Source organism: Amycolatopsis sp. H20-H5, assembly GCF_035828755.1.
GTDB lineage: Bacteria > Actinomycetota > Actinomycetes > Mycobacteriales > Pseudonocardiaceae > Amycolatopsis.
The window spans coordinates 1-47229 of sequence record NZ_JAYMZS010000069.1; the positions used below are offsets into that span (position 1 = coordinate 1).

Here is a 47229-nt window from a genome sequence, read left to right on the forward strand (position 1 = left end):
CTTGAGGAGTACTGGGCCTACCACCTGCTCAAAGAACATTATCGCCGCCACGAAACCCGCTACACCCACCAGCAAAACGACTACATCCTCGCTGGGTGAGCCCCTCCCTCAAAACGAACCACACCCATCCCTAATGGTGATTCCAGGCGCCACGATTAGGAACCGGTTAGTAAAGCGCTGGTCACGAGGCGACTGCACCTTGTTGAGGGTCTGCCACGCAAGGAGCATAGCCATCACGACTGTTTTGCCAGATCCGGTGGCCATTTTGAGGGCCATCCGAGGCAGGTTGCTATTGTGCGCCGCGTTCTGAGGCTCCAAGCGGTTTCGCCAGTCGGCGTACCCGTGACTACGACCTGCCACCTCAGTTAGGAAGATCGCGGTCTCAGCAGCCTCCCGCTGGCAGAAGAGAACACGGTTCTCTCGCTTAGGATCGGCCCAGTGCTGGAGCAGCTTGCGTGTGATCGGGGTGACTCCGGCGTACTCGCCATCCCGACGCCATTTGGCAACATCGCGCCGGATGTCGTTAATGAGGGTGTTGCGCTCACGTCGCTCCCCGGTGGCGTCGAAGTCAAACTCGATCTGCGGAGCATCGTCCTGCCCTGACCTGCGCTTCTTGGTAACTGCGATAGGGATGAAGGATTCGCTCGGTCGGCGACCGACCTGGATTTCTCCCGTTGGCCCCTTTGGGCCAATGGCATAGTGCTGGTCCGGTTGCTCATACGGCGAGTTCAGGATCGGATTATCGATCGGTTTCGTCATGCCAGCGCTGCTCCGTCCCTCTCCATGGAAGCATGGTAGCGGCACTTGCAGATCGACGGTTGCGTAACACGGAGCGTGCCGTCCATAGCCTTGAGACTGCAGGACGATGGCCGCCCAGGCTACGTAGAGTCACGCCGCGAGCTAATCTGGTCGTGGCGATGTCTCGACCTCGATGCGCGTCGAGAGCCGTGAGTGACACTTCGTGCGGGGTCAGTCGATGGCAGGAAGGGCTGAGTCACGCTATCGGTATCCAAGCTCATGGGCATCACCGGCGCCAACCCTGCTCACCTTCGAGCAGGGTTGGCGCCGGTTCGACCAGTGTCGCCGAGGACACGGGCTGCGAACGGTCGTGGTCGCTGAGGTGCCAAACTGGATGGAACGACGATTCAAGGAGTTCGGTGTGGCCACTGACGCCCTCGAAGGACCGATCCCGGCGTTGAGCGGACGGGGCCAGCCGGTCCTCGACCTGCTGGACAGGGCCATCGGCCTGCAGACACCGCTGGTGCGCAAGAACATCGCCCGGGCCCGCCAGCGCAACCCGGAGGCGACACCAGCGGAGGTCGTCCGCACCTTGGAGCGGATGTACGTCAGCGCCCTGGCGAGCACAGGGGCCGCGGTCGGGGCCACAGCGGCCGCGCCGGCTGTCGGTACTGGGATCGCGCTGGCGTTGTCGGCGGGTGAGTTCTTCTCCTCGCTCGAACTGAGCACCCTGTTCGTGCTCTCGCTCGCCGAGGTCCACGGGGTCCAGCTCGACGAGATCGAACGCCGCCGGACGCTCGTCATGGGGATCCTGCTCGGCCAGTCCGGTTCCGAGACCATCATCGGCAAGGTCGCAGAACGCACCGGTCAGCACTGGGGCCGCCAGCTCGTCGGCAAGGTGCCCACGGCGACGCTGCGCCAGATCAACAAAGTCCTGGGTAGAAACTTCATCACCAGATACGGAACTAGGCAGGGGATCATCGTGCTCGGACGGGTGGTCCCGTTCGGCATCGGTGCGGCGATCGGCGGCGGTGCCAACGCTACTGTGGCTGCCCTGGCAGTCCGGGCCGCCCGACGGGCGTTCGGCCCGGCACCGCAGGCGTGGCCCAAGGCATCGCTGGATCCCGTGCTTCCGGCGCTGGATTCTCAGCTCGTTCCTCCTGATCAGTGCTCCTGACCGGCACCCGTAGCTGACCGGCTCCTGAACTGGTAACGCTGTGGGCCTGAGGCCCGACTCAGACTGGCCAACACCGAATCGTCAGACTAGTCCGGGAGAAGCCAGCATGAACGAGGCCGAATCGCTGAACCTGATCAGCCAGGTTCTTCAGAAGTCGTACGCCGGGCACTGGGTCCGGAGTGACCTGGCAGGAGAAACCATCTACTGCGTTCAGCGCGACGGCAAGACGATCACTACCCTCTGGGTCAGCGAGCGCGCCGAACGACTCTTCATCTCAGTTTCATGCGGACTCGCTTACAATATTCCCCACAATATCGACGTCCTTGTCCACCTGAACGAGCAGATTCAGGAGATGTACTTCGGCAAGCTTTACTCGATCGCGGGGCAGGGAAACGCGCACACCGTTGTGACAAGCATGTTGATCCCTGCGGCCCCGTTGTCGTGGGCGAACACGGCCTCCACCGACTATGCCTGGCTGATCATCAATTCGATGATCGCACACGGCGAGAGTTTGGCCCCAGCCCTGGTCGAAAAGTTTGGCGGGCAACACTTCGACTTCTCCGACGTTCATGCACACGTTCTTGTGATGAGTACGTAGGTTTCCCGAGGTGACAGCGAGCAAGCTGCCGTGGCGATCACCGTCCGGCAGCTGGAACGCCTTCAGGCCACGCTCGTCATGTCACGATACTGCTGGCAACGCCGAGTATCGCTTAGTTGCAACGAGTAGGACTTCGATCCTTTCGGGGCGTATCAAGTTTCTTCCGCTGCTGCGCCGGACGGACTCGCCTGTCGACGCGGTACGGCTCGTGGTGGACGGTAGTAGCACGACGGCACTACTACAGGAAACTGGGCATCTTCGCCCAGTCGCTCAGGTCGTTGAGGTAGCAAAAGGTTGATCAAATAATCGACATGGCGCATAATGGTCTCATATGACAAACGAACAACTCTTAGAAGATCTAAAGCAATTCGTCTCAGTGACGGTGTCGCAGGCAACGGCTAATCTTGCCACGAAAGACGAGATCGCAGAACTCGCTACAAAAAAAGAGATGGATAAACGCTTTAATGACATCGACGAGCAGCTGAATGAAGTCCAGAACGCTCTCGGCAGAGAGTTACGAGACCACGAAAAGCGCATGCGCCGTCTTGAAGCGAAAGCTGCGTAGATCCAGCGGATCAACTGATATGACCCAAAATGGCAATACCCGCATCGAATCATCCGATCCAGATCCTGCGCACATGGCGAGATTCTGCGCTGAGATTCTTCCAAGCATACTCGTGGAGGCTTGTCATGTGTCGCCAGCCAAGGCTGAGATCATCGGCCGGGATGTTTTCGCACGCGCCGAAGCCTTCGCCGCGCTGAACGCGGCTGATCAGGAAATCCTGGCGTCGCCCTTTGTCGAAGAAGTGGCCACCTATCATCCCCTTGAGGCATCGGTCAGTTTGAAAGCGTTCGTCAATGTGGTCGTTCGCAACAGCTTGCTGGAAGAAGCGCACGCGGCAGGTCCTGTCAACGACGGTGGACTTGAAGTTGTCACGACCGCCGCGGTAGCACCCCTCTCACACCTGCTGGCAGCGAGGCGTCGGCAACCGCTGTCGCCGCCAGATGACCTGTTCGTCCACCTTCCGGAACGTTATCCCCGAGCGTGGGCTGCGCTCCGGTCGCTGGTCGACGCTCTTGGTTCTGGAGGGCGTCATGACTACCGTTCACCCGACGCGCCGGTGCCGCCGTTGCCTGCTGTGGATCAGGTCGTCGCGAGCCGTCCTTCGCAGGAGTTCGATAACGCGGTGGTCGAGAGTGCCATCGATCCACTGTTCAACCAGCACCTGCTTGACGGGCTAACACTGGTCATTGCTGAAAAAGTGCCGTTCTATCTGCCGTCACTCAGTCGTATTTCCCGCAACGTCGATAAGCTGCTCTACGTAATCGAGCTGCTGCTCGCTCACGATGTCCCCATTCTTACCACTAACTACCTTTTGCGCAGTGATGATGTCTGGGTGCGCAAAGGTGCGCTCGTCCCACCCGATAGCAGGGATCCTCGTCGCGGCCTGACGATCCTCGACGGTCTGAGCGGTGCGCACCGGAAGATGGTACGGGAGGTGGGTATATCGCTGGCCGAGTGATGACAGCGCGACAGTGGGTCGTCGGCTCCGCTTATCGCAGCGGCCTTCCGGTGTCGGCAGTCACGATCGTCTAGCTGACGGCAAAGTTGACGGCAACGCAGCCCAACTTCCATGTCCGCGCACGTGTTTGTACGACGTTGTTTATGGTGGTGAGGCGTTCTTGCAAGGTGGCTTCAGATGGCTTTCAGGGCCGTGTGTCACTGTCTCGGCGCCAACTTTGACATCGCTCGAGGTATTCTTGTCGAACTGGTTCTCCGCCCAGTCGACTGATCGCTAACGCCAGCTGGTCTGTCGTGCCGTCAGGACGGCGTGGGTCCGCTCTATCGCCTTCGCGTCCATGGCCGAGTGCGGCAGGGTTTGAGGTGGCCGACGCCAGGTTGAAGGCTTGGAATCAGAAATCTCTCGTACTCTGGCCTTCATGAGGGCAAGACTCAGGTAAGGTTAAGCTTTGATAAAAATAACTTCCGAACCTCACTCTGATTAGTCGGAATCCCGTCTAGGGGAACCATGGTATGAGATCTGTACGTCTCGCCCTCGTTTCCTGAGACAAAGAACCCGTGGTCAGGAACCCAAGCGCGTTCTTGTCGGCGAAAGCGCACAACGCCAAAACCCATATAGCCTTTTTGGCCAGACTCGACGAGCGTATTGGTGAATATGTAGTAAAATTCGCGAGCGGACTTGTCCATGTAGCTAGCCTCGGTGGTCCAGTGGCAAAATGGGCGACCATCGTTGTGATAGTTTGTCCCATCAAACGTCCACATTTTGCGCCGCCGGTCGTATCTAATCTCACCCATACTGCATCGGCGTTCGCCCGAATCGTCGACAAGCTCACCCCAATTTCCGATCATCTTGATGGGGTCGTACATGCGATCAGTCTTTGACTTTACATACTGATAGATGTAGTTTGCGGCGACGCCAAACGGAATGCCAGCAAGGAGGAGTAAAAGATCTTTCACGCCTGCGGCTCCTCCTCTTGCGGTCCCGGTCAGAAGCAAGCTTCAGGCTCGCTATTCTACTGGCCTGTCAAGTATCTACGCCCGCGAAGTCCGATGTGATAGACGGAGGTCTCCTACTTGACATGCTCAGCCTGTTCCGTAGTCCAGGCTGGGCTCGCGATATACAGGAGTTTCATATTACCGTCGAAGAAATACTTTTCGTTCGGCATTAAGAGTACCTGATCATCTGTGGAGAGATCTTCTTTCGTTTGCGCGGTGGAGATGGTTCCGTTCCCCTTGACAATGTGGACCAGGGAAGTGCAGGCCGTATTCAGTGCCCACCCCTCGTCCGGGTAGCGGCCCGCCAGTTCGATCACCGCAGCATTCACTGAGTCACTCGGCAGTTCGTATTCGTATGCAAGGCATGCGCCTGAGTTCTTGTATTCAATCGCCTCATTTGACCTTCGTACATCCATATGGACTCCTCGCTAATTAGTTATCTTTTAGATAATACTACACTTACTGGCAACGGCGGCGGAAGTATCATTCGCGGCGTGTCGTTTGGCAAAGTGTCGTGATCAGCCGTCGGTTGCGCTGACGACATGCGGGATGCCACTTTGGATTGCAGTGATCCCGTAACGATATGATTCGGGTTCGGTGCAGAAGCCCGGGACTATCGGCCGTCATCCGCCGGCACGATAGCGACGTTGACGGCTGCGCTGACGGCAGCACAGCCGAGAATCCACTGTCTTGAGCGGGTTCGCAAGAGATGGTGTAGCTCTGTTGAGCGGCCAATGATACTGTCGTTTTTCGACATGGTAAGGATGAGGTCCTGGGTTCGAATCCCAGTCGTGGCTCCAGATATGAATGCTCTAAGTCGGTAGATGAAAATGTTGCTCTGACGGCTACTTTGACGGCAACGGCTGCCGTCAGCCACACTCTCAAACCTCCCGTTCCCTTCGGTCTGGGAGGTTTTTGGTTCCATCTGGTTAAGCGCCATCTCCAAGCGATTGACCGCCTCGCGCCGGGAGGCCATGTCGCCATGCTGGTAGATCTGCTGGGTGATGGACACATGGGAGTGCCCGAGGATCAACTGGGCGTCACGGGCTGGGACGTTGAGGTTCTTGAGCATGGTGGCCGCAGTGTGCCGAAGGGCGTGCATCTTGACCGAACGTAGGTGGCCGCGCCTGCAGATCCCGAGGTAGGCTCGTACGAAATTTCCCGGCTCGATCGGTGTGCCGAGGCTTGTGGTGAACACCAGGTCGTGATCAGGCTCGGTTCTGACCAATCGTCGTGCGTATTGCTGCTGGAGCGCGTGACGCGCGAGCTCGACTAGGGGCAGATCTCGGCGACCAGCTCGTGTTTTTACTGGCCCTTGCAGCACTTCAGTGCCGACGCGCAGCAGTTGTTGGCGTACACGCAGTTCATCGCGGGCGAAGTCGACATCCTGCCACCGAAGCCCCAAGACTTCTCCTCGACGGAGACCGTAGACCAGAAGAAGCAGGTACGCCGCGTACCACATGTGTGGCTTCGCGACAGTTAGAAACTGCACCGCTTCGTCTGGAGACCAGGGGATGACCTCGGGCGATTCATGCGGTGGAAGTTGGACGAGCCGTGCCACGTTGCGGGGGACGAGCTCCTCCTGCTCGGCTCTGGTGAGAGCAGAGCTTAGTACCTTTCTCATGATGTACGTCTTCGGAACCGAATGACCTTCGTCGATCTGCCGGTTGAGGTACGTCTGCAGGATGGGGACGGACAACCGCTTGAGCAGTAGTCCTCCGATCCCGGGCTTTAAGTACAACCTGACGACCGTTTCGCACTGCGCGTAGGTGGATGGCCGACGATTTGGTCGGACTACTTCAGTGAGCCAGTAGTCCAAATATTCGCCGATTCGCCAAGACTTTTCAACGGTTGGAATGCCGTGCTGGTCCTGAGCCTTGGCTTCAATCAGCTTGGCGTGTACCTCGGTTCGGGTTTTGCCGTAGACCCGAACCCGCTTACGGGTGTCACTTGTGGTTGTGACATAGAGCGCGGCCTCGTAGCGGCCGTCCTTCCGTTTGTACAGCGTGCCTTCGCCATTGGCCTTGCGACCCGGCATCAGGTACTTGCCTCCACGCGCAACTGTTCGATGAGATCGTTAACTGCATTGACAGGCACCAGGCGCCGTCGTCCGATACGGATGGTCGCGAGCTGGTGGCGTTGGACAAGCTTATTGAGCGACCACCGGCTGATCCGAAGCTGTTGGCGGGCTTCTTCCATAGTCAGCAAGGCGTGGACTTGAATGTTCTCGCTTGATGTTTCTTCTGATGGTTCCGTTCTATTCATGTATGTCCTTCCATTGTATAACGTTAATCGCATTAATCTCATTAATCTGTGTCTGTTGTCCGTTTTCACATTGACGTTTCCTGTGGTCGTGCTGGCTAATTAGTAAGGTCACAGGTAGCGCGGGGAAGGGCGCTACCTGTGACCGTCTTGCCGCTACTCCTTGTCTGGAGTACGGCGACCCCGAGTGGGCTTTGGCGCTTCGGCTTTGGACGATTCGTCCGTCGCCGTCGCCGCAGCCTCAGGAACCTCCGGGCTCGTGTTGCCAAACAGTCCTTCGATCGCTGCCTTGCGGGCAGCGGCCTCCTCCTCGATTTCGGCCAGTGCCTGTGCAGCTCGCTTGGCGAAGTCGGGTTCGGCCTGCTTGTGCGCTACGTACTGCTCGACAGCCCGCAAGATGGCAACCGTCAGGTTGATGCCATCCAGCTGCGCTACCAGCGAGAACTGCGCGTGCAGTCCTGGCGGTAGCTTGATGCCGAGCGTTTTGGTGCCGTTCTTGCTGGGATCAGTCACGACTGATCTCCTCCTCGGTGTGGTGCGGCCGCCCATGTCCGCCGGGCACGGCGAAACGTGGATGAGCGGCCGCAGTCCACCGAGGAGGTGGCCTTGCGGCTCAGCGCAGGAAGACGTGGGTTTTGCCATCCGCGCCGTCGACGATGTCCCACTTCTCGCGGCCGTCGCGAACGACCTTGGCGTAGTCGATGGTCACGAACGGTCTGAGCTGCGGATCAAGCTTGCGGTCGAGCTGGAGTTCCCAGTCGAAGTCTTCGCCGACCGCTCGCGCAGTCCTCGGCGGAGTCGAAGCTGCCTATGTAGCGCTCACCGAAACGATGGAGGGCGTCGTTGTCCTGAACGTCGATCGCTTCGAGGTAGGCGGCGTAGGACGCCCCGTAGTGGTGGATGTTGCGGCCGATCACGGCAACGATGGCGAGTGCTGTCCGCTCCCCGGGTTGGTATCCGTGGAAGCCGCGGTGCTCTCGGATGGCGTAGCTGTATGCCCCGGAAACTGGGGAGGCTGCCAGCATGGCGACCACCTGGGTCTGGATATCGGTCAGGTCGTCGGTGGTGTCGATCCAGCGGCCGTGCAGCTGTCCAGCTTCCTCGGCGGCTTCACACGTCACGTAGATCCGTGGCGCTTGACCGGGCAGCAGCTCATCGCTGCGGGGTCGGTCGTGTGCAGTCTGCTCGAACTCGACGACGGCTTCAGCCTCGTCGGGGCGGATGCCGGCGTCGAGGAGGCGTTCGAGCCGGGCGCGGTTGCGCTCACGCTCCCTCGAAGCGTCGACGCGTGCGTTCTCGATGTGGGCTTGTGTCTCGGGGTCGTCAGTGCCATAGCTGTTGGCACCAGGTTGGTGTTCACCTCCTCGGTCCGGGTTGTGTGGTTGTCTTTCCATAATGAAGTTCTCCTTATTTAGTTGTAGTACTGGACTTCTAGACGCCGAAGACGTGGATGCCGTCGTCTCCGTGCACCACGTAGAAGCCGTTGCTTTCGTCGCTCGCCCAAGCGGTGTAGTCGATCCGGACGTACGCGAGTAGATCATCATCGAGGCGTTCATCGATCTGCTGTTGCCAGCCAAGGTCGGTGATGGCCGCGCGTCCCCACGCTTCGGGACTGGAATACGTCCCGCGGTAGTGATGGCCAAATCGACTGAGCATCTCCTCGTCCGTGCCGATCCAGTCCACGTAGACGGCGAAGGCCTCGCCATAATCGGCGACTCCACGGGCTAACCGTGAGATGAGCGTGGTGTCGGTAAGCGTGGACAGGTTAATCCCCGCGAAGTCTTCTGCGCCGTGGATCGCCCACTGTGCCGCCCCGACGGTTGGTGAGCTGTCGAGCATGGCGGTGATGTCCGCGTCGAGCTCGTCGGTGTCTTGCAACGCGTCGATCCAAAGGCCGTGCCGGATGCCGCGTTCCAGGCTGACCAGATCGGCGACGTAGACGCGCGGGTGGCGCCGGGACGACCGTTCTGGCTGATCAGAGGCGTGCTCGTGGTTCATTTCGACGTGGTGCTCGCCTCCGTTGGGTTGGCGTGGGTGTTGTTCCATGATCAGATTTCTCCTCTACTTGTCTTGGTGTTCTGTTGTTGGACGCGCCAGTCTTTGACCCGCTGCCGGGCAAGCCCGGCATACGCCGGGTTCAACTCGATGCCGATCCAGTCCCGCTCGTGTGCTTCGGCGGCGATGGCCACGGTGCCGGAGCCGATGAACGGATCGAGCACGACGCCGGGTCGCCAGCCTGTGTGACCGCAGGTGGGCTGAAGTGGGCCGGTCGCCAACCGCCGCCCACTCAACATCTGGGGCGCGCGTCGCCATGGTTGTCCACAGGTTGTGCATAGTCGCTGTGGACAGGTTGCCAGTAGGGGGCGGCGCACGAGCTCTACGGGGAACGTGGCGAAGTGCACACTCCGATATCTGGCGGTGGCTGTTCGCCACACGTCGCCAGGGTTCTTGCCGAGCGGGTGACTGCCGCGTCCAGCAGCTTTCATGCTGGTCAGACCATGGTTGAGGTTGATTCTCGGTGACTTACCGCCGCCCTGCGATGGGACGGCGCTACGGGGAAGCGACGGGGCTGGCGGGGATCGACCCAAGGGGGTTGTGACGGCGGAGGACGACGCGGCACGCACGGCATCGAGATCGAAGTAGTACTTCGGCTGCCGTGTGAAGAAGTAGACCAACTCGTGCGTGGTGGTGAACCGGTCGGCCACACTGGACGGCATCGGGTTCTTCTTGCTCCACACCACCTGATTCCGCAGGAGCCACCCAGCTTCGGTGAGTCGCAGTGCCACTCGTTGCGGCCCCAAGAGCAGACTCTTCTTAATTGCACCCTCTTGCAGGTGGCGACTGTAGCCGTCGCCGAGATTGAGCCATAGTGAGCCGACCGGGGTGAGGACTCTGGCCAGGTCCCCACAGACAGCCGCGATGTCAGCAGCCCAGGCGTCGACGTGAGTCTCCGCTCCCATCTGGTCGGCGTGGCCGTAGTCGCGCATGGCGAAGTACGGCGGGCTGGTGATGATGCAATCCACCGACGCGTCTGGAAGGTCCTTGAGACGGGCGCGGACGTCGCCGACGAGAACCTGCCGGAGCGGAAGCTCAGGCAGCCGCTTCATACAGTCATCTCATCGACGGGCGGTCGTAACAGCTGGTCGACGGCGCCAGATTGAAGCGCGACTGAGAACAGCCCCCGGGCTCCTGCTGGTAGCCGCTCGATGGTGCGAGCGATCGCGGCATGCCGTACCTGGTCTGGCACCAGCCACCACACCCGCGGGAAAACACCGTGCCTCTGTTGTTCCTGACCCGCGCGCCAGTAGTCGACGTAGACACCAAGCTTGCGGGCGATGGTCGGCACGCTCTCGGTGCTCATATCCATCTCGACGAAGCTGCTCAGCTCGTACTCGCCGACCGTTACGCGGATAAACCCGTCTGGCTTGAGCGTGCGCTGCTGCCTGTCGTCACCAGTGAACTGGCGCCACGCTCCTGGTTCAGCCCTCAGTTCGTCGATCTGACAGCGGCCGGCGCGCTGGTACTCGTCAAGTGCGACTGCAACGTCCCCGACCGCCAGGATGTGATCCAAGAAGGCGGGTCTGGTCTCGATAACGCGGCGATGTCGTCGCTGCTCGACTTGGTCGGCGTCAAGGACGGCGTGTCCCCAGCCGCCGAGGCCGTAGACGTATCCCTCGGACCCGGCATGGTTGCCTCCGATACGCCGTGCCAAGCGCACGACGACTTCGATCTCCGTGAGCCGTTTCAGTGAGGCGCGCGCTTTACGGGCCTGGGTAGCCACTTGCCCGGAGCCGAAGTGCAGGCGGCGGAGCTGGGCACCGGTCATGAGCCGAAATTCTTGAAGTGATCCAAGGACAGCCAAGTCGCGTGCACTCAGCTGGGCAGCCAGCCGACGAGCGCGCATTTTCTTGCTCATGATGACCTCCAATGAGCAGGAAAATGTCGATGGCGCGCACCTCGCACTCCCACTGGTCGAAGCCATATTTGGTCGAGTTGACCGGCAGTCCGACCGGTAGGCCGCTGGATGTCCCTGATGAGCCGGATCATGAGCGCTTCCTCCGCGTTCCGATCGGCGTCTCGGGCGGGGCGTCTTCGCCGTGCCATCGCTTCAGGACGATGGCATCGAGTTCCTCCGGAGCGATGCCGTAGCGCTCGGCGCTGAGGCGTCTGACAGCATCGCCGTCGCTGATCGGCTTCCTCAGTGGTGGCGTCGCCACATCGAATGCAGCGCTCGGTGCCCCTTCGGTGAGCACTCGAGCGACAGCATGGAATGCCGGAAGGTGCTCCAGGTCGTGTGAGGTGACCGGTTTACCGAGGACACGTGCCAGCGTTGGCGCGTCACCATCCGCAGGGCGAAAGACCACCCGACTCCTGGCGTTGGCGAGCACCGCTGTCCGCAGTTCAGCGTTCAGCTGACCCAAATGCTGGTGCGCGACGGTGAACGAGGTCTTGGCTCCCCGTGCCCGTGCCAAGACGTCGGCGAAGTCCAGGCCAGCGGTGAACTGCTGCCACTCGTCGACGATCACGGTGACTTCGCGTCGTTGATCTGCAGGTTTGGCGGTTTGCCGCTGTATCGCTTCCCATAGTTGTGAGAGCAACACGCTGCCGATGAGTCCGGCCGTTTCCTTGCCGACCATCCCGGCGTTGAGGTTCACCAAGACGATCGGCGGAGTCGAGGTGAACAGCTGGTCCAGCTGAAACCGTGGTGAAGGCTGGCTCAACATGCGGCGGACGCTGGGACGGGAAGTTACCGCTCGAAGCTTGTTCAGTACCGGGGCGACGACGTTGGCGCGTTCGGCTTCGGAGATTGCGTCGAACCAGGCCGCCCATGGGTCCAAGACCAGCGGGTCGCTCACCGAACTCAGAACGCGGCGACGGAACGTCGCGTTAGTCAGGAAGACCGGAACGTCTGGCAGCGTGCCATCGTCGAGTCGGCAGATGGCGATCAGGGCGTGCAGCAGTACGTCAGCCGAGCGAGGACCGATAGCCGTGCCGAACAGGTCGCGAAACAGTTGGAGGAGCGAGTCCGCCCGTCGTTCGGCATCGATCCGGGGGCCGCTGACTGGATTGATGCCGACTACCGGACCCTCTGCGCCGGGGTCGATGACGACGACGTCGTCGCGTCGCCCGGCAGGCAGCCGGGCCAGTACGTCGGCGACAAGATCCCCCTTGGGATCGACAAGCAGAAGGGATCGCCCAGCAGCGACGTCGCGTTCCGCCCAGTTGGCGAGCAGGGTCGACTTGCCGACTCCGGACGGCCCGATCAGATGCGCGTGCCCGGCATAGCTGGACCACGGTAGGTGGACAAGTCGACCTTCGGTTGCCGGGTGCTGGCTGGTGCCAAGCATCCGCTCCGGGGTGGGGTTGGCGACCAGGAGAGACGCCGGGGGTGGTGCAAATGTGCCGGTCGCGCCAGGCGCCGCAACGTCGGCCAATGGCCATCCCAGAAGTGTCGCCAGCTCAGCGGCGTTCACCATTCCTGACCAGCTGCGACGCCGCGCCATGACGCGGATGAGCTGGGTAGCCGTCTGGCCGGACTGCTGGGTTGCACGTATCTGCGTTCGTGGTCCGTTGGCCAACGACAGCACCGTGAGCGCTGATGTGAGAAGTGCAGCGCCGCGTTTTGGATTGGCCGTGACCGCGCCGATTCGGCCGCGCACGCCGAGCAGGAATGCTTCGCTCAACTTCTGCTTCCAGCCTTGCCGGTCGCCGGCATCCGGCCGCTGCGGCGTCGTGATGCCAAGCAGATCGAGCGGGGTCATTGGACTCGGTTGCCGCGTGTACGTGTGGCTGGGACCGACGAGCCACTGCACCACGATTTGCTCTTTTGAGTGAAGTTCATCACTCAGATGGAGCAGTCCGGCCGCCACGCCACCCGCTGTGTCCAGGCGAAGCGGATGACTCACGCTCGAAGGACGGACTTCGCGGGCAGTAACCGGCGTTGGGCGTTCGGGGGAGTCGGCTCTCGTGAGAATCAACCCAGGCAGCTGGGCGAGCAGTTGATCCCGGAGGCTGGTGGCGATGTCTGCCTCGATGCCGATCAGCCAACGCACCTGATCTTTGCCAAGCCACAGCTCGAAGGCCACGACCGGCTGCAGTTGCCGGATGCCACGCCGGGGGCGACCACCGAGCACGCGGACCAGTCCTGTGACCTCGGCCAGCGTCAGATCACGCGGCGGGTAGGCGTTGAACCACTGGATCTCGGTCATGGTCGTGCCTCAAGCTGGACGTGGCGCCGGATCCCTCCAATCGCATCGTGTCGGACCTGCGATGGATGGGCAGAGGTGGTGTACGGCTGCCTCAACCTCGGGCTCGACCAGTGCGGCCAGAATGGCGTTGTAATTTTGACGGAGTGGCCCGAATTGTAGTCGGACATAGGAAAAACCTCCTTTCGATAAACTCGAAACGAGGCGTACATACACACAATAGACACACCGTGGCTTGACAATGCAAGGCAAGAGGAATGTAATGTAGAGCACGCATCCTCGTTTTCGAGGGTGTGGTAAATCGGGCAAAGGCGGCAGCGTCAATGGAACACGGCGCAGGCATCTGTCAAGATATATCCTGCGTGGTATCCGATGCTGCTCGCCTCGACCCACAGTTATTATTTATATATCGCTTGCAAATTAGCAAGCATAAACTACAATTCTACAACTCCGACCGGTAGGTTCCGGTCTCTGTTGCTGCGCGGTTCGATTGCTGATTCACGCCACGTGCGGTCATGCCGAATTTCGACTGTACTACTTCGCGGTTATGTACTGTGAGCCGTCAAGCATGCCTGCAGTTCGATGTGAATGCTGGAATCAATCGCAAGTTTGCTATATAATTTGAGGAGTTAAGCAGGAATCATATTTATGGCAACAAGCAACGATTTGGATCTAATTGCGTACATCAAGAAGACGTGCAAAGAAAATGACGTCCCCGCCAAAGTGACCGACAGGGACGTCATTGCTAAGCTGCAGTCGCTTGTTAGCAGCGAGCGACGAGCTCAACGGAATCTAACTCGAAGCGCCATCCTCGCCAATGCTGGACCGCGCCAGAGCAAGGGTGAATCACCACCTTCTTAACTACGAGCTTAACCACGCTTCGCTGCCAGTCTAGTGAGGCATTTTCCCAGAGCTCTCGAACGGGCTGCCCGGAGGGGAGCAGGGCCGATACTTGCGGGTCGTACAAGGGGCTCAGCTTGTCGTTGAGGTCTTCTATCGCTTGGTCGGCAGATGCCAGCATCGTGGTGTAGTCGGCCTTCTCGTGTTCGCCGAGTCCGTACTCTCGGACGAGATTTTGGCGATGCGCCTGCATGTGCGTCAACTCCTTCAGTAGCTTGTCGATGAGTTCTTGGTTGTCGTTCGAGTCGGCGAGTAAGCGCCCGATCTCTGGTGTATCGAGGCGTTGAAGCACGAACTCGGTCACCAGGGCATCGATGGGGTCAGCTCCTCGGTAGATGTGGCCGCATCCCTTAGGTGTTCCTGCGTTGTACGTTGGGTGGCAGCCGTAGCGCCGCTGAAAGACGCCTGACTTGAGGTATCTGCCACCTCCGCTTGCGCCGACACCACAGACCCCACATTCGATCAGGCCGGTGAGAAGATACCCGCGTCCTAGTGTCTCGTCACGTGCCCATGGCCTAGCGCGCTTCTGGAACTGGGCAACCATCTGGGCGTGGGTTGCGCGGCTGATGATCCCCTTCCACTCGGCGCGAAACTCGACACCGTTGTACTCGCAGATGCCGCGCTTTTCAGGATCTTCGTCGTCAAAGATGACGTAGCGCTTCTTGGTCATGAGCCGTTGGAAGTTGCTTGCCGTCCAGTCTCCTCCGGCTGCGGCGGGGATGCCACGACTGTTGAGATCACGGACAATCCAGGTGGCGCGTTCGCCAGCGACAAGTTTGTCGACGTTGCTCTCGAACACTGCGACCTCGTGGTCCACGAGCGCCGTGTTGAGTGTTGCCTTGTTGAGAAGGTTGCCGTGTTCATCTTTGATCGGCGGCTCGTAGCAGTACGATCGGACCCCGCCATGATGCTTGCCGTTCTTGGCTCGAGCACCTTGCTTGCGCCTCGTTCGTTTGGAAATCTTGGCCGACTCAAGCATGGCGTTGTTGACGGCTGCAATGGCGGCATGAATGCCTTCGGGTGTTGAAAGATCGTACCCAACGCCGTCGGTCGTCCAGATGCCGCGAAGGCGGGTAGTTTCGGCCATCTTGATAAGGCCAAGCAGTTCGTCCAGCCGTCGGTATAGTCGGGTCATTTCCGTGGCGACGATGATCTCGACCTTGCCGCCTTCGATGGCGGCAATCAGCCGGTCGTAGTCGGGCCTGGGCTTCTTGCTGAACTTGCTGATGCTGATGTCGTTGTCTTTAAACCTCAGTGCGACCATGCCGCCGTTTTCCTCGACAAAGTCATCACCTTCGGCGATTTGGATGCCGACGTTCTCGCTCAAACCAGAGCGATCCTTGGATAGCCTTGCATACAGTGCGATGAGAAGTGAGTCTGTAAAAATCATTATTTGCGTTCCCCGTTACAAGATCATTTTATCAAATAACGGGTGTATAAACAATGTGTCGAGGACGCGGGCGAGCTGCAGCCCACGCATCCCCAGTTCGTCCGGCTCGTTTCGCGGCCGCCGAACGTCGAGGGCGCTGGCGGGGTCGGCCTGCCGGAGCTCGTGCGCCAGGCCCTGCGCATGCGCCCGGACAGGCTGATCGTCGGTGAGGTGCGAGGCGGAGAGGTCGGATCGCTGTTGAACGCACTCAACACCGGGCATGAAGGCGGCGCCTGCACGCTGCACGCCAACTCACCGGCCGAGGTCCCGGCCCGGTTGGAGGCGCTGGCGGCGCTGGGCGGGCTCGGCAGGACGGCGCTGCACAGCCAGCTGATGGCCGCCGTGCGAGTGGTCTTGCACATGAGGCGGACAGCCGACGGGGTCCGGCGGCTGGACGAGGTCGGCGTCCTGTCCCGCCTCGACGGTGAGCCGAGGGTCGTGTCGGTCTGGCGTGACGGCCAGTGGACCGAACAAAGGCCGTTCTTCACCGAACTCTTCGACCGCCGGAGGGCAGCGCGGTGCTGACCGTCTCCTGTTCCTTCGCCCTCGGCGGCGCCGCCATGTTGTGCTGGCCGACCCCGGCACGCCGGTTTCCCGGAGCGCTTCGCCGCGCTTCGTGGTCGCCACCGGGCTCGTGGTTCGGCTGGCTCGGCTTTGTGCCGGTGGTCGCCGTCTGGCCCTTGCTGGGTGCCGGAGGGGTGCTCGCCGTCGGCGTGCTCGCGCTGGTGTGCCGCCAGGAGTGGCGGGGCCGGGCGAGGAGCCGCGTTGAACTGGCCGCGTCCGAAGGCGCCGCGTCGGCGTTGCGGGTCATGGTCGCGGAGCTGCGGTCGGGCGCCCATCCGGTCCTCGCGGCGGAAGCCGCGGCCGAGGCGGTGCCGGAGGCGGCCGACCGGCTGCTCGCGCTGGCGGCCGCGGCTCGGCTGGACGGCGATCCACTGGCCGGGGGCGAGAGCTTTCCGGAGCTGGCGAACGCCTGGGCGCTGGCGAGGCGGTTCGGCCTGCCGATGGCCGAGGTGCTCGACGCCACCCGGCGCGACGTCGAGGCCGGGGTGGGATTCGCGCGCAGGTTGAAGGCGAAGATGGCCGGTCCGCGGGCGAGCGCCGCAGTGCTGACGGCCTTGCCACTGGCCTGCGTGCTGCTCGGCGAGGGCATGGGCGCCGCGCCGCTGCACGTCTTCGCGGCGACGGTGCCCGGCCAGTTCCTGCTGGTACTCGGCAGTCTCCTGATCTGGGCGGGCACGGCGTGGTGCCGGGCGCTCACCGGACGGGTGGTCCTCCGATGAGCGCCGTCGCGATCACGCTCATGGCCGCGGCCCTGTTGTCGTGGCCCGCGGGACGACGGCTGGTGCCGATGTCTCCAGCCACCCGTCCGGTGCCGGTCTGGTTGCGGTCCCGTGCCGCGATCCCCGCCTGGGTCGGCCTGCTCACGGGTGCGGGCGTGTTCGCCGGGCTCGGCGGGGGATCGGGTGTGGGTTGGGGCGTCGTCACCGGGCTCGGTGCCGGTTGGGGCGCCCCGCGAACGCTCCGGCGTGCGGCCCGTCGCGCCGGAGCCGTGGACTTCCTGCGCTCGGCGGCCGTGCTCGACCTGTTCGCGGCCTGCCTGCGCGGTGGCTTGCCGGTGCCCGTCGCCCTCGAAGCCGTGGCGCAGGGCGCGCCGCCGGGAACAGCCGCCGCGTTCCGGTCCACTGCCGCGCTGCTCGCACTGGGCGCGGATCCGGCCGAAGCGTGGGCGCCGGTCCGTGAGTGCCCGGGAACGGGCGAACTCGCGGTGGCCGCGGTCCGGACAGCTCGTGCCGGTACCGCGCTCGCCACCTTCTCGGCCGACCTCGCACAGCGCCTTCGCGGCTTGCTGACGGCCGAGGCCGAGGAGCGGGCCGAACGGGCCGCGGTCGTGCTGGCCGCGCCGATCGGGCTCTGCTTCCTGCCCGCTTTCTTCTGCCTCGGCGTGCTGCCGGTCGTCATCGGACTGGCCCAGCGTCTCGGCGAGTTCATTTGACCATCCACAAAGGACAGAAAGGCACCACCATGAAACTCCAGCGACTGCGCACCTCCGACGCCGGGATGAGCACGGCGGAATACGCCATCGGCACCTTGGCCGCCGCCGCGCTCGCGGCCGTCCTCTACACCGTCGTCACCGGGGACTCGGTCCTCGCCGCGCTGACCGCGCTGGTCCAGCGGGCGTTGTCGGTGACGTTCTGATGGCCGTGGTCCTCCGGCGTGACGGCGGGTCCGTGACGGTCGAGGCCGCGATCGGCCTGTCCGCGCTGACGGCCGTGTTCGGTCTCCTGCTGGCCGGCGTTGGCGCGGCAGGTGATCAGGTGCGCTGCACCGACGCCGCCCGCGAGGCGGCCCGGCTGCTGGCGCGGGGTGAGCCCGCCTTGGCGGAGGACGCCGTCCGCCGGATCGCGCCGGCGGGGGCGCGCCTGGAGGTTCATCGCGAGGGCGACGCGTTCACCGCCGAGATCCGTGCCGACCCGGCGGTGGGCCTGTTGCCGGGCCTCCACCTCCAGGCGCGGGCCTACGCCGTTGCCGAGCCGGGAACGGAGGCCGGTCGTGCGGGCTGAGCGGGATCGAGGGGTCGCCACCGTGTGGACGGCGTCGATCATCGCGGCGCTGCTGTGTGTCGTCGGTTTCGTCTACTGGCTCGGCGCGGTGGTCGTCACCCGGCATCGAGCCGAGTCCGCGGCCGACCTGGCGGCGCTCGCCGCGGCCGCGCACGCGGCGGAGGGCCCCGGCAAGGCCTGCCAGCGGGCGCGCTGGGTGGCGGAGGGCATGTCCGTCGCGCTGGTGACCTGTCGCTGGGAGCGGCGAGACGCGCTCGTCGAGGTCCGTTCGCCGCTGCCGGGCGCGCTGGCGAGGTTCGGCCCGGTGGGCGCACGGGCCCGCGCCGGGCCGGTCGACAAGCCGCCGTAGGTCCGCCGGACGAACGGTCACCCGGGCCTGACCCGTTGATCACGACCTGCGGCGGCGCCGAGGCACGAGCAGCGGTCGCTGGCACACGGCGAACGGTCAAAAGTGCCGTTTTCCTGGGGTCGAGCGGGTACTTCAGCAACCGCGTGTCGCTCGGCGAAAGTGTGGATACCGGGGTCTGGTGCGACGAACGGCACATCTCCGGTCGTCAGCGTCCGATGATCGGTTCGCCCGGATTCGGTCGGACGGTGTGCTACCGCGCGTTCATCGCCCGGTAACCGCCGGTTGTCGCGTGGGGTCTTCACGCAAACTGCAAATTGCCGTTTATTGAGATGTGCGCCACCTCACCTCGAAGCGGCGCGGGTGGCGGCAGGCGCCGGCGACACACACCGCAGGCGATACACACAGACAGGAAACAGCATGTTGGACGCGAATTGGCCGGACAGCTGGCGGAACGCCTTCCGCATCGAACTGCGGGCGGAGGCGATCGGTCTCGCCTGGCGTGGCTGGCCTGTCATGCCGGGTGCCAACCCCGACTCGATCACCGATGAGGACGACCTGACCTGGCGCCGTCCGGTTCCCGCCAAGGACAACTGGCGCGAGCTGCTGGGCACCCACGCCCACGAAGCGGCCACCTGGTTCAACGACCGCACGCACAGCCTCCTCGTCGCCACCGGCACCGTGCTCGACGCCATCGAGGTCAGTGACGAGCTCGGCAAGCGGGCCGCCCGCCTGCTGCGGGCCACCGGACACCCGGCGCCGATCGTGGCCATGCCCAACGGCCGCTGGCTGTTCCTCACCACCGTCGCCGACCACATTCCCGCGGAGCTGGCCGATCAGGCCACGATCCAGTGGCACGGTGCCGACAGCTACATCCCGCTGCCCCCCTCGCCGTTCCAGCTCGGCGTGGTCCACTGGCGGGTCAAGCCCGAGGTCTGGGGCTGGCAGCTGCCGGCGGCCGCCGCGGTGCACGAGGTTCTCGTCCGCGCGCTCGCCGGTGAGCAGGCCGACCTGACGGCTCACCTCGTCGAGACCACGGCTGCCTGATTTCCCTTCTCCACCCGCCCAAAGCCACCCGCCCAAAGCCACCTAGTGGCCGGCCGCTAGGAACCGTGCCGACGCACAGCCCCTAACACGGTTCCCAGCACGGCTACTGCACCCGCCTTGTCCAGCGGATCGTTACCGTTCCCGCATTTCGGTGACTGGACGCAGGACGGGCACCCCGTCGGGCATTCGCAGGAGATGATCGCCTCCCGCGTTGCGCGCAGCCATGGGACCACCGCGGCGAAACCGCGGTCGGCGAATCCCGCACCCCCGGGATGACCATCGTGCACGAACACCGTTGCCTCCCCGGTGTCCTCGTGCCACGCGGTGGACACGCCGCCGATGTCCCAGCGGTCGCACGTAGCGAACAGCGGTAGCAGGCCGATCGCCGCGTGCTCGGCGGCATGCAGGGCACCGGGGACGCGCGCCGGATCCAATCCGGCGCCCCCCGGTGTCCTGCCGGCTTCCCCGGTCCCCACTACGGAAGTCACCTCGGTCCCCACCGACGCAGCACCCCCGGTCCCCGCCGAATCACTTCCCAGCAGCTCCGCCGAGATCGTGTACCAGACAGCCCTCGTCCGCAGGCTCTGCTCCGGCAGGTCCAGCGGCGTCTGGTCCAGCACCTCGCCGGACGGCCGCCGCCGCAGGTAGCCGACCACCTGCGAGGTCACCGAGACCTCGCCGAGGCACACGCTCACACCGCCGTAGTCGCTGCGCTGCAGCGTGCTCTCCACCGTGATGTCGACGATCTCGCGCGGCGACGTGTTCCAGTCCGGGTTTTCGGCGTGCACGAGCGCGAGCCCGGTCTCCAGGTCCAGTTCGTCGACGACGTACGACGAGCCCTGGTGCAGGTACACCGCCCCGGGATGGACGGCGAAGCACGCGGAACCCGGGTCGACCGTGCCGAGCATCCGCCCGGAATCGGCCTCGACCACCGCTACCTGTTCGCCGCCGGAGCCCCGGATCCCGACTTCGGCATGCGGCCGGTCCCTGGAGGTCCAGTACCAGCCACTCGACCTGCGCCGCAGGATCTTCTCGGCGACCAGGTCGTCGAGGACGGCGCGCGCCGCGTCCCCGCCGAACTCCGCGACCTCGGGCTCGGTGAGCGGCAGCTCCGCGGCCGCGCAGGCGAGCTGCGGAGCCAGGACGTACGGGTTCGCCGGGTCGAGCACCGCCGCTTCGACCGGTCTGTCCAGCAAGGCTCCCGGATGGTGCACCAGGTAGGTGTCCAGCGGGTCGTCCCGCGCGACGAACACCACCAGCGCCGCGTCGCCCGCGCGCCCGGCGCGGCCCGCCTGCTGCCAGAACGACGCGAGCGTGCCCGGGTACCCCGCCAGCACGACGGCGTCCAGCCCGGCGATGTCCACGCCCAGCTCCAGCGCGTTCGTCGTGGCCACCCCCAGCAACCGGCCAGACAGCAGCGCGGCTTCGAGGGCCCGCCGCTCCTCAGGCAGGTATCCCGAGCGGTACGCGGCCACCGCGTCGGCCAGCGCCGGGTCCACTTCTGACAGGATCCGCTTCGCGCCCAGCGACGTCAGCTCCGCGCCGCGCCGGGACCGGACGAACGCCAGCGAGCGGGCGCCTTCGATCACCAGCTCGGCCAGGATCCTCGACGTCTCCGCGCCCGCCGAACGCCGGACCGGGGCGCCGTTCTCGCCGGTGATCTCGGTGAGCAGCGGCGGCTCCCACAGCGCGACAGTGCGTGCTCCGCGAGGCGAGAAGTCTTCGGTGACCGCCGTGCACTCGACTCCAGTCAGCAGCTCGGCGAACGCCGCGGGCTCCGCCGTCGTGGCCGAAGCGAGCACGAAGACCGGCGAGCCGCCGTAGTACCGCGCGACGCGCTTCAGCCGCCGCAGCAACAGCGCGACGTGCGACCCGAACACACCGCGATAGCTGTGGCACTCGTCGACGACGACGTACGAGAGCTGCTTGAAGAACCGGGCCCATCGCGCGTGCGAAGACAGGATCCCGCGATGCAGCATGTCCGGGTTCGTGAACACCCAGTTCGCGTGCGCGCGCACCCAGTCACGCTCGGCCATCGGCGTGTCCCCGTCGAACGAGGCCGCCCGCACCGGCCGGATGTCCAAAGAGGACACAGCGCGCAGCTGGTCCGCGCCCAGCGCCTTGGTCGGCGACAGGTACAGCGCGGTCGCCTTCTCGTCGGCGATCAGGGCGGACAACACCGGCAACTGGTACGCCAGCGATTTACCGGAGGCGGTGCCCGTCGACACGACCACGTGCCGCCCGGCGAACGCCAGCGACGCCGCCTCGGCCTGGTGCGTCCACGGCGCGCTGACCCCACCCGCCCGCAGCGCCTCGACCGCCGCCGGAGCGGCCCACTCCGGCCACTCGGCGAAGGACGCTTCCTGGGCCGGGAGGTCGGCCACGTGCGTGATCGGGCTTCGCTCGGCCGGGATCCCGGCGGTGACCCGGCCCAGCAGCCAGCGGCCTCTGCTCGAATCCGCGGCGGTATCCACTTTCCGAGCTTGACACAGGCCACCGACAAGTTCGGAAAAGGCCGTGAATCGCGACTACGGATCGATCAAGTGAGGAGTCTCACATGATCACGGAACGTACCGCATCCGGGACGCCCTGCCGACGCCTGCCGCTCTACCAATACACTCCCGCAATCCACACCACCTGTGGCGAGCGTCATGGGAGACGTGCGTTGAGTCGCGCACGACGACCGGGGCGCTCGGTGTAGATCCCATGCCAACGTCGGCGCGCCAAATCCTCGGCGGGTTCGTTGTTGGCTTAAGGCGACGTCTCCAGGAGGACGAATGTCCCGGCAGTTCCTCGCGGAGGGCCTCACGCTCTCCGGAGGTGATTACACCATCGTGGGTGTGATCGCCGTGGTCGCCCTTGCCGCACTGGTTGTTGGCTATGTCCTGATGAAAGAGGTGCTGGCCGCCGGCCAGGGCACCCCCAAGATGCAGGACATCGCCAAAGCAGTGCAGGAAGGCGCGGCCGCCTACCTCAAGCGGCAACGCAACACCCTTGTCGTCTTCGGCGTGATCGTGTTCGTGTTGCTGTTCGCCCTACCGGCCGACAGTTGGGGCGAGAAGATCGGGCGATCGATCTTCTTCCTCATCGGCGCGGTGTTCTCGTTCAGCATCGGATACCTCGGCATGTGGCTGGCGACGCAGGCGAACCTGCGCGTCGCGGCGGCCTCGCGTGAAGAAGGCGGCCGTGAGGTCGCCATGCGGCTCGCGTTCCGCACCGGCGGCGTCGTCGGCATGATCACCGTCGGCCTCGGCCTGTTCGGCGCGGCGGTCGTGGTGCTGGTCTACACCGGCCAGGCGCCCAAGGTGCTCGAAGGCTTCGGTTTCGGCGCGGCCCTGATCGCGATGTTCATGCGTGTCGGCGGCGGTATCTTCACCAAGGCCGCCGACGTTGGCGCCGACCTGGTCGGCAAGGTCGAGCAGGGCATCCCCGAGGACGACCCGCGCAACGCGGCCACCATCGCCGACAACGTCGGTGACAACGTCGGTGACTGTGCCGGCATGGCGGCGGACCTGTTCGAGTCCTACGCGGTCATGCTCGTCGCGGCCCTGATCCTCGGCAGCACGGCGTTCGGCGTGCACGGCCTGATCTTCCCGCTCATCGTCCCGGCGATCGGCGTCATCACCGCGGTGATCGGCGTCTACATCACCAAGGCGAAGGTCGGCGAAGGCGGCCTCGTCACGATCAACCGCTCGTTCTACATCTCCGCGGTCATTTCAGCGGTGCTGTCGACCATCGCGGCGTTCGTCTACCTGCCGAGCACGTTCGCGGAACTCACCGGCGGCGCGGTCACCGAGTCGGGCAACCCGGCGGTCATCGCGACCGTCGCGGTGATCATCGGCATCGTGCTGGCCGCGGTCATCCTGAAGCTCACCGGGTACTACACCGGCACCGAGTACAAGCCCGTCAAGGACGTGGCCGCGACCTCGGAGACCGGTGGCGCGACCGTCATCCTCTCCGGTATCTCGGTCGGTTTCGAGTCCGCCGTCTACACCGCGCTGGTCATCGCCGCGGCGGTGTTCGGGGCGTACCTGCTCGGCGGCGGCATCGCGCTGTTCGCGGTGGCACTGGCCGGTACCGGCCTGCTGACCACCGTCGGCGTCATCGTCGCGATGGACACGTTCGGCCCGATCTCGGACAACGCGCAGGGCATCGCCGAGATGTCCGGTGACGTCGACGAGAAGGCCGCGCAGATCCTCACCGAGCTCGACGCGGTCGGCAACACCACCAAGGCCATCACCAAGGGCATCGCGATCGCGACCGCCGTCCTCGCGGCGACGGCGCTGTTCGGTTCCTACTCCGACGCCATCACCAAGGCTGTCGGTGGTGCCGGCCAGTTCGTCGCCAACGTGGTGAACCCGTCGACCCTGGTCGGCGTGATCATCGGCGCGGCCGTGGTGTTCATGTTCTCCGGTCTCGCGGTCAACGCGGTGTCCAGGGCGGCAGGCGCGGTCGTGCGGGAAGTCCGGCGTCAGTTCCGCGACATCCCGGGCATCATGGAGGGCACCACCCGGCCGGAGTACGGCAAGGTCGTCGACATCGTGACCCGCGACTCGCTGCGTGAGCTGGCGACACCGGGTCTGCTCGCGGTGTTCGCCCCGATCGCGGTCGGTTTCGGCCTTGGCACCGGCGCACTCGCCGGTTACCTGGCCGGTGCGATCGCGACCGGCACCCTGATGGCGATCTTCCTCGCCAACTCGGGTGGCGCGTGGGACAACGCGAAGAAGCTGGTCGAAGACGGCAGCCACGGCGGCAAGGGCTCGTCCGCACACGAGGCCACCATCATCGGTGACACCGTGGGCGACCCGTTCAAGGACACCGCCGGTCCCGCGATCAACCCGCTGATCAAGGTGATGAACCTGGTCTCCGTGCTGATCGCGCCTGCCGTCGTGCAGTTCTCCATCGGCGACAGCGCCAACGCACCGGTGCGGATCCTCATCTCGCTCGTCGCGGTGGTGGTCATCGTCGTGGCGGTCGTGGTCTCGAAGCGGCGTGGAACGGTCCTCTCGACGGACACTCCCGCAGCGGCCACCAAGGCCTGACCTGCGACACCGAAGTACCGATCGGGCCCGGCGCACCTCGTGCGCCGGGCCCGGTTTTCGTTCCATGACCACCGCTTCGAGGAGAGTCCATGAAACGCGCTGCCGCACTGGTGACCGTCGGCCTGGCGATGCTGGTGGCCGGGTGTTCTGGCGGCAACGCGGCCGCACCGCCCGCACCGCCTGCACCGCCCGCTCCGGCCGTGAGCTCGTCGGCCGCCGCTCCAGCGGACCCGAAAGGCGTGGCCTGGGTCGACCGCTACTGCGGCTCGCTGACCGGGCTCAACGAGCTGGACACCCTCGCCCAGCAGCAGCCACAGATCCAGCCGGGCGACATCGCGGGCGGCCGCGCGATCATCGACGCCCTGTTCGCCAAAGCGGAATCCGCGCTGGGGTCGGCGGTCAGCGGATTGTCCGCGCTCGACGCCGCACCGGTACCCGCGGGCGACGTCGCGAAGAAGAAGCTGATCGACGCCTTCACCCCGGCGAAAGACCAGGTCACGGGCGCGAAGAAGAAACTCGATGCCACGCCTGAGGACGACCAGAAGTCGCTCGCGGAGGCGGGCCAAGCCTTTCAGGGCTTGCAAACGACCTTGGGCAGCGCTCAGGACCCGCTGAAGGACATCATGGCCTCCCCGCAACTCGCCGCGCTGACCAAGAACGCCCCCCGCTGCCAGCAGTCCTAGGTGACGCGAAAAGTGACCACGAGCTGGGAGAGTCCGGGTGGTCCTTGCCCGGCGACTTGCGAAGCCACCCGGTATCGGTACCGTCGGAAAGACGGAGAGGGCTCGTCGAGCAGGAGGTGTATTCGTGCGGCCGCGGTTGACCGTTCTTGCCGCGCTGGCAACGGGTATCGGGATCTTTCTGGCCGGTTGCGGGCAGCAGACGCCGACAGTCCCCGAGGCCCGTCAGGGTGGGGCTTCCGGCGCCTCGGACCAGGATCCCGTCGCCACCTGGGCCGACGGGTACTGCGGAGCCGTCTCCCACTTGGTCCGGACGCTGGCCACGCTGCCGACAGTCGATCCGAGCACCCCGCAGCGGGCCTCCCGTACCTCGAGTGAGCTCCTGTCTTCAGTGGTCAGCGGCTTGGACGAGACGCTCAGCGGGCTGCACCGGCTCGGCCCCGCACCCCTGGCCGCCGGGGACGCGTCACGGCTCGAAGTCGTGACGAAATTCAGCGCCATCCGGGATCGCGCGGACCAGGTTCGCAGCCACCTCGACGCGGCCTCGGCGGACGCGGGCGCCATCAAGGCCGCGCTCGGCGAGGCCCGCGCGTCGCTGGACGAACTGTCCTCGGTCGACTTGCTCAACGGCCTGAAGAAGGTCCCCGCGCTGGCTGCCGCGAGCCAGCGGGCGTCCGGTTGCCAGGAACTCACCGCGGCCCCGGCCCCGCGCCCGCGTTGAGAGAGCGCCGAGAATAGTCGCAGAATTTCCGGCGCAGCGGTCGCGGTAATTCGAACGGATGTTCTATCCTGGTCCGTGTGGACCGGACGATCTCGTTCTTCTCGGCGGAGGCGAGCGGGCCAGGGCTGGCCGACCTCGCCGGAGTGCTGTGCGGCCCGGGGCGGATAGCGAGCTTCGGCCGGACTGCCGCGCGCCTCAGTGCCGTCATCGAGGAGCCGTGGCGTGCCCGCGCCCTCGTGCGCGAATGCCGACGTCGTGGCGCGGACGCACAGGTCCACCTAGCCGACTGCGGCCGTCCGCTGGTCAGGACGTCCTTCCGGGTCGACCTGCTGCCGTTCGCGTCCCGCTGGCGCTGTGGCGACGAGAAGGCCGTCCCGGACGGTTTCCGGCTGAGCGGCGCGATGCTGCGGATGTGGGCGCTCGCCGGGGGCAGTCAGTATGGCAACGCGTACCTGCTCGCGGTCGACCCCGATGCGCCGGAGACCCACGAGCGGCTGGCCGCGGCGCTGGCGCCGCTCGGCGTGCCCGCGCGGCTACTGGGCCCGAAGGCCGAACTGCCCGCGATCAAGGTGACCGGCCGACGCAGGCTGGAGTGCCTGCGCGAGCTCATCGGTGACCCGCCGCCCGGCGCCGAAGCCGCTTGGCCGGAGCTGCTCCCGGCGAGGCAGGCAGGCTGACCCCGTTTGCCCCTGAAGGCCACCTTCACGGCGTTTTACGCCGTGAAGGTGGCCTTCAGGGGCAGTTGGGACTACGGCTTGGGCAGGGCGCAGCCCGCCTTGGCGAGGTCGATTTCGCTGCCAGCCTTCAGGCAGGCCGGGATCCCGTAGGTCTCCTCGCCGTAGTTGATGCCCTGGTGAACGGTGACCTGGCCGTTCGCGTCCACCTCACACGGGTTGTTGACGGTGCAGCGCTCGCCGTCCTCGTTGCCGGTGTTGTTGATGCCGATCACCTTGCCGGTCGAGGTTTCGACGATCGGGGAGCCGGAGGTGCCGCCGATGGTCTTGCAGGCGGAGGTGTAGCGGATCGAGTCCTTCCAGACCCATTCACCTTCGTGGAGTTCGTTGACGAAGTTGTCGATGTTGCAGGAGTAGATTTTCTTCCAGTACCCGGACACGACGTCGATGTGCGCGCCGGCGGCCGGGTGCGCGGTGGACAGCTCCAGCGCGGCGATGCCGTAAGTCTGCTGGATCTGGGCGTAGCTGGTGTTCAGCTGGTAGAGCGAAACGTCCGTGTCGGTCATCGTCCCGTAGATCAGCTTCTTGGCCCGCAGCGTCCCGAGCTTCGACCTGCCGTCCTTCGACAGAAGACTGAAGGTTCGCTGTGATGCCTTGTTGACGATGACCTCGCCCGCGCTCGGGAAGCCTTCTTCCAGGCAGTGGCCGTTGGACATCACGAGAGCCGGGTCGGACGCCGCCGCGCCGGGCGCTTTGACCACCGATCCGGAGCAGTTGGACAGCGCGACCGTACCGGCGAAGGTGGTCGTCGCCGCGCTGGCCGGACTGGCTCCCACCAGGGCGGATGCCGTCAGCAGGGCGAACAGGGCACCGAGGAGGCGTCGGGTCATGGTGGATCCTTTCGGCTGGGCGTGGCACCAAGTGAAGCGTTTGCGGAGTGCCGCCCACTACCGTCGAACGGAGGGTATGCGGACGACTACCGGTACCCTCGTGCAGCACGTGGCGGACATCACGTGCTAGGTCTTGAAAGGAAACATCGTCGAGGTCAGCGGCGATGCGCTTCACACAGGGGCTGCGGCGTGTTGCGTCACCTAGGCGTCGCGGTGGCTTGACGGGCGTGCACACTGACGGGTCGAGAGGCGGGGGAGGGCCCCTCCTCGAACAGCTGATGACCAGCGTGACCGTCGTCGCGGGTGGTGACGACGGGGATGAGAGTGGAGAGCGGGACAGCGTGGCAGGAGCACGGACGAAGAAGAGCGATCCCGGAGCGGACGGCGCCGGGCGTCGGCGGCTGGTGATCGTGGAATCGCCCACCAAGGCCCGCAAGATCGCTCCCTATCTCGGCAGCAACTACGTCGTCGAGTCCTCCGTCGGGCACATTCGTGATCTGCCGCGTGGTGCGGCGGACGTGCCGGCGGCGTTCAAGGGCGAGTCCTGGGCGCGGCTCGGGGTCGACGTGGACAACGACTTCAAGGCGCTCTACATCGTCACGCCGGACAAGAAGTCCAAGGTCTCCGAGCTGAAGAGCCTCCTGAAGGACGTCGACGAGCTCTACCTCGCGACGGACCCTGACCGGGAAGGCGAGGCCATCGCCTGGCACCTCCTGGAGACGCTCAAGCCCAAGGTGCCGGTTCGGCGCATGGTGTTCCACGAGGTCACCGAGGCGGCCATCCTGGCCGCCGCCGCGAACACCCGTGAGCTCGACGCCGACCTGGTCGACGCCCAGGAGACGCGCCGGATCCTCGACCGCCTCTACGGCTACGAGGTCTCGCCGGTCCTGTGGAAGAAGGTCATGCCGAAGCTTTCGGCGGGCCGGGTGCAGTCCGTGGCAACGCGGATCGTGGTCCAGCGCGAGCGGGAGCGGATGCGCTTCACCTCGGCCTCGTACTGGGACATCTCGGCGACCATGGATGCCGGTGCCGAAGCGGCGCCGCGGAACTTCCCGGCCCGGATGATCGCCGTTGATGGCGCCCGCCTGGCGACCGGCCGCGATTTCACCTCGGAAGGCACGCTGAAGGCGTCGAACAACGAGGTCCGCGTGCTGGCCGAGGCCGACGCCCGGCGCCTGGCCGAGGGGCTCAAGGGCCGAGACTTCAAGGTCTCGAGCGTCGAGGAGAAGCCGTACACGCGCAAGCCGTACGCGCCCTTCATGACGTCGACGCTGCAGCAGGAGGCGGGCCGCAAGATGCGGTTCACCTCGGAGCGCACGATGCGGATCGCGCAGAAGCTGTACGAAAACGGTTACATCACTTATATGCGTACCGACTCGACGACGCTGTCGGAGTCGGCGATCTCGGCGGCGCGCAGCCAGGCGACGCAGCTGTACGGCAAGGAGTACGTCTCGCCGTCGCCGCGGCAGTACACCCGCAAGGTGAAGAACGCGCAGGAAGCCCACGAGGCGATCCGGCCGTCGGGCGAGGTCTTCCGCACGCCGGGGCAGGTCGCGGGCGAGCTGGACGCCGACGAGTTCCGCTTGTACGAGATGATCTGGCAGCGCACGATCGCGTCGCAGATGAACGACGCCAAGGGCACCACGATGTCCGTGCGCATCGTCGGCACCGCGACGAGCGGCGAGGAGTGCACGTTCTCCTCCTCGGGCCGCACGATCACCTTCGCCGGGTTCCTCAAGGCGTACGTCGAGGCCGTGGACACCGAGGCCGGTGGCGAGGCGGACGACAAGCAGAGCCGCCTCCCGGTGCTGGTCAAGGACCAGGACCTGACCGCGGACGAGCTGACGCCGGACGGGCACACCACGTCCCCGCCCGCGCGGTACTCGGAGCCGAGCCTGATCAGCAAGATGGAAGAGCTGGGCATCGGCCGCCCGTCGACCTACGCCTCGATCATCAAGACGATCCAGGACCGCGGTTACGTCTGGAAGAAGGGCTCCGCGCTGGTTCCGTCGTGGGTCGCGTTCGCCGTGATCGGCCTGATGGAGCAGCATTTCGAGCGGCTCGTCGACTACGACTTCACGGCTGGCATGGAGGACGAGCTCGACCGCATCGCCAACGGCGACGAGCAGCGCACCCAGTGGCTGTCGAAGTTCTACTTCGGCGGGGACATGGGCGTAAACGGCTCGATCGGCCGCCTCGGCGGGCTGAAGAAGCTGGTCGAGGGCAGCGTCGAGGACATCGACGCGCGCCTGATCAACTCGATCGGCCTGTTCAACGACTCCGACGGGCACAAGGTCGTCGTGCGGGTCGGCCGCTACGGGCCGTACCTCGAGCGTGAGGTCGACGGCGTTTCGCAGCGGGCGAACCTGCCCGAGGAGCTGCCGCCGGACGAGCTGACCCTTGAGCTCGCCGAGAAGCTCTTCGCGACGCCGCAGGAAGGCCGTGAGCTGGGCGCCGACCCGGTCAGCGGGCACATGATCGTGGCGAAGGAAGGCCGCTTCGGCCCGTACGTCACGGAGCTGCTGCCCGAGGGCGAACCCCTGCCCGAGGACGCCACTCCGGCGCAGAAGAAGGCCGCGAAGGCGAAGGCGCCGAAGCCGCGTACGGGCTCGCTGTTCAAGTCGATGGCGATCGAGAGCATGACGCTGGAGGACGCGCTGAAGCTGCTTTCGCTGCCGCGCGTCGTCGGCAAGGACCCGGAGTCCGGTGACGAGATCACCGCGCAGAACGGGCGCTACGGGCCGTACCTGAAGAAGGGCACGGACTCGCGCTCGCTCACGACCGAGGACCAGCTGTTCGAGATCACCCTCGACGAGTCGCTGAAGATCTACTCCGAGCCGAAGCAGCGTGGCCGCTCCGCGACCGCCAAGCCGCCGCTCAAGGAGCTCGGTGAGGACCCCGTGTCCAAGAAGCCGATGGTGGTCAAGGATGGCCGCTTCGGCGCGTACGTGACCGACGGGGAGTACAACGCGACCCTGCGCAAGGACGACAGCATCGAAGAGCTGACGACCGAGCGTGCGTCGGAGCTCCTGGCCGAGAAGCGCGCGAAGGGCCCGGCGCCGAAGCGCAAGGCTCCGGCTCGCAAGCCCGCGGCGGCCAAGAAGACGACCGCGACGAAGACAACGGCCGCGAAGACGACGGCCGCCAAGGCAGCAGCCGCGAAGAAGACGGCGACCGCGAAGGCGAAGTAAGCGAGGAAGAACAGCTGAAGGTCGCCTTTGCCGCGTCCGACCTGCTGAAGGTCGCCCTTGGTGCGTTGAACGCAGCAAGGGCGACCTTCAGCTGTTTCTTGGGGACCGGTCATGGGGGTAGTGGTGGGGCAGGAACCGAGGCGGGCGCGTGTTGCTGTTTCCGTCGTTTTCGCGGCGTGCGGGGCGGGGTTTTCAACCTGGGCGGCGCGGGTGCCCGCGGTGCAGGACAAGCTGGGCCTGAGCGCCGGGCAGCTGGCCGTGGGGCTGTTCGGACTGGCCGCCGGGTCGGTGGTGATGCTGCTCGCGGCGGGCCCGTTGCTGACCAAGATCGGCAGCCGAACGGGAGCCGTCGCGGGAGCGGTCGTGCTGTGTTCCGGGCTCCCGCTGGTCGCGTTCGCCCCCGGCCCGGGAACGCTGATCGCCGCGCTGGCCGTCCTCGGGATGGGAAACAGCCTGCTCGACGTGTCGATGAACGCCCACGCGGCGCGGGTCGAGCAGGAGTACGGACGGCCGATCTTCGCCGGATTCCACGCCTTCTGGAACATCGGCGGCCTGGTCGGCTCCGGCATCGGCGGCCTGATGGCTGTCTCACAGGTGCCCGTAACCGTGCACTTCGCCCTGATGGGCGTCGCCTTGCTGGCAGTGACTGTCGGCGCAGTGGGTTTCGGCTTCCTGCCGGGTGCCGATCAAGGCCAGGGCGGCACCGCGTTCGCACTGCCCGGACGAGCATTGATCCCCCTCGGGGCAATCGCCTTCTGCGGCTTCTTCGCCGAGGGAACGGTCAACGACTGGAGCGCCGTCTACCTGAACAACGTGACCAGCGCGTCAGCCGCGTTCGCATCATTGGGCTACTTCGCCTTCTCGACGACCATGATCGCCGTCCGCCTGGTAACCGACCGCCTGGTGGCGCAGGTGGGCCCAGTACGGTTCGTGCGAGTGGCCACAGCGGTGACTGTCGCCGGGTTCGCGCTGGTGGTAGCAGTACCAGCACCCACGACGGCCCTGGTCGGGTTCGCCGTGGTGGGCCTGGGCGTGGCCGGAATAGTCCCAGTGGCCTGGAGCGCCGCAGGGCGACAGCCCGGCGACTCACCGGGCCGGGCGATCGCAGCAGTGGCGGCATGCGGATACCTCGGGTTCCTGCTCTGCCCAGTCCTAGTAGGAGCATTGACCGCCTGGATCGGCTTGCAAGGAGCACTGGCAGCAGCCGGAACGCTGACAGGCGCCATCGTCTGCCTCGCACCCACCCTACGACCCCGCGAGCAACCCGACACCTAACCAAACCCAACCCAGCCTCAACCCCAACCCCAACACCAACACCAACACCAACACCAACCCCAACAACAAAACCCAGCCCCAGCTGTTCGCCCCAGCCACAGCGTCTCCGCGAGCTCTGCGAGTGGAGACTTCACCGCCGCGCGCCCTCTTTCGCGGCCGCCAGGCCGCCCCAACTCGCGATGGCAGGTCGCCCCCGTTAAAGACAAAGCCGCACTTACGCTGGAAGTCAGGGGCGACCTGGCGGCGCGAGTTTGTGAGCGCGCTGGCCAAAAAACACAGGACGCAACCAGACTGCCCCTGAAGGCCACCTTCACGGCGTAAAACGCCGTGAAGGTGGCCTTCAGGGACCCTCCGCCCAAGCTTCTGACACTTTCGAACGGATGTTCGAGAAAATGTCGGTGCCAGGGTGTTCAATGGTCTGGTGAGTTACTCAGGTTCTGTGGTGTTTGACGTCATCGACGAGGTCGTTGCTCCGCTTGCCGCCGAGGTGCCCGAGCGGGCGTCGGTGATGGAGTTCTACGACCCCGCTTTCTCCGTGCCGCCGGTGCTGGCCGACGCGGAGCCGGAGGAAGGGATGAGCCTGGCCGACGAGGTCGAGCAGTACACCCGGTTCGTCAGTGGCATGTCCGCCATCGGGCTCGCGCCCGAGGGGGAGGTCACGCCGGAGGCGCTGGGGCTCTACCGGGCGTTGCGTGGCGGCTTCATCCGTGGCGTGGTCACCGGCGTTTTCCCGGGCTACCGGGAGCCGTGGGAGGTGCGGTTCTTCGGCGACGAGGACTACACGACGGTGCTCAACAAGCTGGGTCGCCGCGCGCGGCTGCGGTCGGGGTTCCTCAGCGCGCTGCCGGGCTGGGTGTTCGACGGGTTGCCGGATCGCGAGCCGGGGCCGGGCGAGTTCGTCCGTATCCGCACCGATGCGGGCGGCGTCATCCCGGACGGCTGCCGGGCGCAGGTGGACGTGATCCTGGCCGGTGCCGCCCGGCCGCGCCTGGGCACGGTGCTCGTCGACCTCGCGGTCCGTAACGCGATCCTCGCCGAGTACCCGCACGGCGCGTTCGGACTGGTCGACAACGACCTCGGCCGCTATCAGTTCAGCGCGGCCGCCGATCCGGCCGGTCGCTGGACGCTCACCTGGGGCCCGGCGAGCCGGACCAGCGCCGAAGAGTGGGTCTTGCGGGCGGTGCAAAGCCATGCCTAGCCCGTACTCGCGTCCCGGCGGTGTCTCCGCGGCCGAGCTGATCGAGCTCGCTGCCGGGCCCGTCCTGGGCGCGCTGCCGGGCCGGGCCGCGGTCGACGACCAGTACAACCCCGAGGCCACGGACGAGGAGATCCGTCTTCACGGCCCGGTCTCGGACGACCCGGCCGAGCTGGTGGCCGAGGTGGAGCGGCACGTGGCCTGGGCCGCGGCCCTCGACCAGACGCCGTTCGCCGAGCAGGGCGAGCTCACCAGGCCGGGGCTCGCGATGTTCTCCCTGGTCCTGCGGGGTTCGGTGCGCGGGGTGCTGAGCGGTGTTTACGACACCGAGCCCAGCGAGCGGGAGATGCGTCTCTACGGCGACGGCGAGTCCGTCCTGCTCTGGAACATCCTCCCCGACCGCACCCAGTTCGAGTACACGGACTTCGGCGACCTGCCGGAGCTCGTCGCGGGTTCGCTCCCGCCGGTCCCCGAGGGCGTGGGCGACCCGGTCCGCGTCGCGCTGGACGAGCACGGGATGGTCGCCGAGGGCCAGGAGGACGAGGTCGGCCTGATCACCGACCTGCTGGCCAGGGAGCGCGCCGGGACGACGCTGGTGGATCTGGTGGCCTTCGGCGGGCTGTGCGCCGAGTACCCGGACAATGGGTTCGTCCTCGTCGACAACGACCTGGGCCGGCACGCCCTGTGCGTCGCCGAGCGTGAGCTGCGGCTCGTTCCGCTGGGTCGGCGGGCGCTGTGCGACTGGTTGCGCAAGAGTGTCGAAGCCGGCCGAGTGGGGCCGCCATGACCGAATGAGGATGGGGCGTGCAAGGGGATCGGCTCGCAGTCGAAGCGTGGTTCCGGCGGCGCGGGCTGCCGACGGTCGTCGAGCGTGGCCGTCGCGGCCGTGGCGTGCTGTACCGGGCCGCGCCGTTCCTGGCGTTCTTCACGGTGCTGGATCCGCTGCTGTCGGGCCTGCTGGCGCTGCTGGACGTCCCGCAGGACGCGGTCGACGTCCGGCTGGACAACACCGGCTACGTGATCGGGGTGCTGTCACTGACCCTGGGCGCGCTCGTGGTGCCCGCGGTCGGCGGCTGGCTGGTGGACAAGGCGCTGGAGCACCGGTCCGAGCGCACCCGGCTCGTCGTCGCCATCGTGTTCCTGGTGTTGGGTGTGGTGGTCCTGCCGGTGCTGGAGGTGGTCACCGGACTGGGTGACACCCTGGTGGCCGACATCGTGACGTACGCGGTGCTCGCGCTCCTCGTGCTGCTGTTCGTCCGGGTCGGGGTGGGTTCGATCCTCGGCTGGGCGGTGCGCAGCGCTGCGGCGCAGGTCAGCAGCCTCGGCACGCTCGCCTCGCGAGCCCTGCCGCTCCTGCTGCTCGTCGTGATGTTCAGCTTCTTCACCGGCGAGCTGTGGCAGGCCGCGGAGCGCCTGAGCCGTAGCCAGCTGTGGATCGTGCTCGCCTTCCTCGGCGTCATCGGTGCCCTGTTCGTGCTGTCGATGCTCTCCGACGAGTTGAAGACGCTCCGCTCGGGCGAGGTGCAGGCCGCTCCTTCGGCGGACCTGCTGCGCGCGACGCCGTTCGCCGGGGCGGAGCTACCGGCAGAGCGCAAGCCGCTGGCGCGGTCCGAGCGGGTGAACATCGTGCTGGTCCTGTTCCTCGCCCAGCTGGCGCAGATAGTCGCGTTCGCGGTGCTGGTCTTCGTGTTCTTCGTGGTGTTCGGCGCCCTGATGATCCAGCCGGAGGTGGTCACGGCCTACGCGGGCCGCGCGTCCGCACCCGGTGTGCTGTTCGGCGTCCGGTTGCCGGTGAGCAACGCGCTCATCCAGGTGTCACTGTTTCTGTCCGTTTTCTCCGGGCTGTACTTCGCGGCGTCGACCGCGACGGACGTCCACTACCGCCGTGCTTTCTTCGAGCCGCTGCTCGACGACGTGGCCCGCAGCCTCGCAGCGCGTGACATATATCTGGCCCATTGGGCGGATGCGGGATCCGTGCGGACGGATACCCTGGAAGGTAAGGAAATTCCCGAGTGAGGTGGTCGTCATGAGCGCGAACGGTGAGGCTTCGTTCTTCTCCGCCCCCGCCCCACCCCAGGGCGACGGCACCCAGGCCGACGTCCCGAGTGACACGTTCGCCGATCCGCTGTCCGGCCTGGTCACGGGCCCCGGCCCGGCCCAGAACGCCAGCCAGGACGAACGGGTCGTCCCGATCCCCGGCCCGGTCCAGCACGACCCCGAGGTGGTCCGCCGGATGGTCAACGCCACGCTCCAGGGCGACCAGCAGGGCACCGGCTACCAGCAGTTCCAGGGCGTCGCGCCCGCCACCTCGGTGAGCACGCTCGGTGAGCAGGTCGCGCCACCACTGGGCATGTTGCCCCAGCAGCGCACCTGGCCGAGCCGGCCGCCGCAGCTGCTGCGCCAGCGGCGCTCGAAGCAGGTCGAGCAGGCCGAAGACTTCGACGAGGACATCGAGGCCGAGGCGCCGGGCAGGCAGCGCCGCTCGCTGCCGAAGCCGTCGCTGCCGTCGATGCCCCGGATCGGCAAGCCGTCCGCCAACACCGCGGGTGTGCTGCTCGCCGTCACGCTCATGGTCGTCTTCGCGGTCGTGGCCATCCAGCTGTTGATCAGCCTCTTCAGCGGGATCGCGGGAATTTTCGGCGGGTAACCCGTCCGGCGGTGTCGCCGGGCGGGCCCGTCCCTGCCGGACTCGTCGCCCGGGATACCCTGACCCCACGGTCGGGGGCCTCGGCAGTGCCGGGCTGCCCGGCGCCGCGGTGACGAGTGGGGTGGGCGTATCAGCGAGGGCGTGCGGTCGGTGCCCGGTGCCGACCCCGGAGGGTCGGTCGGATCCGACTCCTCCACCATCTACCGGGTCCGTCGGGTGCTGGCGATCAAGCCGTTCCGGCGCCTGTGGGGTGTCACCTATCTCTGCAGCGTCGCCGACTGGCTGAACCTGCTGGCACTGACCGGCCTGGTCACCAAGCTGCTCGACAACTACACGGCGCAGAACTTCGGCTTCGTCGGCGTCATCCTCACCCAGCTGCTGCCGGGGCTGCTGTTCGCACCCGTCGGCGGGCTGCTCGCCGACCGGTTCGACCGGCGCAAGGTGATGATCGTCTGCGACCTGCTGCGCTTCGGCTTCCTGCTGTCGATCGCGCTGGTCGGCTCGTCTATCTGGCTGTTCGTCGGCAACTTCCTCGTCGGCTGCTGCTCGATGCTGTGGATCCCGGCGAAGGACGCGGCGGTGCCGAACCTGCTGCGCCGCCCGGAGCAGGTCGAGACCGCGAACCAGCTCGGCATGGTGATGACCTACGGCGTCGCCGTGATCACCGCGGCCGGCGCCAACGCGCTCATCTTCAGCGTCAACTCGACGTTCCACCTCTGGACCGACGACAACGCGAGCCTGAACATCGCGAAGCTCGTCGTCGTGATCAACTCGCTGCTGTACCTGACCAGCGCGATCCTGATCGCCACCCGCATCCCCGAGCTGTCGCTGCGCGACGTGCACACTAAACCGGAGGACAAGCCCAAGTCCGCCGAGGGCGAGAACCTCGGTCTGCGCGAGATGGTCAAGGACGGGATCAAGTACGTCCGCACGACGCCACTGGTCCGCGGCCTGCTCATCGGCGCGTTCGGCGCGTTCGCGGCCGGTGGTGCAGTCATCGGCTCGGCCAAGCCGTATTCGTCCAGCCTGCAAGCCGGCGACGCGGCCTTCAACCTGCTGGTGCTGGCCGTGTTCATGGGGCTCGCGGTCGGCATGGTGATCGCGCCGAAGCTGGCCAGGCGTCTTGAGCACGCCCGGCTCTTCGGGACCTCGATCGTCGGGGCGGGGTTGTCCCTGCTACTGGTCGCGCTTTCGCCGCACCTGTCGGTTTCGCTGGTGACGGTCGCGCTGGTCGGGGTCTGGGCCGGGACGGCGTTCCTCACCGGCGTGACGATCATCGGCTCGCAGATCGAGGACTCGATCCGCGGCCGGATCAACGCGATCTATCAGTCGCTGCTCAAGCTCGTGCTGTTCGGCTCGACCATCATCGTGCCGTCGCTGGTCGCGCTGGTGAAGGTGCGCACCGTGGAGGTGTGGGGCAGCCCGGTGACCATCGACGGCACCCGCCCGGTGATGATCGGTGGCGCCCTGCTCGCCGCGGTGCTCGGGATCGTCGCGTACCGGCAGATGGGCGACAAGAGCACCGAGCCGATCCTCAGCGACCTGCGCAACGCGCTGCGCCGCAGCCCGCGCCGCGTCAACGGCCTGCTCATCGCCGTCGAGGGCACCACCATCATCGACACCGAGCACCAGGCCAGCAGGCTGGCCGACTGGCTGCGTGGCGGCACCCGCCCGGTCGTGCTCGCCGCGGATCCCGCGCTCGACGACCAGCGGCTCGCCCTGCTCGTCTCCGGCGCTTCGCTGACCGGGGCCAGGGCACACGCGCTGGCCGCGGCCGCCGTGCGCGCGGACATCATCGAGTGTGACGTGCAGCCCGCGCTCACGGCCGGTTCGGTCGTGGTGATGGAGCGGTTCGTCGACTCCCCGATGGCCCATCTGTCCGCCGTCGCGGGGCTCGACACCGACGAGCTCGAAGGCCTCGCCGACTGGGCGACAGGCCGCCTGCGGCCCGACATCACCGTGCTGCTCGACACCGATCCCGGCACGCTGTCACCCGGCAAGAGGAAGGCCGGGCTCGGCGATCAGTGGCGGGTCCAGCACCTGCTCAGCGAAATGGCCGCCGCCGACCCCGACCGTTACGTGGTCGTGGACGCGGACGGCACCGAAGACGTCGTCGCCGAGCGGGTGCAGACGGCCGTGCGGGCGGTGCTCGTCGGCCGGTTGTCCGGGCTGATGCCGTCCGAGCAGCCACCGGAGGTCTAGATGACGCAGGCACCCGCCCCGATCGGTGTCTGGACCCATCTGGTCGGCCAGGAACCGGCCGTCGAGACGCTGTCGAGGGCCGCGACAGCCGCCGCGCACATCGTCGAGGGCAAGCCCGTCTCGCCCGGCGCGATGACGCACGCCTGGCTGCTCACCGGCCCGCCCGGATCAGGCCGTTCGGTGGCCGCGCGGATCTTCGCGGCGGCGCTGCAGTGCAGCACGGGCACCGGTTGCGGCGCCTGCCCCGGCTGCCACACGGTGCTCGCGGGCACGCACGCCGACGTCAAGCTGGTCGTGCCCGAGGGCCTGTCGATCTCGGTCGCCGAGATGCGCGCGCTCGTGCAGGCCGCCGCGCGCAGGCCGACCAGCGGGCACTGGCAGATCGTGATCATCGAGGACGCCGACAGGCTCACCGAAGGCGCGTCGAACGCACTGCTGAAGGCCGTCGAGGAGCCGCCGGAACGCACGGTTTTCCTGCTGTGCGCGCCTTCCGACCATCCTGAGGACGTCTCCGTCACGATCCGCTCGCGGTGCCGCCTGATCTCGCTACGGACACCGAAGCCGCCCGCGATCGCCCAGGTGCTGATCGATCGCGACGGCATCGACCCCGAGCGCGCCCAGTGGGCGGCCTCGGTCTGCGGCGGCCACGTCGGCCGCGCGCGCAGGCTCGCCACGGACGAAGCCGCTCGCCAGCGGCGCGCGACGGTCCTCCGGATCCCGACGGGCTTGCGCCGCGCCTCGGACGTGTTCACCTGCGCGGACCAGCTGATCAGCGCCGCCGAGGCCGACGCGGGCGAGGAGAGCAAGTCCCGCGACGAGGACGAGCGTTCCGAGCTGCGCACGGCCATGGGCGGCGACGGCACGGGCAAGGGCGTCGGCGGGGCGAAGCGCGCGGCGGAAGCGGCGGTGAAGCAGCTCGAGAAGCGCCAGAAATCCCGCGCGACGCGCACCCAGCGCGACACCCTCGACCTCGCGCTCGTCGATCTCGCGGGCTTCTACCGGGACGTGCTGGTGACCTCAAGCCGCTCCGGCGCGACGCTGACCCACCCCGACCACGCCTCGGACATCGCCTCGGCGGCCGCCGCCTGGCACCCGGAGTCGACCCTGCGCAGGCTGGAAGCGGTGCTCACCTGCCGCGAGGCGATCGGCCTGAACGTGAAGCCGCGGATCGCCGTCGAAGCGATGGTCACCACCCTCCGCCAAGGCTGAGTCCCGCCCCTAAACGTCATGAAAGGGTCTTTCAGGGCAATTTTTGCCCTGAAAGACCCTTTCATGACACCAGGGTCAGACTGCTACTCGCGAGGCCGGGGTGAGGGCTTGAACGGCTTCGGGGCCTCGATCAGGATTGGACGGCGGCGACGGGTGGGCATCGCGGCCACCATCACCACGCCCATCAGCAGCATCGCGGTCCCGGTCCAGAACATCGGGACGGCGTTGTAGGCGCCGCTGGTGTACGCCAGGTTCTGCACCGGGCCCTTGGGCGCCTCGCCACCGGCGGGTGGCGGCGGGGTCGTGGTGCCGCACTCGACGCCGCCCGTCGGGGCGTACGCACGGGCGATCTGCTCGCCGAGGGAAAGCTGGGCCAGCGACGATGGCAGGCTGTCGCCCGCGCCGTTCGGCAGCAGTTCCTTCAGTTTCGTGGTCGGCAGGACCTGCAGGTCGAACAGCCGGGCCGAAGCGCCGAGCTGGAAGCCCTTGAACGGCTCGGTCATCTGCGTGCTCTTCTGGTCCAGCCCGGCGATGCTCAGCCGCAGCACGCCCAGGTCCAGCACGGTGCCCGCGGTGTTGCCGACCTGCTTGACGCCCTCGGTCAGCGTCGAGACGAGGCCCCCGACCACCGGGATCGAGTCGAGCTGGCCGAACTGGTCGCTCAGCCCCGACAACGGCAGGCCGATCGGGATGTCCTTGGTCGGGTGCGTCGCGTCGAGGGTGTAGAGCACCTTGCCCGCGCCCTCGACCGTCAGGACCGGTGCGGTGTACTCGACCTTCGACGTCTTGGCGTCACCGGTCGAGGTCACCTTCAGCGTCGGCTGGCTGGCGATCTTGATCGACAGCGCCAGCGGCGTGTTCTTGAGGATGTCCACGCTCGCGCCCTGCAACGTCGACGTCGACTCCACGGCCTTGTTCTTCGAGCCTGGCATGTCGACCAGCTTGACCACTGAGCGCGACGACAGGGTGTTCGGCAGGCTCAGCAGCGATCCGGTGCCGCCGTTGGCCGTCTGGCCGCCGCCCTGGAGCAGCCCGCCGAGCGACTGAAGGCCCTTCGTCGGGTCGAAGCCCTTCGCGAGCTGGGTGCCCTGCGGGAGGTTCAGCCCCGGCTGGCCGCCCGTCGGCAGCAGCGGGATGTTCGGCAGCGATGGGATGACGTTCAGCAGCGAAAGGCTGCCGACGGAGGTGCTGGCGTCGGCGATGGTGTCGACGCACGGGCCGTGCGTCGGGCTCCAGCGCGCGTGCGCCTGTCCGTTGAGGAGACCGACGTTGAGCAACGGGTTCGACGGCGCGTTGATGCCGCCGCTGATCGGCTGAGGGTTGTCCGGCAGCGCCGACTGCACCAGGCTGCCCGGCGTCTGCGGCGCGTTGCCGCCCACGGAAAGCCCGAACGGCGAAGCCTGCGCGATCGACTTCTCGTAGGTCAGATACGCCTCCGAGTTCGCCTGCGCGCTCGACAGGCCCATCCCGGCTTCGAGTACTGACTGCTTCGGCAGCTTGTCGCCAAGTCCGGGCAGGATCGCGCTCGTCGGCACCGCGTTGGGCAGCAGCCTCAGCACACCGAGCGCCGCGCCCGCGTCACCGACGGCGTGCCCGAGCGGCTGCGGCTGCGAAGGCACCGAGATCGGCGCCTGCCCCGGGTTCGCCGGTTCGGGGATCGGCGTGGTCGGGATCGTCTGTGCCATTGCCGGAGCCGCGGTCAGCAGGAGCAACGCCGCGGCCGCCGGAAGGGCCACGATGCGAGGCAGTCTTCGCCGCATGTGCCTGGTCCTCCAGTGGTGATGGTCGGTCAAGGGGCCTGCGACCGACGTCATAGGACCCTAACGACGGTGGCCCGGGAAAGTGACGCGAAGGGCTCCGCTACACTTGGGCGCGTCGCTGGGTGTGAGCCCGGCGTCCGCCGCCTTAGCTCAGACGGCTAGAGCGATTCACTCGTAATGAATAGGTCAGGGGTTCGATTCCCCTAGGCGGCTCCCAGGTCAGAGGCCCTTTCGCACACCGCGAAAGGGTCTCTGCTCATTTCCGGGACCGGCCGGGCGGCCAAGCCGCCACTGCCTCGATTTCACCCGTCAGAGGGACACCCTCACCAGCCCACGTCTTCGGCGACAACGGCTTGCGCCGCAGCGATCTCCTCGACGGCATGCCGGTCCCTGAAGGCCACCATGACGGCGTTTAACGCCGTCATGGTGGCCTTCAGGGACCACTGAATAGGGGGTCCGGGGTTAGGTCGTGGGCGGCTTCAGTGACAGGACTGTCGCCTTGGCCTCGCCGCCGGGGGTGCGGTACTTGATCTCGTCGCCCTCCTTCGCGCCCACGAGCGCGAGGCCGAGCGGGCTGTCCGAGGTGACGACCGACGCGGTCGAGTCCTCGCCGGGGATGGTGATCACTTGCAGCTCGTCCTCGTCGCCGTCGGCGAAGCGCAGTTTCACGGTGGTCCCGTCCGGCAGCAGCGAACTGTTCCGGCCGCCGTGCTCCAGTTTCGCCGCCACGTCGGAGATGCGGCGGTCCAGCCAGGCCGCGGACTCCGCGCGGTCGAGGACGTCGGCCTGGTCGGCGGCGTCGCCGGTGCGTTCCTGCTCGCCCAGTCCGGCCGCCATGGCCGCACGCTGCGTACGCAGGTCGGCGAGTTCTTTCTCCAGCTGACGGCGCGCGGCCGGGCTGAACCCGTTGTCCTTCGAGATCACCATGCCGGGGATTGTCCGCTGCGGTTACCTGTCTGGCCAGTCAGATTTTTCACGGATCGGGATCATGTGACCAAGACATCAGTGCCTATCCGCCCGGCCCGATACGGGACGGACGGCCTAAGATCCAGGGCTCGTGTCCTGATCCGATTTTCGCAGTGAAGAGTGAGGAAAGCCTTGACCGCCGTACCCGGCCGCGCCGACCAGTTGTCGCCCAACCAGTTGCAGAAACAGGAACAGATCGTTGAGGCCGCGCGCGTCGTCCTCGCCCGCGATGGGCTGGCCGGCTGCACTGTCCGTGCCATCGCGGAGGCCGGGCCGCTGACGAAGAGCGCGGTCCACTACTACTTCGCCGACATCGACGTGCTGATCGACCGGGCGATGGCGGCGCACATCAACGCCTTCGTCGCCGGGCTGCGGGACATCGCGGCGCGCCACGACGAACCGGACGAGCAGCTGTTCGCGGTGCTCGAGGCGTATCTCGCGGAGTTCACCCAACGCCCCAAGGCCGCGTTCCTCTGGTTCGAGTACTGGATCGCGGCGGGCCGGGCCCAGCATCCGCAGGCGATCGACGTGATGCTCACCTCGATCACCGAGCTGCTGGCCGAACTGCTCGCGCCGCTCGACGTCGACGATCCGCGCGCCAGGGCTCGCGCGCTGCTGTCGTACCTGCTCGGCGCGATCGTGCAGCAGCGGGTGCGGCCCCGGCCGTTCAGCGCGCTGCGCGGCGACATCGAGGCGTTGTGTTTCGCGAACTACGGGTAGTTGTGCGCATTAGATCCGTACCGTTACGGATTGTGCCGTTCGTTCGCTCCGGCAAGGGTTGGTTCGTCCCTTTTGCCGATAGAGCGGGAGATGACGATGCGCAAAAGACGGTGCATGGCACTGGCCTTGTCCGCACTCGTGGTGTTCGCCACCGGGGTCGCGGGCGGTCCGGCGCTGGCTGTGACGCCACCCTCGGTCACCGCCGGTTCCCAGTTCTACGAGGTCGGCGGCACGTCGACCCCGCAGCTGCGCACCGTGGTCGCGCGGACCGGTGTCGACGTCCTCGGCGCTTCGGGCGACACGATGTCGATCATCGCGCGGCCCGCCGACGCCGAGGGGCTGCGCGCGCTCGGCTTCACCGTCTCCGCCAGGGGTCCCGTCGACCGGCCGCTCGGGCCAGCCGCGATCGCGGCGGACTTCCCGGCCGGTGACGAGGGCTATCACACCTACGCCGAGACGACGACCGAGCTGCAGAAGGCGGTGTCGAACTTCCCCTCGCTCGCCAAGCTGACGAGCGTCGGGAAGTCGTACGAAGGCCGCAACCTCAACCTGCTCAAGATCAGTGACAACGTGGCCACCGACGAGAACGAGCCCGAGGTGCTGTTCACCTGCAACCAGCACGCGCGTGAACACCTCACCACCGAGATGTGCCTGCGGATCGTGCAGCGCTTCACCAGCTCGTACGCCACCGACCCGGCGATCAAGAAGCTGGTCGACAGCACCGAGATCTACGTGCTCCCGAACGTCAACCCGGACGGTTCCGAGTACGACATCTCCGGCGGCCGCTACCACTCGTGGCGCAAGAACCGGCAGGGTCCCGGCACGGACACGAACCGCAACTGGGGCTACAAATGGGGCTGCTGCGGCGGTTCCTCCGGCTCGACCGGCAGCGAGACCTACCGCGGGCCGTCGGCGTTCTCCGCGCCGGAGACCAAGGCCGTCTCGGACTACGTCGACTCGCGCAGGATCGGCGGCGTCCAGCAGATCAAGGCGCACATCGACTTCCACACCTATTCGGAGCTCGTGCTCTGGCCGTTCGGCTACACCTACAACGACACCGCGCCGGGGATGACGGCCGCCGAGGCGAAGACGTTCTCCGACTTGGGCAAGAAGATGGCCGCCACCAACGGGTACACGCCCGAGCAGTCCAGTGATCTGTACATCACCGACGGCGCTGTCAACGACTGGATGTGGGGCAACCACAAGATCCTCAGCTTCACCTTCGAGATGTACCCGAAGGGCGGCAACCCGGGCTTCTACCCGCCCGACGAGCAGATCGTGCCGCAGACCACGCGCAACGACAAAGCCGTCGACATCCTCCTGAACGCCGCCTTCACCCGCTGATCCCGATTGCCCCTGAAGGCCACCATCACGGCGTAATACGCCGTGATGGTGGCCTTCAGGGGCAGCTAGGGTTCGGGCCATGCCACAGTTCGAATTCGAAGGCCTTAGGCCGCAGGTGCACCCGGACGCCTGGATCGCCCCGACCGCGACGCTGATCGGCGACGTCGTCATCGAGAAGGACGCCTCGGTCTGGTACGGCGTCGTGATCCGCGCGGACTTCGGGAAGATCATCATCCGGGAGGGCGCGAACATCCAGGACAACTCGGTGATCCACGTCAACGACGGCGTGTGCGAGGTCGGCAAGAACGTCACCGTCGGCCACCAATGCCTGGTGCACGACTGCACGATCGGCGAGCAGGCGCTCATCGGCAACGGCTCGACGGTGCTGGACAAGGCGCAGATCGGCACCCGCGCGCTCGTCGCGGCCGGTGCCACCGTCACGCCCGGCACGGTGGTCCCGCCGGAGATGATCGCGATGGGCAGTCCGGCCAAGAAATTCGTCCCGCTGACCGACTCCGCGAAGCTCTGGGTCGACCACAACGCCGAGGTCTACCGCCTGCTCGCCCGCCGGCACGCCGAGGGCCTCAAGCCGATCGCGGAATAAGGGGTTTGACCCTCCAGTCACTGGAGACCCTAGCTTCGGCGGCATGCCACCGAAGAACCGGAAACAGACCCACCGGGTGACCATCGAGCTCGCCGCCGGCAACGCGCCGGTGGTCGATCTCGGCAAGATGCTCGGCCAGACCGGGATCAACCTCGTCCAGCTCAAGAAGGACTACGACACGGCGACCGCCGCCCAGCGCGGCGACATCGTGCCCGTGGTCGTCACGGTGTTCGAGGACCGCTCGTTCGATCTGCTCCTCAAGACACCGCCGACCGCGTTCCTCATCAGGAAAGCATTGGGCCGCAAGGGTTCCGCTCGTCCTGGGCACGAGAGCGCCGGGACGCTGAGCAAGGACGTGCTGCGCGGGATCGCCCAGCGCAAGCTGCCCGACCTCAACACCGCGGACGTCGAGGCCGCCATGCGCACGATCGCCGGGACAGCGCGCTCGATGGGCGTCGGCGTCGAGGTTTGACGGCGGCCTGTGGTCCACTGAGGACATGAGCGAAGAGCTGCCATACCAGGGGATGAGCGTCACCCAGCTCAAGATCGACCACAGTCTCACCCTGCTGCTGGACGGTGGCGCTCAGATCGTGATCGAGGGCGTCGCGTTCTTGGACGGCGTGCGGCTGGACCCCGATCGGCAGGACGTCGTCCCCGCGCTGGCGTTGTTCGAAGCGCGGGTGCGGTCCGCGGTGGCGGCCGGGACCGGCGAGCTGCGGGTGGAGTTCGAAGACAGCCGCAGGCTGACCGTCGCGCCGGATCCCCGGTACGAGGCCTGGAACGTCGCCGGTCCCGGTGCGCTGCGGGTCGTCTGCGTGCCCGGCGGGGATCTCACGGTCTGGAGCTGAGCCGGCGGCAGGCGGTAGGGTGGGGGCGCAGCTGCGACTGGCGCCATCGAGGTGGAGCACCACCGGGAAGCGAGACCAGGTCGCCACCGCGCGCCTGGGTGACGGCCACTCCAGCAGCAGGAGTACGTCCATGACGCACCAGCCGCCCCTGAACGCCCTCGCCGCCGCGGACCCGCAGATCGCCGGTCTGGTCGAGGCGGAAGCCCAGCGCCAGCACGACAAGATCCGCCTGATCGCCTCGGAGAACTACGTCTCGCAGGCGGTTCTCGAGGCCGCCGGGACAGTCCTCACCAACAAGTACTCCGAGGGGTACGCGGGCAAGCGCTACTACGAGGGCCAGCAGCTCATCGACCAGGTGGAGACCCTGGCCATCGAGCGCGCGAAGGCCCTTTTCGGCGCAGACCACGCGAACGTCCAGCCGTATTCCGGCTCCCCGGCGAACCTCGCCGCGTACCTGGCCTTCGCCGAGCCAGGCGACAAGGTCCTCGGCATGGGACTGCCGGACGGCGGGCACCTCACGCACGGCTGGGGCGTGTCCGCGACCGGCAAGTGGTTCGAACCGGTGCGGTACGGCGTCCGCAAGGACACCGGCCGCCTCGATCTCGACCAGGTGCGTGACCTAGCGCGGGAACACCGGCCGAAGCTGATCTTCTGCGGCGGCACCGCGATCCCGCGCACGATCGACTTCGCCGCGTTCGGCGAGATCGCGCGGGAGGTCGGCGCCGTGCTGGTCGCCGACATCGCGCACATCGCCGGGCTCGTCGCGGGCGGTGCGCACCCGACGCCGGTCGGGCACGCGCAGGTCGTCACGACGACGACGCACAAGACGTTGCGCGGCCCGCGCGGCGCGATGATCCTGACCGACGCCGAGCACGCGAAAGCCATCGACAGGGCGATCTTCCCCGGCCTGCAGGGCGGCCCGCACGACCACACGACGGCGGCCATCGCGGTCGCGCTCGCCGAGGCGCGGCGCCCGGAGTTCCGCGACTACGCGCACGCCATCGTCGCGAACGCGAAAGCGCTGGCCGAGGCGCTGATCGAGCGTGGCTACGACCTGGTGTCCGGCGGTACGGACAACCACCTGCTGCTCATCGACCTGACGAACAAGGGCGTCGCGGGCAAGCCTGCCGCGCAGGCGCTGGATCGGGCGGGCATCGAGCTGAACTACAACGCCGTCCCGTTCGACCCGCGCAAACCGTTCGACCCGTCCGGTATCCGGGTGGGAACGCCCGCGATCACCACCCGCGGCCTGACGCCGGAGCACCAGCCGAAGATCGCCGAGTGGATCGACCGCTCGGTCGTCGCCGCCGGTGACGACGCCGCCCAGGACGTCATCGCCGCCGAGATCCGCGAACTCCTGTCCGCCTTCCCGATGCCCGGCTACACCGCCTGATCAGCTGCCTCTGAAGGCCACCATGAGGGACCTAGACGCCCTCATGGTGGCCTTCAGAGGCAGTCGGGCAGTAGACCCAGCAC

The 47229-nt window shown here is 66.4% G+C and carries 44 protein-coding genes, 1 tRNA gene, 1 pseudogene and 1 riboswitch; of the genes and pseudogenes, 30 read left to right on the forward strand and 16 right to left on the reverse strand.

Annotated features, from left to right (window positions below; all coding sequences use genetic code 11):
- Window positions 1–108: 108 nt before the first annotated feature.
- Window positions 109–759, reverse strand: coding sequence for a DEAD/DEAH box helicase family protein (locus QMK34_RS30115; RefSeq protein WP_326417898.1), 651 nt, complete (start codon window positions 757–759; stop codon window positions 109–111).
- Window positions 760–1159: 400 nt separating this feature from the next.
- On the opposite strand from QMK34_RS30115, the gene QMK34_RS30120 reads away from it, so the two are divergent.
- The 4 genes from QMK34_RS30120 (at window position 1160) to QMK34_RS30135 (ending at window position 4036) form a co-directional block, all read left to right on the forward strand.
- On the forward strand, window positions 1160–1915 hold the full coding sequence (locus QMK34_RS30120) for a hypothetical protein (protein WP_326417899.1): 756 nt from the start codon (window positions 1160–1162) through the stop codon (window positions 1913–1915).
- Window positions 1916–2021: 106 nt separating this feature from the next.
- The gene (locus QMK34_RS30125) at window positions 2022–2513 is read left to right on the forward strand and encodes a hypothetical protein (protein WP_326417900.1); all 492 of its coding nucleotides are present in this window, start codon (window positions 2022–2024) and stop codon (window positions 2511–2513) included.
- Window positions 2514–2844: 331 nt separating this feature from the next.
- Window positions 2845–3078 carry a hypothetical protein gene (locus QMK34_RS30130; RefSeq protein ID WP_326417901.1) on the forward strand — a complete coding sequence of 78 codons (234 nt, stop codon included), beginning with the start codon at window positions 2845–2847 and terminating at the stop codon, window positions 3076–3078.
- Between the two features lie 19 nt (window positions 3079–3097).
- Entirely contained in the window at window positions 3098–4036 is a 939-nt protein-coding gene (locus QMK34_RS30135) for a hypothetical protein (RefSeq protein WP_326417902.1), read from the forward strand.
- Between the two features lie 431 nt (window positions 4037–4467).
- On the opposite strand, the gene QMK34_RS30140 is transcribed toward QMK34_RS30135, so the two are convergent.
- From QMK34_RS30140 to QMK34_RS30190, 11 genes are all read right to left on the reverse strand, one after another.
- Window positions 4468–4992: a hypothetical protein gene (locus tag QMK34_RS30140; RefSeq protein ID WP_326417903.1), complete on the reverse strand. Its 525-nt coding sequence runs from the start codon at window positions 4990–4992 to the stop codon at window positions 4468–4470.
- 113 nt (window positions 4993–5105) lie between these two features.
- Window positions 5106–5447: a hypothetical protein gene (locus QMK34_RS30145; protein WP_326417904.1), complete on the reverse strand. Its 342-nt coding sequence runs from the start codon at window positions 5445–5447 to the stop codon at window positions 5106–5108.
- Between the two features lie 197 nt (window positions 5448–5644).
- Window positions 5645–7069, reverse strand: coding sequence for a tyrosine-type recombinase/integrase (locus QMK34_RS30150; protein ID WP_326417905.1), 1425 nt, complete (start codon window positions 7067–7069; stop codon window positions 5645–5647).
- The gene (locus tag QMK34_RS30155) at window positions 7069–7296 is read right to left on the reverse strand and encodes a helix-turn-helix domain-containing protein (RefSeq protein ID WP_326417906.1); all 228 of its coding nucleotides are present in this window, start codon (window positions 7294–7296) and stop codon (window positions 7069–7071) included. Before QMK34_RS30155 ends, QMK34_RS30150 begins: the two co-directional genes overlap by 1 nt.
- A 153-nt stretch (window positions 7297–7449) precedes the next feature.
- Window positions 7450–7806, reverse strand: a complete 357-nt coding sequence (locus tag QMK34_RS30160) for a hypothetical protein (protein ID WP_326417907.1) — start codon at window positions 7804–7806, stop codon at window positions 7450–7452.
- A gap of 215 nt (window positions 7807–8021) precedes the next feature.
- Window positions 8022–8687: an antirestriction protein ArdA gene (locus QMK34_RS30165; RefSeq protein ID WP_326417908.1), complete on the reverse strand. Its 666-nt coding sequence runs from the start codon at window positions 8685–8687 to the stop codon at window positions 8022–8024.
- A gap of 37 nt (window positions 8688–8724) precedes the next feature.
- Window positions 8725–9339: an antirestriction protein ArdA gene (locus tag QMK34_RS30170; protein WP_326417909.1), complete on the reverse strand. Its 615-nt coding sequence runs from the start codon at window positions 9337–9339 to the stop codon at window positions 8725–8727.
- Between the two features lie 2 nt (window positions 9340–9341).
- Entirely contained in the window at window positions 9342–10400 is a 1059-nt protein-coding gene (locus QMK34_RS30175; RefSeq protein ID WP_326417910.1) for a DNA-methyltransferase, read from the reverse strand.
- The gene (locus QMK34_RS30180; protein WP_326417912.1) at window positions 10397–11209 is read right to left on the reverse strand and encodes a replication-relaxation family protein; all 813 of its coding nucleotides are present in this window, start codon (window positions 11207–11209) and stop codon (window positions 10397–10399) included. The genes QMK34_RS30175 and QMK34_RS30180 overlap by 4 nt, the downstream gene beginning before the upstream one ends.
- Before the next feature lie 127 nt (window positions 11210–11336).
- Complete coding sequence (locus QMK34_RS30185) at window positions 11337–13502, reverse strand: type IV secretory system conjugative DNA transfer family protein (protein ID WP_326417913.1); 2166 nt, start codon at window positions 13500–13502, stop codon at window positions 11337–11339.
- 760 nt (window positions 13503–14262) lie between these two features.
- Window positions 14263–15789, reverse strand: a complete 1527-nt coding sequence (locus QMK34_RS30190) for a recombinase family protein (protein ID WP_326417914.1) — start codon at window positions 15787–15789, stop codon at window positions 14263–14265.
- A 54-nt stretch (window positions 15790–15843) separates the two neighbouring features.
- Between QMK34_RS30190 and QMK34_RS30195 the strand changes: the two are divergent.
- The 7 genes and pseudogenes from QMK34_RS30195 to QMK34_RS30225 form a co-directional block, all read left to right on the forward strand.
- Window positions 15844–16353, forward strand: a pseudogene (locus QMK34_RS30195) (ATPase, T2SS/T4P/T4SS family); the annotation flags it as partial.
- Window positions 16347–17111: a type II secretion system F family protein gene (locus QMK34_RS30200; RefSeq protein WP_326417915.1), complete on the forward strand. Its 765-nt coding sequence runs from the start codon at window positions 16347–16349 to the stop codon at window positions 17109–17111. The pseudogene QMK34_RS30195 and the gene QMK34_RS30200, both read left to right, overlap by 7 nt.
- Window positions 17108–17824 carry a type II secretion system F family protein gene (locus QMK34_RS30205; RefSeq protein WP_326417916.1) on the forward strand — a complete coding sequence of 239 codons (717 nt, stop codon included), beginning with the start codon at window positions 17108–17110 and terminating at the stop codon, window positions 17822–17824. Before QMK34_RS30200 ends, QMK34_RS30205 begins: the two co-directional genes overlap by 4 nt.
- 29 nt (window positions 17825–17853) lie before the next feature.
- Window positions 17854–18027 (forward strand): DUF4244 domain-containing protein, encoded by a 174-nt coding sequence (locus tag QMK34_RS30210; protein WP_326417917.1) that lies wholly within the window; start codon window positions 17854–17856, stop codon window positions 18025–18027.
- Window positions 18027–18392, forward strand: coding sequence for a TadE family type IV pilus minor pilin (locus QMK34_RS30215; protein WP_326417918.1), 366 nt, complete (start codon window positions 18027–18029; stop codon window positions 18390–18392). Before QMK34_RS30210 ends, QMK34_RS30215 begins: the two co-directional genes overlap by 1 nt.
- A complete protein-coding gene (locus QMK34_RS30220; RefSeq protein ID WP_326417919.1) occupies window positions 18382–18741 on the forward strand; it encodes an Rv3654c family TadE-like protein in 360 nt (119 codons plus the stop codon). Before QMK34_RS30215 ends, QMK34_RS30220 begins: the two co-directional genes overlap by 11 nt.
- 417 nt (window positions 18742–19158) lie before the next feature.
- Window positions 19159–19785 carry a bifunctional DNA primase/polymerase gene (locus QMK34_RS30225; protein ID WP_326417920.1) on the forward strand — a complete coding sequence of 209 codons (627 nt, stop codon included), beginning with the start codon at window positions 19159–19161 and terminating at the stop codon, window positions 19783–19785.
- Between the two features lie 56 nt (window positions 19786–19841).
- Here QMK34_RS30225 and QMK34_RS30230 read toward each other — a convergent pair whose 3' ends face one another.
- Entirely contained in the window at window positions 19842–22259 is a 2418-nt protein-coding gene (locus QMK34_RS30230) for a DEAD/DEAH box helicase (RefSeq protein ID WP_326417921.1), read from the reverse strand.
- A 303-nt stretch (window positions 22260–22562) separates the two neighbouring features.
- Here QMK34_RS30230 and QMK34_RS30235 point away from each other — a divergent pair, with 303 nt between their 5' ends.
- The 4 genes from QMK34_RS30235 to QMK34_RS30250 all read left to right on the forward strand — a co-directional run bounded on the left by QMK34_RS30235 (window position 22563) and on the right by QMK34_RS30250 (window position 26905).
- Complete coding sequence (locus QMK34_RS30235) at window positions 22563–24827, forward strand: sodium-translocating pyrophosphatase (protein WP_326417922.1); 2265 nt, start codon at window positions 22563–22565, stop codon at window positions 24825–24827.
- An 89-nt stretch (window positions 24828–24916) separates the two neighbouring features.
- A complete protein-coding gene (locus QMK34_RS30240; protein WP_326417923.1) occupies window positions 24917–25510 on the forward strand; it encodes a hypothetical protein in 594 nt (197 codons plus the stop codon).
- Window positions 25511–25634: 124 nt separating this feature from the next.
- Entirely contained in the window at window positions 25635–26228 is a 594-nt protein-coding gene (locus tag QMK34_RS30245) for a hypothetical protein (RefSeq protein WP_326417924.1), read from the forward strand.
- A 77-nt stretch (window positions 26229–26305) separates the two neighbouring features.
- Window positions 26306–26905, forward strand: a complete 600-nt coding sequence (locus QMK34_RS30250; RefSeq protein WP_326417925.1) for a hypothetical protein — start codon at window positions 26306–26308, stop codon at window positions 26903–26905.
- Between the two features lie 71 nt (window positions 26906–26976).
- Here QMK34_RS30250 and QMK34_RS30255 read toward each other — a convergent pair whose 3' ends face one another.
- A complete protein-coding gene (locus tag QMK34_RS30255; protein ID WP_326417926.1) occupies window positions 26977–27792 on the reverse strand; it encodes a S1 family peptidase in 816 nt (271 codons plus the stop codon).
- A 341-nt stretch (window positions 27793–28133) separates the two neighbouring features.
- On the opposite strand from QMK34_RS30255, the gene topA reads away from it, so the two are divergent.
- From topA to QMK34_RS30295, 8 genes are all read left to right on the forward strand, one after another.
- Entirely contained in the window at window positions 28134–30983 is a 2850-nt protein-coding gene (topA, locus tag QMK34_RS30260; protein WP_326417942.1) for a type I DNA topoisomerase, read from the forward strand.
- 111 nt (window positions 30984–31094) lie between these two features.
- Complete coding sequence (locus tag QMK34_RS30265) at window positions 31095–32258, forward strand: MFS transporter (protein ID WP_326417927.1); 1164 nt, start codon at window positions 31095–31097, stop codon at window positions 32256–32258.
- Window positions 32259–32664: 406 nt separating this feature from the next.
- Window positions 32665–33456 carry an ESX secretion-associated protein EspG gene (locus QMK34_RS30270; protein WP_326417929.1) on the forward strand — a complete coding sequence of 264 codons (792 nt, stop codon included), beginning with the start codon at window positions 32665–32667 and terminating at the stop codon, window positions 33454–33456.
- On the forward strand, window positions 33449–34240 hold the full coding sequence (locus QMK34_RS30275) for a hypothetical protein (RefSeq protein ID WP_326417930.1): 792 nt from the start codon (window positions 33449–33451) through the stop codon (window positions 34238–34240). The genes QMK34_RS30270 and QMK34_RS30275 overlap by 8 nt, the downstream gene beginning before the upstream one ends.
- A gap of 17 nt (window positions 34241–34257) precedes the next feature.
- Window positions 34258–35469: a hypothetical protein gene (locus QMK34_RS30280; protein WP_326417931.1), complete on the forward strand. Its 1212-nt coding sequence runs from the start codon at window positions 34258–34260 to the stop codon at window positions 35467–35469.
- A 10-nt stretch (window positions 35470–35479) separates the two neighbouring features.
- Window positions 35480–36100: a hypothetical protein gene (locus QMK34_RS30285; protein WP_326417932.1), complete on the forward strand. Its 621-nt coding sequence runs from the start codon at window positions 35480–35482 to the stop codon at window positions 36098–36100.
- 141 nt (window positions 36101–36241) lie between these two features.
- On the forward strand, window positions 36242–38302 hold the full coding sequence (locus tag QMK34_RS30290) for a bifunctional MFS transporter/dTMP kinase (protein WP_326417933.1): 2061 nt from the start codon (window positions 36242–36244) through the stop codon (window positions 38300–38302).
- Window positions 38303–39511: a DNA polymerase III subunit delta' gene (locus QMK34_RS30295; RefSeq protein ID WP_326417934.1), complete on the forward strand. Its 1209-nt coding sequence runs from the start codon at window positions 38303–38305 to the stop codon at window positions 39509–39511.
- Window positions 39512–39594: 83 nt separating this feature from the next.
- Here QMK34_RS30295 and QMK34_RS30300 read toward each other — a convergent pair whose 3' ends face one another.
- Window positions 39595–41271 carry a hypothetical protein gene (locus QMK34_RS30300; RefSeq protein WP_326417935.1) on the reverse strand — a complete coding sequence of 559 codons (1677 nt, stop codon included), beginning with the start codon at window positions 41269–41271 and terminating at the stop codon, window positions 39595–39597.
- A gap of 139 nt (window positions 41272–41410) precedes the next feature.
- Here QMK34_RS30300 and QMK34_RS30305 point away from each other — a divergent pair.
- Window positions 41411–41484: transfer RNA gene (locus QMK34_RS30305), tRNA-Thr, on the forward strand.
- A gap of 249 nt (window positions 41485–41733) precedes the next feature.
- On the opposite strand, the gene QMK34_RS30310 is transcribed toward QMK34_RS30305, so the two are convergent.
- Entirely contained in the window at window positions 41734–42198 is a 465-nt protein-coding gene (locus tag QMK34_RS30310) for a GreA/GreB family elongation factor (RefSeq protein WP_326417936.1), read from the reverse strand.
- A 171-nt stretch (window positions 42199–42369) separates the two neighbouring features.
- Between QMK34_RS30310 and QMK34_RS30315 the strand changes: the two genes are divergently transcribed.
- The 6 genes from QMK34_RS30315 (at window position 42370) to glyA (ending at window position 47146) form a co-directional block, all read left to right on the forward strand.
- Complete coding sequence (locus tag QMK34_RS30315; protein ID WP_326417937.1) at window positions 42370–42957, forward strand: TetR/AcrR family transcriptional regulator; 588 nt, start codon at window positions 42370–42372, stop codon at window positions 42955–42957.
- Window positions 42958–43071: 114 nt separating this feature from the next.
- Complete coding sequence (locus tag QMK34_RS30320) at window positions 43072–44301, forward strand: M14 family metallopeptidase (protein ID WP_326417943.1); 1230 nt, start codon at window positions 43072–43074, stop codon at window positions 44299–44301.
- 79 nt (window positions 44302–44380) lie between these two features.
- Window positions 44381–44905, forward strand: a complete 525-nt coding sequence (locus QMK34_RS30325) for a gamma carbonic anhydrase family protein (RefSeq protein WP_326417938.1) — start codon at window positions 44381–44383, stop codon at window positions 44903–44905.
- A gap of 43 nt (window positions 44906–44948) precedes the next feature.
- Window positions 44949–45377, forward strand: a complete 429-nt coding sequence (locus tag QMK34_RS30330) for an uL11 family ribosomal protein (RefSeq protein WP_326417939.1) — start codon at window positions 44949–44951, stop codon at window positions 45375–45377.
- Between the two features lie 25 nt (window positions 45378–45402).
- Window positions 45403–45753: a DUF6188 family protein gene (locus tag QMK34_RS30335; protein ID WP_326417940.1), complete on the forward strand. Its 351-nt coding sequence runs from the start codon at window positions 45403–45405 to the stop codon at window positions 45751–45753.
- A 29-nt stretch (window positions 45754–45782) separates the two neighbouring features.
- Window positions 45783–45860: riboswitch (ZMP/ZTP riboswitch) on the forward strand.
- Between the two features lie 23 nt (window positions 45861–45883).
- Window positions 45884–47146, forward strand: a complete 1263-nt coding sequence (glyA, locus tag QMK34_RS30340; protein ID WP_326417941.1) for a serine hydroxymethyltransferase — start codon at window positions 45884–45886, stop codon at window positions 47144–47146.
- Window positions 47147–47229: the final 83 nt, after the last annotated feature.

Bases quoted from the DNA above. Each gene is read 5' to 3' on its own strand.
- QMK34_RS30175 (WP_326417910.1), bottom strand. From the start codon at position 10,400: ATGAAGCGGCTGCCTGAGCTTCCGCTCCGGCAGGTTCTCGTCGGCGAC.
- QMK34_RS30310 (WP_326417936.1), bottom strand. From the start codon at position 42,198: ATGGTGATCTCGAAGGACAACGGGTTCAGCCCGGCCGCGCGCCGTCAG.
- QMK34_RS30325 (WP_326417938.1), top strand. From the start codon at position 44,381: ATGCCACAGTTCGAATTCGAAGGCCTTAGGCCGCAGGTGCACCCGGAC.
- QMK34_RS30335 (WP_326417940.1), top strand. From the start codon at position 45,403: ATGAGCGAAGAGCTGCCATACCAGGGGATGAGCGTCACCCAGCTCAAG.
- QMK34_RS30215 (WP_326417918.1), top strand. From the start codon at position 18,027: ATGGCCGTGGTCCTCCGGCGTGACGGCGGGTCCGTGACGGTCGAGGCC.
- QMK34_RS30275 (WP_326417930.1), top strand. From the start codon at position 33,449: ATGCCTAGCCCGTACTCGCGTCCCGGCGGTGTCTCCGCGGCCGAGCTG.
- QMK34_RS30165 (WP_326417908.1), bottom strand. From the start codon at position 8,687: ATGGAAAGACAACCACACAACCCGGACCGAGGAGGTGAACACCAACCT.
- QMK34_RS30225 (WP_326417920.1), top strand. From the start codon at position 19,159: ATGTTGGACGCGAATTGGCCGGACAGCTGGCGGAACGCCTTCCGCATC.
- QMK34_RS30285 (WP_326417932.1), top strand. From the start codon at position 35,480: ATGAGCGCGAACGGTGAGGCTTCGTTCTTCTCCGCCCCCGCCCCACCC.
- QMK34_RS30150 (WP_326417905.1), bottom strand. From the start codon at position 7,069: ATGCCGGGTCGCAAGGCCAATGGCGAAGGCACGCTGTACAAACGGAAG.
- QMK34_RS30255 (WP_326417926.1), bottom strand. From the start codon at position 27,792: ATGACCCGACGCCTCCTCGGTGCCCTGTTCGCCCTGCTGACGGCATCC.
- QMK34_RS30115 (WP_326417898.1), bottom strand. From the start codon at position 759: ATGACGAAACCGATCGATAATCCGATCCTGAACTCGCCGTATGAGCAA.
- QMK34_RS30130 (WP_326417901.1), top strand. From the start codon at position 2,845: ATGACAAACGAACAACTCTTAGAAGATCTAAAGCAATTCGTCTCAGTG.
- glyA (WP_326417941.1), top strand. From the start codon at position 45,884: ATGACGCACCAGCCGCCCCTGAACGCCCTCGCCGCCGCGGACCCGCAG.
- QMK34_RS30330 (WP_326417939.1), top strand. From the start codon at position 44,949: ATGCCACCGAAGAACCGGAAACAGACCCACCGGGTGACCATCGAGCTC.
- QMK34_RS30210 (WP_326417917.1), top strand. From the start codon at position 17,854: ATGAAACTCCAGCGACTGCGCACCTCCGACGCCGGGATGAGCACGGCG.
- QMK34_RS30295 (WP_326417934.1), top strand. From the start codon at position 38,303: ATGACGCAGGCACCCGCCCCGATCGGTGTCTGGACCCATCTGGTCGGC.
- QMK34_RS30320 (WP_326417943.1), top strand. From the start codon at position 43,072: ATGGCACTGGCCTTGTCCGCACTCGTGGTGTTCGCCACCGGGGTCGCG.
- QMK34_RS30265 (WP_326417927.1), top strand. From the start codon at position 31,095: ATGGGGGTAGTGGTGGGGCAGGAACCGAGGCGGGCGCGTGTTGCTGTT.
- QMK34_RS30135 (WP_326417902.1), top strand. From the start codon at position 3,098: ATGACCCAAAATGGCAATACCCGCATCGAATCATCCGATCCAGATCCT.
- QMK34_RS30170 (WP_326417909.1), bottom strand. From the start codon at position 9,339: ATGGAACAACACCCACGCCAACCCAACGGAGGCGAGCACCACGTCGAA.
- QMK34_RS30190 (WP_326417914.1), bottom strand. From the start codon at position 15,789: ATGATTTTTACAGACTCACTTCTCATCGCACTGTATGCAAGGCTATCC.
- QMK34_RS30235 (WP_326417922.1), top strand. From the start codon at position 22,563: ATGTCCCGGCAGTTCCTCGCGGAGGGCCTCACGCTCTCCGGAGGTGAT.
- QMK34_RS30180 (WP_326417912.1), bottom strand. From the start codon at position 11,209: ATGAGCAAGAAAATGCGCGCTCGTCGGCTGGCTGCCCAGCTGAGTGCA.
- QMK34_RS30155 (WP_326417906.1), bottom strand. From the start codon at position 7,296: ATGAATAGAACGGAACCATCAGAAGAAACATCAAGCGAGAACATTCAA.
- QMK34_RS30125 (WP_326417900.1), top strand. From the start codon at position 2,022: ATGAACGAGGCCGAATCGCTGAACCTGATCAGCCAGGTTCTTCAGAAG.
- QMK34_RS30240 (WP_326417923.1), top strand. From the start codon at position 24,917: ATGAAACGCGCTGCCGCACTGGTGACCGTCGGCCTGGCGATGCTGGTG.
- QMK34_RS30185 (WP_326417913.1), bottom strand. From the start codon at position 13,502: ATGACCGAGATCCAGTGGTTCAACGCCTACCCGCCGCGTGATCTGACG.
- QMK34_RS30300 (WP_326417935.1), bottom strand. From the start codon at position 41,271: ATGCGGCGAAGACTGCCTCGCATCGTGGCCCTTCCGGCGGCCGCGGCG.
- QMK34_RS30205 (WP_326417916.1), top strand. From the start codon at position 17,108: ATGAGCGCCGTCGCGATCACGCTCATGGCCGCGGCCCTGTTGTCGTGG.
- QMK34_RS30145 (WP_326417904.1), bottom strand. From the start codon at position 5,447: ATGGATGTACGAAGGTCAAATGAGGCGATTGAATACAAGAACTCAGGC.